Raw genomic sequence first — 57671 nt, forward strand, 5'->3', positions numbered from 1 at the left:
TTGTGGGAGTACTATTTATACTTGCAGCCATAGCGGCAATAATAGGTCTTACTTTATACGATCCCATCCTAAACGGTCCCGATTACCTGATTAAAGGTAGCGAACATGCCAACCAAGTGATACTGGGAGCGCTTATGGAGTTAATTCTTGTCGTTTCAGTGGTTGGTACAGCAACGACCATGTTTCCAATTTTACGAAAATATAATGAAACGATTGCTCTTTGGCATGTTTGCTTCAGATTTCTTGAAGCGGTTATCATTACGGTTGGTGTAATCAGTGTTCTGTCCCTGTTGACCTTAAGCCGGGAATTTGTAACAGCAGGAGCCCCGGATAGCACCTCTTTTCAAGCTTCAGGTATATTATTAAAAGCAGTACATGACTGGACCTTTCTACTTGGGCCACTTTTCATGCTGGGTATCAATACGATGATGTACAGTTATCTATTTTATAAATCCAAGCTCGTACCCAGGTTTATCTCCATCTTGGGTATGATAGGGGCAACTTGTGTTTTTATTTGTGCCTTGTTAGTCATGTTCGGTGTCATTCAGCAAATTTCTGTATGGGGTGGTATTTTGGCCCTGCCAGTAGCAGCAAATGAAATGATTTTAGCAGTATGGCTCATCGTTAAAGGATTCAACGGTTCTGCAATAGATTCCCTGTCTGAAAAATAGAAAGTGTCAAGATATTTTCATTTCTAGAATTTTGAATATTAATTATTTATGGGATTTATTCGAAGATTCTCTGCTTGAATCAATAAAAAATAACAATGCTAATTTTCGCAGTTACTTATGATACGGTTCACCGTAACGTGGTCTAAGTGAGGTTTTTATTATTGCAAGGACAAATGGCTTTTTAAATAAAAGAATTCCTATTACCAACCATTTAAAATACTATACTTTTCTCCGTCGAATGGGAATCTCTCTACCTTTTCTTGTTTATCTTATCTTTCTTGTCTTTAATATCCTCCTTGCATTTCTTGTTCTTTCTTGTCTTTCTTGTCTTTTTGGTCTTGCTCTGACTTTACAAAGTGAAAATTCGGGTACTTCTTTAAAATCGTTAACCTGTCCGATTTTAAGGTTGTATCATAATAATCATTAATATTATCAAGGCCTAGCACTTGGATGCCCTCTTCTAATAATCGCTTAGAAAGGTGAAATCCAATGAATCCAGCGCAGCCAGTTACTAAGATACCCCTGGTAATTTTATTAATCTTTTCCCCCCTCCTTACTTTACAATCGTTGGAATAAGATATGTAATAAATTCCTTTAAAGTTTGGATATCTCAATATAAAGGGCGCTCCCGCTTTTCTTAATAAGAGGTTACTAGAATATCCCCCTTGACAATGTTAAGGGGGATATTCTTTTTCAAAAAAAAAATGAAAAAAAGCACAATTTTCAAGAACAGCTCCCTCAGCCAGAACTAAGTCTCAGGACCTACATAAAAATTCGTCTTGCGCCGTATGTGGTGTAATCCCCTTATGTTTTAGAATAATATGGAAGTTATTTTGATTTTTTAAAACCTAATAAAGTTAAAAAGAAGGGCGGAAGAGATTTTGAGTAAATGGATTAAATTTTCTTTGCGGAATGCAGGTGTCATTTTTATTGCCATGCTTATGGTATTAGCAGGAGGATATTATTCTGTTAAAACAATGAAAATGGAATCAATGCCAAATGTGGATATTCCTTATATCATCGTTCAGGTTCCATATGTAGGAGCCACTCCGGATCAGGCTTTAAATGATGTAGGTAAACCTTTAGAAGCCTCATTATCTGGTATCCAAAAATTAAAGAATCTTTACATTGAATCACATAGCAACTATGTATTTTCCATATTAGAGTTTGATATGGATAAGAAAATGGATGAGGCAGAGAAGGATGTTACGACTGCCGTTTCTACGGTCGAATTGCCAAATGGAGCAGGAAAACCTGTCATCATAAAAGATGGTCCTTCAGCTGCTCCAGTATTCAGCTTTGCTTTATCTTCAGAGACAGCACATCGCTCCGAATTAACCCAATTTATGAATAACCGTATCAAACCAAGCTTAGCAACAGTTGATGGGATTGGAAAAATAAATATTTATGGTGAAGCAGAAAATCAGCTATCAGTGGAGTTAGATTCAGAGAAAATGAAGGAAAAAGGGATTACGTATGATTTAGTAAAGCAATCTATTACGTCACACAACTTTTCCTTCCCTGCTGGTCAAGTGGATTTAAATGGGAAAACCTTGAATGTTCAAGCCGATTATAAAATTGCTTCGATTCAAGATTTAAAAGATATTCAACTTGTCGTTCCCGGTCCAACAGGCATTCAAACCTATAAATTGTCTGATGTAGCAAACATTGATTTTAATACAAAAAAAGAAACCGTTTATACACGTATCAATGAAAAGCAAGGTGTTTTAGTAGAAGTAACGGCTCAGCCAGGTTCTAATGCGGTTGAGGTCGTGCAACAAATGAAAGAGAAACTAGACAGCATTAAACTACCTGCTGAGTATAAGATCACTAAGTTGTATGATACCTCAAAAGATGTTGAAAAGTCTGTCAATACGATGCTTCGTGAGGTTCTCCTTGGAACACTATTTGCGGTCATCGTTACGTTCGTATTTTTACGAAACGTAAAAGCCACAATTGTCGCGATATTATCGATTCCACTTTCGATATTAGCCGCGATGATTACGATGAAATTTTTCAACTACAGTTTAAATATGATGACCCTTGCTGGAATTGCAGTGGCAGTTGGGCGTGTGATTGACGACTCCATCGTTGTGATTGAAAACATCTATCGTCGCACCCTAACAAGTACAAACCGCAATGAACGGATGGTGTTATCGGCAGCAAAAGAAGTGGGTGGAGCGGTTATGTCATCTACACTGACAACCATGGCTGTTTTCGGACCCCTATCATTTGTACCGGGTATTATTGGGAAATTCTTTGCACCATTTGGTATTACCGTAATTGTGGCACTAGCTTTCTCCTTAATCGTATCCTTAACAGTGGTACCATTATTAGCGAAATTATTCTTATTGAAATTGAAACACCAAGAACCAAAGGAAAACTTGATCCAAAAAGCCTATAAAGGGGCATTATCATGGGCGCTTCGCCGTCGAGCTGTTACCATCATTTTAGCGGTTATCGTATTTGCAGGCTCCTTAGCCTTAGTTCCTATGATTCCGAAAAATTTTTTACCTGAGGAAAAAGCAGCTTCCTACCGATTATCGGCAGAATTGCCAATAGGAACCTCCCTTGAAAAAGCAGATATTTTGGCAAACGACCTAGAGAATGTTATCAGCAACCAAGTAAAAGTTGAAAATATCCAAACGATTGTAAATGGAGAAAATGTTCAATTATTCATTAATCTAAGTGAAGATACTACAACTGAAGAAGGTAAGGCCTTTGAGAAGAATACAAGGGAAGCTCTAAAAGCCTTTGACGACCAAGCAGAAACCGCTTTATCTCCTATTGGTATAACAGGTGGTGGAGGACAATTTGTCGTAATTGTCGAAGGCGGAAATGCAAAAGACTTAGAGAAAACAGGAAACATGATTGTCGATGTCATTGAAGATATTCAAGGGTTAACGAATGTTAAAACAAATCTGTCAGGTGTTAAGCCGCAATTAAATATTGAAGTAGACGATCAAAAAGCTGCTGAAAAAGGTTTAAATCCGATTATGGTGTCTGCTTTTATCAAAAACCTTATAGCAGGTGAGAATATCACAAATATTCAAGTGGATGAGCAAACCACACCTTTAACTTTGTCAGTGAAAACAGAGGAACTTTTATCTACAAAAACGATTCTAGATCAATCTATTACCAATATATTAGGCAATCCTGTCAAATTATCAGAAGTGGCATCTTTAACCGAAAAGCCTGGGCCAACTGGTTTATATCGCTTAAATCAGCAGGAATATCTAGAAGTGTCGGGCAGATTTGTAACCGATAATGTTTCAGGTGTACAGAATGAAGTCACAAAGCGAATTGATTCTTTGAAACTGCCAGACGGAGTCAAAACACGTTCGGAAGGTCAGGCCGCTGCCATGAGTGAAGGTTTTACAAACATGACCATTGCGATGGGAATTGCTGTTGTACTCGTGTTCATTGTAATGCTCGTAACGTTCGGAAACATGATAGCACCTATTGCGATTCTATCCTCCTTACCTTTCTTATTTACAGGAGGATTACTAGGACTGTATTTAACAAAACAAGCGTTGGGAATGCCGGCACTAGTTGGATTCCTTATGTTAATTGGTATCGTTGTCACAAATGCCATCGTCTTAATGGACCGAGTGATGCAAAATGAAAAGAGTGGAATGGATTTAACCGCTTCCCTCATTGAAGCAAGTTCGACACGTATTCGCCCTATCCTGATGACCGCATTAGCAACCATCGGAGCACTGTTGCCGTTAGCCCTATCCTCAGAAGGTGGCTTAATCTCACGCTCTTTAGCGATTGTCGTCATTACAGGATTGTTAACATCCACCTTATTAACACTCGTTATCGTACCAACCGTTTACCATATTTTAAAATCCATGAAAAAGCGGTTTAGTAAAAAAGAAGTAGTTGTGTTAGAAAAACTAGAATCAGCATCCTAAATGAGAAATATTAAACTGGTCAGTCTCTGATCTTCATGATAATTGATTGGCCAGTTTTTATATTTAAAAAGAAAAGGATACGGAGAAAGACGAACAAATTTATGGACAGCCCATACATTTGTAACCTTACCTTTCAAATGGAAGATCATCCTTTGGCCAGTAAGTGGTTTAATAATTATATCTTTTTGAGATGTCATTTTTATCCCCCTCATATATCTGCATCATTTAACAATACATTTTGTTAAAGTAAGAATATATTCTGGTTAGATTCACGACTACTTACTGAGAACAAATTGTTATTCTAATTACGACGATAGCGGTCATTTTATTTGCACTGGCAATGCTACATGGTTAACAACTCGAATTATGACTCTGCTCCATCATACGTCCAAGTTTTCGTTTGTATAGGAATTGTAATCTGCACACGAAACCCCTGGCCCTCTGCACTTTCAAATTGGATCGATCCACTACGGAAATGCCCTGTGTGCAAATAGTCGAGAGTCCAGAGATAAGTCCAGGCGATTGCAAACAATAAGCTGGCGATTAGAATTATTCTTCGGTTATTTGTAAAGATTAGCAGCGTAACTCCAATAATCCCAAAATTAAATTGATAGAGTGCCAGAGTTGGAAAGATGATCCCGAAAACGATTGTTAATATAAAATCAATACTTGTCCACAGACTTTATTTGAGGGATACCTCATTTTATTACTAGTGGTGTTATAATCCTCTTTCCAACTTGGATATTATTAAGGAAATTCATAAATCCAGGCGGGTTTGAATACAATTTAATAGAGCTTCGGACCCAGTATCAAAGGCTTAAAGAATATTTAAATTAATTATAATAATGGGGGGAAAAACAATGTCAACTGCAAGTCTGTATCGTTTTTCCGGCATTATATTATTGTTAAGTGTTGGACTAAACCTTGTTGCATCAATTTGGCCATTTCTCGTTGACACTAGCCTCAATGCCCCAATGAGTGAACTTCAAAGCCCACAGTGGGCGACCTTTTACAGTTTGAGCTTCATTATATTCATTCTGCTTCTAATCGGGCTCCCTGCGATGTATTTGCGTCTATCAGGAGAACGTGGGGGCAAAATGGGGCTAATTGGTTTGTTTCTTTATCTAGTTGGTATCTTTTTAAAAATGGCAACGATTGCGTTCTTCGTTTCAGTTATTCCTATACTGGCGAAACAGGCACCGGAGGTTATCGACCCAATCTATGATTCAAACTTTGCAATTTTTCCCCTCGGCGGAATGCTGCTTTGCCTCATAGGGTTCATTCTTCTAGGAAGCGCGGTTATTCGGGCAAAAGTATACCCAACATTTGTAGGCGTGATGATCATCGTTTCGGCTCTTCTCGATATCGCGCAAATCGCCTTCCAAGACGGAACGTCCTTTGCCATTGTCAACTTGTTGTTCGCCATTTCAATTGCACTAGCACTCGCTTCGGTCGGCAAAAGTTTGGCGTCCGGGCAAAAATCAGCCAGTTAAGGAACCATAACTCCCTGATAAGCTTTCACGCACTTAAAATTTCGTTCCACTGATAAAACAGTTCCTCTATTTAAGGTAAAGTTCACCATATCACCAGCATAAACACTTATTTTCCAAGTGTCATCGTACGATATGTTATTTTGTGTTCCGCTTTTTAAGGTAAAAAGTCGCCGCCTTCTTAAGGAGAGTTGATCCAATCAACTCTCTTTTTTTTTTTACAAAAGGTTAATAAAACCTTTACCACAAAACAACTTAACATTAAATTTCCCTTGATATACTGAGGTGCCTCACAAAAAGCATGCAAGGAGAATTAAAATGACCATTACATTGAAAAATGTTTCGATGAAATTTTCAAATACAACTGCAGTGAATCAATTATCTGTCACGATTCCTAAAGGAGAATTGGTTTCTATTTTAGGTCCTAGTGGGTGTGGGAAAAGTACCACATTATTTATGCTTGCTGGACTATACCAACCAACGGATGGATCCATTTTATTCAATGGAAAGGACGTCACAAAACTGACGCCGGAGAAGCGAGGGATTGGGATGGTATTTCAAAACTATGCTCTATATCCTCATATGACTGTTTTACAAAATATTATGTTTCCTTTAAAAATGCATAAAGTGAAAAAAGCAGATGCCAAAAACAAAGCGATTGAAATGGCGAAGCTTGTGGAAATTGATCACTTATTAGATCGAAAACCAAGTATGTTGTCAGGTGGTCAGCAGCAACGTGTTGCGATTGCGCGTGCCTTGGTGAGAGAGCCAGAGATTTTGTTACTGGATGAGCCATTATCAAATTTAGATGCACGCTTACGACTTACAATGCGTGAGGAGATTAGAAGAATCCAACAAGCCTTAAAAATTACGACCGTTTTTGTTACGCATGATCAAGAAGAAGCACTTAGTATTTCGGATCGTATTTTATTGATGAATCAAGGGGAGCTTATGCAATTTGATATTCCTGAAAATTTATATGATGAACCCAATCATCAATTTGTTGCTAGTTTTATTGGGGCACCACCAATTAACTATTTTGAAGGGGAAATTATAGATCATGTATTGAAAACTCCTTTTGGATATGAAGTTGCGGTTGAGGCACCTAATCAGCCAGTCCAAATTGCCGTTCGTCCTGAAAATGTCTATCTATCTAATACTGGGCTAAACAAGAGAGTTCAATATGTGGAGCGCATAGGAAAAGATACGTTAGTTGTTGTTGGTTCTGACAATGAAAAAACTCGCTTTTTCCTACAAAAAGGAGAGCAAATAGAAGTGGGACAAGCTATATATGCTCAAGCAGACAAAGCTGATATTCGGGTTTTTCAAAAAACGGGGGAAAGAATCTATTTAAAGGGGCAAATGGAAAATGAAATTCAAAGAAACCGTTAAGGCTTTTCTGTACTTATTCCCTGCATTACTAATTATCGAAGTTTTCACCATTTATCCCATCATTAAATCGTTCTTAATGAGCTTTTATGCAGATTATGACTTTTTCAATGATGTCGTCCACCGATATGGTTTTGATAACTTTGTTTTTTTGTGGAATGACCTCGTCTTTCATAAAGCTTTGAAAAATACGCTTATTTTCGTATTAGGAGTTGTACCTATTTCGATTATTTTGTCTTTATGGATCGCTATCATGCTTAATTCTATTACTTTGCTAAACAAGTTTTTCAGAGCTATCTATTTCATACCATTCGTAACAAGTGTTGTGGCAGTTTCTATCGTATGGCGGTGGATTTTTCACTCAAACTATGGAATTATGAACTATTTTTTAAGTTTCTTTGGAATCGAGCCTATACAATGGCTAACTAGTACAGAATGGGCTATGCCTGCCCTCATCATTTTGTCCATTTGGAAGGGATTAGGATATAACATTATTATTTTTCTAGCGGGTTTACAAACAATCGGCGATACGTATTACAACGCAGCTAGAATTGATGGTGCAAAGCGGTGGAATCGTTTCATACATGTCACCCTTCCACAGTTGGCACCTACTACCTTTTTTGTATCCATTATCTCGATTATCAATTCATTTAAAGTGTTCGATGAGATATATGCATTATTCGATGGAAAGGCTGGTCCATCTAATAGTGCGTTAACGGTTGTTTACTATATATTTGATAAATTTTATGGTGAATGGAACTTTGGTGTGGCTTCCGCAGCGGCTTATGTTCTATTCCTCATTATCTTCATCATCACATTAATTCAATTTTATATTAACAAGAAAAAAATTACGTATTAAGGGAGAAAGAACATGAAAATCGACCCGCTTTCAAAGACATTTATATACGTCATGCTGGGAATCGGCAGCATTTTAATGCTCCTCCCTTTCGTTTGGATGATTTCCACATCGCTTAAAAGTGGTCATGAAGTTATGATTATGCCACCTATTTGGATTCCAGAAACACTTCATTTTGATAACTATATAAAAGCATTTGATAAAGCCCCTTTTGCGACTTATTTTATGAACTCAGTCATTGTTATGGTCTTAAGTACGTTAGGTGAAGTCATGACAACCATTTTAGCTGCTTATGCATTTAGCCGTTTAAACTTTTGGGGAAAAGATGTGCTATTTGCATTTTTGATTGGAACAATGATGGTTCCAGGTGAAGTATTACTCGTGCCTAATTTTGTTTTACTTTCCAATTTAGGTTGGATTGATCATTATCAAGCATTAATTGTTCCTTGGACTGCAAGTATTTTTTCTATCTTTTTATTACGGCAGTTTTTTCTTAAGATTCCTAAAGAGTTAAATTATGCAGCTCGTGTAGATGGTTGTAACAATTTCAAATTTTTATGGTCCATCATGATTCCAATCGCCAAACCAGCGTTAATTACGATTATTTTATTGAAAGCAATTGGATCCTGGAATGCGTTCCTATGGCCTTTGATTGTAACAAACTCAAAAGAAATGAGAACATTGCCTGTTGGTCTAACAAGCTTTACTACAGAGGCGGGAACTGTGTACGAGCTACTTATGGCGGCATCGACGATGATTATTTTCCCAATGATTATTTTATTTATTTTCTTACAAAAACACATTATCAAGGGAATTGCGGGATCAGGCATTAAAGGTTGAGATGACCGACTTTTTAGGAGGTGTTGCTTAGCGCGACTTTGAAGTATAGATAACAATACATTCAACATGGTTATTACATTAAAAACAACAAGGGAGAGTAAAACATGAAAAAATTATCTTTATTGTTATTGGTCATGATGGTGAGTGTGTTCGTTGCCGCTTGTGGCAATAGTACAAAGGAAGGCGATACTTCAAATAGTAAAGCAGCAGAAACTGAAAAAGCTCCTGCAGAGCCGGTAGAAGTTGTATTTTGGCATGCCATGAGTGATACGCACGAAAAATGGTTAGAAGATGCTACTGCAAAATTTAATGCAGAGCATGATAACATTACTGTAAAATTAGTGAACCAAGGTAGCTACGGTGATTTGTCACAAAAATTATTGGCTGCAGCGAAAGCAAAAGCGTCACCAACAATCGCACAAGCTTATGCGGAATGGATGACGGATTATAATCAAAATAATCTTTTAGTTGACTTAGCTCCAATGATTAAAGGAGAAAACGGCTTCCCTGCGGACCAAAGCTATGAGGATATTAGCGAAGTTTTCCGTAACGACAATACGTTTGGCGATAAAATCTTAGGATTACCATTTAATAAATCATCACGCGTACTTTTCTACAATAAAAAGTACTTTGAGGATAACGGCTTAACACCTCCTACAACATGGGAAGAATTAGCTGCTGATGCGAAAGCATTAACAAAAGAAATCGATGGTAAAAAAGTAGTTGGAATGGGCTTTGAAAATGGAATGGGTTCTGAATTTAGTATGTGGGTTGAACAAGCAGGCGGAGAATTTGTAGATGAACAACAAGGAAAAGTTTTATTTAATACAGATGCAGGATTAGATGCTTTAACATTTATCAACAATATGATTAAAGATGGCTCTGCTCGTATGGCTGGAGAAGATGGTTACATGTCTGGTCCTTTCACGAGAGGTGACGTTGCTATGTACATTGGTTCAAGTGCAGGTATTGCATATGTAGCTAAAGATGCAGGAGATATGCAATGGTCAACAACTCCACTACCAAAAGGCGCTAAACAAGCAGCTCCTTTCCAAGGAACAAATATTACGATGTTTGCAAATAGCACAGAAGCACAACAAGCAGCAGCATTTGAATACATGAAATATCTTATTACACCTGAAAATACAGTAGATTGGGCAAAAACAACAGGTTACCTTCCAGTCCGTACATCCGCTCAACAAGGTTCAGATTGGACTTCATTCATTGCAGAAAATGAGCCATATCAAGCTGGTAATACTCAATACGCATATGGATTTATTGATGTTCGTTTACCTGGATCCTTTGCAATGAAAAATGCAATGCAAGCAGAATTAGATAAAATGTTATATGAGAACGCAACGCCAGCAGAAGCGTTAGAAGCAATGACTATAAAAGCTCAAGAAGCATTGGATCAAGCTAAATGATGATAGAAAATACAATCGAAAATAGTGCTACTACCATTCAGTTTTATGCTGGCTTAAAAACAATTGGAGGAACTATTTTTGAAATAAAGTATAAAAACGAAAGATTCATAGCTGATTTTGGGATGGTTTTTCAAAACAAAGAGGGCGTCCAAGTGCGCCCTCAAACGATAATTTCAGATTTACAAACAATTGGTGTGATCCCCATGATTAGCGGTGTGTTGAAAACGGATGTGGTTGATAAAAATGCTACAATCGCAATCTCTCATTTACATCTAGATCATATGGGGTTGTTACAGTATGTACACCCAGATGTACCGATCATCATGAGTGAGGAAAGCAAAACATTGTATGAACATTTGCATACAATTGAGGAGGAACCTAATGTAAATGTAGGACAACAAGTAAAAGGTGTACCCTTTCATCAGCCTTTTAAAGTATCCGAGCATATAAAAGTAGAGTTCTTCCCAGTTAATCACGATGTCCTTGGTGCCACTGCAATAAAGATTACAACTCCAGATGCAACAATTGTTTACACTGGTGACATACGTCTTCACGAAACCGATGTAGATACTGCAAATTTGCCGAACATCGCAGGATCGCCTGACTTATTAATCATTGAGACAACGAATGTACAAGAGGAATTTCTCGATTCCAACCCTGTCATTCAAAGCGAAGCGGATCAGTTAATGCCAGCTTTACTGGAGATTGAGTCTCCGATCATTTTCAATATTTATCATCGAAACGTGAAACGTTTGGAAACATTAATCGAAGCAGCAAGACAAAAAGAAAAACTGATTGTTTTCGAACCTGAAACTGCTTATTTAGTACAAGCGTTCAATTTGGAAGCACCACATGTACGCTATTTAATAGATGAACAAGATGCTTCAAAGAATGTTGTTCAAATACAGAGAATACAGCCAATCACATTAGATGAAGTACGAGACAATTTTTCATCCGTATGGCTTCAATCATCCTATCATCATATTAGAACCTTATTAGAATTACCCGTGAAAGGTGCGACGTATGTTCACTCTAACGGTGTACCGTTAGGAAGCTTTGACCCTATGTATGCTGAGTTGTTGGAATGGATCGAGAAACTAGGCATGAAGATCGTTGTACTAGGCGTTTCTGGTCACGCAGCAGCTGCACAAATTAAATGGATGGCGGATGCTATGCAAGCAAAAGTAACCATTCCATTACACGGGTTCACACCTGAATTGTTAACAGGGCCATATCAAACTTTCTTACCTGAAATAAATAAAATATACCCTATTTCATCTCTCTTAAAAGGATGAAATAATAGTAGACCTCGTTTCATTTTGAAACGAGGTTTTTCATTTGCAGTGATAAATAAATCTACCGATATGATCAATGAGATATATTGTTCATTTTAAAGAACAAGATAAATAAGAAATGTAATGCGTGGTGAGTGCAATCCAACTGTTGATTTTACCTATAACAAGTGATTGATTATATAGAGGAACATATCAAAGATGAGATTGTTCCTGAGAGACTAGCGAAATGGTTATTACATCTGCTCATTCAGAAGATAACAATTAATATAGATAGAAAAATTTAAAGCATACAATTAATCTAATATTTTCATTCACTTCGTTTTCTCAATCAGCTCTATATATTGTGAATCTCCATATCCTACTGTTGGGAAAACCTCGAATAACCGCTTAAGCAATTCGGATGTAGGTAAATGTTTATTTTTTGAAATGTATTTTATGACGGCATTATTTTCTGTCTGCATTTCTAAAAATAACTCTATTGCCTGGTACATAACTGGAAGTAGTTCATTTGTTGGCTTCAAATGATTAACCAATACTTCTTCATAGACGGAATAATAGCTACCTAAAGTAAGCTCCGTTTGGCTTACTTTAAATTCATCCTCTCTAAAGCTATTAAAAAACACTTTACCTTTATACTCAGACTGTTCAAGATAGGCAAGGATAGTTAGAAGATTCATCTGACAAAACATGTCTTCCCCAAACCATAAAACAATATAGTTATAGTTTTTCTTAAACAGATTATTTAAGGGCTTTATTACCTTGTTACTGTAATTTTCTACAGATTCATGATGTCCCGATGCTCTTGTTTGAATAAACGCATGATCAAAAATAGATGTCGTAGTCGCATTTATACACATTGCTTCATTGAATGGTATATAATCAGAATCTCCCATAAGCTTTTTATTTTTAAATTCCTCATACATTACTTGACCGTTTAATATATTCAGTACATCTTTGTCAAACAATTCTCGCTTCTTATTTTTTAATTGTTCAACCTCAGTTTCTCTAGATATATTCATTCTACAACCATCCTCACCCTGATTAATTGTGAGCTTAGCAAATGATTGAACAGGCATTTGATTGAGTTGAAATTCTCTTGGACTAACACCAAAAACTGTTTTAAAAGCCCTACTATAGGCTTCTTGCGATGAATAACTATAATCAAAGGCAATATCGATTATCCTCCGATTATTTGCTAAATCTTCCGTAGATAAATACAACCTTCTAAGAAGAATGTAGCGTCTAATGCTTATACCTGTTGCCTGATGAAATTTAAAAGAACAATAATAAGGGGAATATCCCATATAACTGGCTAAGCCCTCTAGCGAAAATTCATTTTTTAAATTTTCTTCAATCCAATCAATTATCCGCTGTATATATTCATTCATTTGCCTCACCCCTGAATAAAATTATAGATTACATCGATTTTATTTTTTTGATAGTTGTTGTACTATAACAAAATACTGTTCCACATATATATAAGCATAAACAAGTCTTTATTATAAAGAAAAGCCTATCCAAAACTTCTTTGTCTTGGATAGGCTTTGTTCGTTAGGTAAACTTCATTTACTTATGGTACGGTTCACAGCACGCATTTAAGCGGTGCTACTAAATATGTCGTCACCACTTTATTTCCAATCACTTCAATTCAATTTTGCTTGTCACTCTTTCTATTTTCCACCTTCGTTTTGAATTCTTCGTAACTCTTTTTATACTCTTCTTCTGTTACTGCGTGAAACGTTAGCTTTTGATTAGTTTTCCAAAACGACAAATCAAAACTGCTTGCATCCTTATGGAAATTTCCTTCTATCTTCGTTTTCTGCCCGTCTACGGTAGTATAGAACTTTAGAATATGTCCGTCTGTTATGCCGTTCAACTCATACGTAGCTTCCTCAAGTGGGTTGTTTTCGTCCCCAGTATCTTCCACCTTGAGCAGAGAACCTGATAATTCACCTTCGAGCAGAGCTTCATCGATTTTCACGAACAATTGGTAGTTTCCGTTCTCCGTGGAGTAAAGAAATCCGTAAATACTTCTCAGTTCAGAAAAAAACGTTCTTATGAAGTTATTAAACTTTTCTTCTGATTGATCTATAGCTATTTGTAACTCTTGTTGTAATTCTTTTTCATATTCATCAAGCTTTTCTTCTGTAGCGGACAGGAATAATGTAGCTTCGCTTTCGCTTTGCTCTTGTACAAAAAGATTTTCCTCAGAATACCAGGCATCAAACTTCATGTTTTCTGTATCATCCGATACTCTAAATTCAAAACCTTTCTCAGTCGTTTCTCCGGTAAAGGTGTATTCTTTATCGTCAATAAAAGGTTCCTTTCCGACTTCATCTATGAGTTTCTGCTGATGAAATGTACCTTTCACTTCCCCTTTGCGACTAGTAAGTTCGATCCAGTAGAGATTGCCGTTATCCTTGTAAACAAATTCTTCAGATTTAGTATCTTTTGTTACCAGCCATATTCCCATAGCAATCAGCAATCCAATAAGCGCCGCTACTCCCCAAAATCTTAATTTCACCATCTCGCTTCCTCTCCTTTAATCAGATTAGCCTGAAACAAGATCCCTTTTTTAAATTGATGACGAGTTGAGTTTTCTGAGTAGTTAGAGGGATTACTTTATGAAACATCTATTGTTCTGAAACACGTGAATTCCTTGCATGACCACTAATGTACTACGTGCCATACAATATTTACTCTTTTACTCCCATATAAATATGGCTATTCATAAGACTTCTTTACATTTTATTGTAATGTACAAAACCTTATCTAATGAAGAATAAATTTCTTTTTCAGAAAGATGGGTGCCATAAATTAACAAAAAACCTGAGTTAAATCAACGGTAATACTTACCACACCTTACACAAAAAACTTTATATCCTTAATGAGTAGCGGAGTTTATTTTCATCACTTTTCTGTTCTTACTATTGGATAGTAATTATACGAATGATAACAATAAATTTAATTCTCTGAAGATTATTGACAATTATTTGCATCCGAGATAACATGTTATTATCGATTTGTTAATAACAATTTGATAATAACATTATGAGAATATTAAATTATAGGTGATTTTTATGGGTAAAGATCCACTCAGAGATAAGCAGGGGCTTACTGAAGAAGAGTTTTTACAAAAGTATGATATCAGTATTTACGAAAGACCATCTGTTACAGTAGATATGTTAATTTTCACAGTAGTTGATGAAGAAAAAGAAAACTACAGAAAGTTGCCGGAAAAGTCACTAAAACTACTATTGGTTAAAAGGGGAGTTCATCCATATATTGGACAATGGGCTTTGCCTGGAGGATTTGTAACAAATGACGAGAGTCTTGATGAAGCTGCTTTGCGCGAATTAAAAACTGAAACCAATATTGATGATGTTTATATGGAACAGCTTTATACATGGGGAGATGTAAAAAGGGATCCTCGTACACGAGTAATTAGCTGTTCTTATATGGCACTAATTGATAGCAGAGCACTCGAAGTGAAAGCTGGGGACGATGCGGTTGATGCGAGGTGGTTCGATGCTAGGTACAGTGTTCTTGAAGAGAAGAAAACCATATTAGAGAAGGGGTTTTCATTTGAAAGAGTGATAAAAATTACTCTTTCAAACGATCAAGCAAAACTGGAGGCTACTATAAAAATAATTGAAAAGTACTCTGGAAAAGCAGTAACAGTAGAAAGAGATGTTATGGTTTCGAATGGAGTTTCTTTTGATCATGCGAAAATGATCCAATATGCAATTGAGAGACTTAGAAATAAGATTGAGTACACAGATATCGCTTTTAATCTAATGCCTGAGCTTTTTACATTATCAGAGCTCCAGCAGGTCTATGAGGTTACTTTGGGAAGAGAGCTACTTTCTTCAGCGTTTAGAAGGAAGATAAAGGACATGGTTATAGAAACTAATCAATTTACAAAAGATGCAGGGCATAGGCCTGCAAAGCTGTTCAGGTTTAATCCGAACTGGCGATATTTATAGATTAAAAGACATTTAATTAGTTTTGCCTTTCCACTAGCAATAATCGTTCTAGGTCTATGCGGTTATTCATCTATCAAAACTCTTTCCACGTTTGCTATCAGTCTTTTGTTTATTGGATTTGCATCGTTGTTTCACAAGTCTTGTTAAAGATTTTCTGATGTCGTTTAGGAATCATTTTATTTCTTCAAGAAACCTTAATTGAAATAATAACACCGATTTTGCTGCGACAAAGGATTTAACCTATAAATAAAATTAAAACAGTTAAGGAGTAATCCTCATGAGAGCGATTGTATATACAAAATACGGAAGTACTGACGTTCTTAAACTCGAAGAAGTGGAGAGACCTAGTCCAAAGGACAATGAAATATTGATAAAAGTACATGCAGTATCCATAAACTCTTGGGACTGGGACCTCCTGAGAGGGAAACCTTTTATGAACCGCATTGGGGGACTTTTAAAGCCAAAATACAATATACTCGGAGCTGATATAGCGGGGCAGGTTGTAGCAATAGGCAAAGACGTAAAGGAGTTTCTTCCGGGCGATGAGGTATTCGGGGACATTTCCGGGTGTGGTTGGGGTGGGTTTGCGGAGTATGTATGTGTTCGTGAAAGTGCATTAACGCTGAAACCAGCCAGTATGTCATTTGAGGAGGCAGCCGCCATACCCCAAGCCGCAGTTCTTGCATTACAGGGACTACGCGTTAAAGGAAAGATTCAGGTAGGAGAAAAGGTTTTAATTAATGGGGCTGGTGGCGGTGTGGGTACCTTCGCATTGCAGATTGCCAAATTATTCGGAGCTGAAGTGACTGGAGTGGACAGCACTAAAAAAATGGATATGCTGCGGTCAATTGGAGCAGACCAGGTCATTGATTATACTCAAGAAGACTTCACCCAAAAAGGACAGCGTTATGACCTAATTCTTGATGTTGTCGGATCTCGGTCTATTTCCGACTACAAACGAGCATTAAATCCCAAAGGTACCTATGCTATGATCGGAGGTCCTACGAATCGAATTTTGCAACTCCTCCTCCTAAGACCATTGATTTCGTTAACTGGTAAGAACATGTCCCTCCTAATACACAAGCCAAACCAAAATGATCAAAATATTATAAAGAAGTTCTTTGAGGCCGGCAATGTAGTACCTATTATAGATAGGTGTTACCCGTTAAGTGAGGCTGCTCAAGCTCTCCGATATTTTGGAGAGGGGCACGCTAAAGGAAAGGTCGTAATCAGTATAGAACATGAAAATACTGTACTTGAAAAAGGTGAAGGCAACTTATGATGTCAACCCTAAAAATTGAATCACGCAAAAACCATCTATATAAAATTTTAATAGATGGTTTTTTTGTTTTCATACCCGCTCCACGAAATTGGTGGTAGGAGCAAAAAAGCATGCTGTCCATTCTTCAGCTGAGGCATGTATTCGAACTTGCAAAGGCTCCCTTCAATCATTTTCAATCTCTTGTTTTTCTAATAGTTTTTGTGATACCACTTTATCTATTCCATCTTTAGGCTCCTATTAAATCACACTTTAGACCTTATTACCTTTGTTTCATTAGATGAAAATTAGGTATTATTATGGATTGAAACAAGTTTCCACTTTATGGTACCCTCCCTATGAGAGCCTATTTCATCCGTTTAGAGAGCCATTTCATATTTTCCCTTCAAGTTGACAAATGCGTATTTATTGAACCCCTAAACACCGCCTAATTTCTAGTCATAATGATTATTACTTCTAAACTTCTACTTCTAAGATAGTTCTATCAGTTTATTCCTTTTTGGTTTTAGCAACTTACAGTTATATATTTTTCCTAAAGAAGGTGGTCAATGGATATTATTCCTATCATTTTTATTCGTCTAGCTTTAAATTAAAACGGTTTGGCGAAAGGAGAAAAAAATGACTAAGAATAAGAAAGGAAAATTAACATTGGCATTATCGTTATGTTTTTTAATGTTTGGGTCAACTGTTAGTAGTGCAAAGGATAACAATCTAGCTATTCCACATGATAACACTGCCCAAGAGATTCATATAAATGTAGAGAAAAAGTATCAAGAAATTGATGGATTTGGAGCTTCTGGCGCTTGGGCAATGGACCCCATCGGTGCTGAATGGTCAGAAGAAAATAAAAACAAAGTGGCTGATTTGCTGTTTTCACAAGACAAAGGAATTGGCTTATCGATGTGGCGCTTTAATATTGGTGCTGGGAGTGAAGAAACAGATAAAAACATTATTAAAGATCGCTTTAGGAGAGCAGAAAGTTTTAAAACAGGAAAAAATGAACCTTATGATTGGTCAAAACAAGCTGGTCAGCAATGGTTTCTTCAAGCCGCTAAAGAACGTGGCGTTGAAGAATTTATTGCGTTTGTGAATAGTCCACCTGTATGGATGACAAAGAATGGACATGGGCAACCTGATTCTTCTGTCGGCAGCACGAATCTAAAAGAAGAATATATCAATGACTTTGCGGTGTTTTTATCTGATGTATTGGAATATTTCGAGCAGGAGCAGCTGCCTTTCGACTATATTAGCCCGATCAACGAGCCTACTTGGGATTGGAACAGAGCCGGGCAAGAAGGAAATCGCTACAATATTGACGATATGAAAAAAGTAATAAGAGCTTTATATCATGAGCTACAAAACCGCGATCTTGAAACTGAAATTGATATACCAGAAGCAGTTGAATATACATCTTTACTTGATGACGATATCTATTCAGCTTTTACCGGAAGAAATAATAGCCGGTATAATAGTGGAAATGCTAGTGGTGCGTATCCGGGTAAATATCGTGAATACATTAAGGAGTTTTTAGGAGACAACGAAATAAAGGATATGGTCGGAAACAAAATCAGTGCACATGCCTATTGGTCTGATTATTTTTCCGGAGAGGATCGCCTCATTCCTTTAAGAAAAAAAGTAAGGGAAAATATCGATCGTTATGATCCGAATGCAAAAATGTGGATGTCCGAATACTGCATTTTGGGTGGCAATGGTCCTGGCCGAGACCTATCAATGCGGACTGCACTTGATATTGCTCGACTCATTCATTATGACATGGTCGAAACTCAAGCCTCCGCATGGCAATGGTGGCTCTCTATGTCACCGTATGACTACAAGGACGGTTTAATTTATACGGACTACTTAAAGCCAGGTGATGAAGAAACAATCATCGAATCTAAATTACTATGGGCTTTAGGTAATTACAGTCGGTTTGTCAGACCAGGGGCATATAGAGTCGACTTAAATGGCGCAAACGATAAGGATGGCCTTATGGGTTCGGCTTATTATAAAGAGGAAGATAACCAGCTTTCCATTGTCCTTGTAAATTACAGTAATGAAACAAAACCTGTGCATCTCAATGTAGACGGGCTACCTTGGAATAAAAAAGCGATACAATTTAAACCTTATATCACTTCTGATAACTATGATTTGGAACAGAAAAACTTATTCCCCGCACATAAAGTGTTTAATGTGCCACCTAGATCTGTGGTTACGTTAGTAGGTAAATAATTATCAATAAGAAGAATGCCAACCTGAAATATGATCGATTGGTATTCTTCTTTAATTAAATGGTCACAAGAAACTATTTTTTTGACTTCATAGCTTATGACAGTTCTCTGTGATGCATTTAAATGCTGTCTTATCCAATATTTTTTTCTCCGTTTGTATGTTCTTCCGATAGACCAAATCCATTGAAGTGTTGTTAACTATTCAAGTCTTCAACTGATTTCATCAAAGCATCTATAAATTAACATTTTTCTTAATCTCCTCCATCTATTCCGAGAACTGCTTAATTTTCATTTTAAATAGCATTTATTAAAAATAGTTAATAATGGTTTCTAGCTTCTTTACATTCAAATCTACTTCTTTGTATCTATCGTCGCCGATATAACCACTTTTATTAAAAGGATTATAGTGAATTGGGATTTATTATCCAACACTAATAGTTTTCGAAAATAGTTATTTCATAAAAAGATAGATATGTGCCATTCTGTATAAACTATTTTCGCCTTCACTTTTCAATTTAATTCTACGAATGTCTTATTATTCGACAAAAATATTGGTAATTCGACAAAGTCAGTTGACCTTTAAGAAATAAACATATAGAATCTTTACATATTTGCAATAAACGAGGGTTCAGTATGAAAAATGTATTATTCAGGAGAAAAAATCTCGGGGAGTTACTGAAAAAAAAGGGAGATATCGAGCTACAGCAATCGTTAGGAGCCTTTGATTTAACGCTGCTAGGGGTAGGTGCCATTGTCGGAACAGGTATATTCATTCTTCCAGGGACAGTAGCTGCTGAGCACGCTGGACCAGCTATAGTTTTTTCCTTTATTATAGCTGCTATTGTCTGTGCATTGGCAGGGATGTGTTATTCAGAATTTTCATCTTCCGTACCAGTAACAGGTAGTGCTTATACGTATGCATATATTGTATTTGGAGAATTAGTCGCTTGGTTAGTTGGTTGGGCTTTGGTGTTAGAATATGGTTTGGCAGTTGCTGCAGTCTCAACTGGTTGGTCTTCATATTTTTCTGCATTGTTAGAAGGATTTCATATCAACATACCAAAGGCAATCTCAGGTCCATTTATTCCCGCAGACGGAACTTATGTAAATATACCAGCTATAGCTATAGTTTTTGCTACTGCTTTCTTGTTAACGCGCGGGATCAATCAATCTGCAAAGCTGAATAAGATCATGGTATTTATTAAGGTAGGTATTATTCTTTTATTTATTGGAGTAGGTATTTTTTATGTGGAGCCTTCTAATTGGCAGCCATTTATGCCTTTCGGAATAGAAGGGGTCTTGAGCGGGGCAGCACTTGTTTTCTTTGCCTATCTTGGGTTTGATGCTGTTTCATCCGCAGCTGAAGAGGTAAAAAATCCACAACGCAATTTGCCTATTGGAATTATTGGTTCATTATTAATTTGTACATTACTTTACGTAGTGATTTCGCTTGTTCTAAATGGAATGGTTTCATATACACAACTAAACGTAAGTGACCCAGTTAGCTTTGCTATGCAGCTCGTTCACCAAGACTGGATGGCTGGCGTAATTTCACTTGGTGCTGTTGTCGGGATGATGACAGTTATCCTTGTGATGATATATGGAGGAACAAGACTTCTTTACGCGCTTGGACGTGATGGATTACTACCGAAATATATGCATGAGCTTAATAAAAAATATAGGACGCCCGTTAAAAGTACGTGGATTTTTGCAGCATTCATCGCTTTTTGCGCAGGCTTCATTCCCTTATCTAAACTCGTAGAATTAGTGAACATGGGGACATTACTTGCATTTATAATCGTCTCAATCGGAGTTATTTTCTTAAGAAAAAATAAGAATATCCCATCTGGTGGTTTTAAAGTACCGTTCTTTCCGGTTATACCGATTTGCTCATTCCTATTATGTTTATTTTTAATCACTCAACTCTCTGTTTATACATGGATTGCATGCGGTATTTGGTTTGTACTTGGATTACTCTTCTATTTTACTTATGGTAAAAAACATAGTGTAATGAATAAAGAATAAGACATGCAAGAAGTGAGCTTACGATGTCATATAGAGACAATGTAAGCTCACTTTTCTTTTTTAGAAGAGAATGGAATCCTCCGAAGAGAGCAGTATATTCCACCAATTTACGAATGATCTACTTATCTAATTTTCCCTAGAAGAAGGAGATAGTTGCTTCCGTATTTACTTGTGGTACGATTCACCGCAACTACATTTTACATCGTAGCTGCTGATGAAGCAGCGGCATGGTCAGCTTTTACACAATCAATTGCGATAACAAGCGCAATGATGATGGTCTCCATCTCTTCATTCAATATCTCGACCTTGTAGCTATCGCCCCAAGTAAACCATTTTTTGTTCACTCGTCCGACGACCTCTCCATACTGTAACACTTCAAAATCCATATCCCACCAGCTGCCATGTACCTCGATGCCTGCCGCATCAATCGTGTAGCGTGCTTTTAGGAAGGAAAACTCCTTTTGTATCGTTAACACCTCTCGCCCATTCACTTCAACAAAAAACTTCGGTAAAAAACTGAACATCTTTTTCGAAATGAGCGCGGCTTCATCTCCATTTGTATTCATAATGGAGAACGTCTTTGGGATTTGCAAAAAGCTCCCTTCTACATAATAAACATCATTCTCCTGATAATCCTTTACAGTAAATTTACCACTTAGACTAAATACCTTTTGCTTAATATATAGCTCTTTCATCTTAACCCCCCTTCAGTATAGCGTATTATAAAAGTATACTATTGTTCTGTTTTATTTAAATCATATAATTCTTATAGTATAGTAGACTAGTTCGACTATAAATTAGGCAGTTTATAGGGCGATTCTATATAGACTTTAATGCCATCTACCCAAAAGAATCTGAATAGTTTGGATCGCTGTTTGTTATCTTTGTAACTATTTATACATACCAATCACTAGTGGTCGGCTATCTTAACTTTTTATATGTTAAGTTTAATTCAGTCCCAAAATTTTATGATTAACAGTATAAATTAAACTGGTAGCTGTTTTGATATATATTCGATTTCAAGATCACTGTACCATTCATTTAGACCCACCCATAACTTTTCACAAAGTTCATATATTAGTTTACTATCATCTAGTTTCCCTTCCATTACTTTAATAACCAAATTTTCATACCCTGTAGGTTTTGATTCCATTACCAAAGATTCTTCATAGGCTCTAGCTCTTGTACTATAGGACTGTTTATTTGCTAGACCTATCAGTTTCAAAGTTTGCCAAACTAAATCTTTTGCTCCCATTGGGATATAGCTCAAGTTATTGATTTTAAAATTATTTCTTATTTTTGCCATCGTTTCGTAGGGTTCCCAAATCATAAATTCCCTCATTGTATCTTTTACTGCTTTATCAGAAATCTGTAGTGGCAGGTTTCTAACCTCTTCAAATAAATGCTCAGGATCATAAACTGCTAAAATGTTAGTAAAAACACCTGCTTTAATTGCCCACGAATCATCGACTTCTTTTGCTTGTTTAATAATCTCACTCTTTTGTATCATACTAATTTCAATTTTAAATTTATCATAAATAAATTCATGACTTTCTATAGAAACTCCATCCTTCATAACCGCATGAAGTTCTATATCAGAATATGGACCATCCATTCCTTGTCCAATTGATCCGTACGCTCCAATTGCTAATATTTCATCTCTATATTTGAATAGTAACCTTTTCCTAATTTCTTCGATCATCTGATTTTTTTCATTTCTTGTTGTAGCTGTTGGATATGGTAGCATCATATTAATTCTCCTTAAAAGCCATTATCATATTATTTTCAAATAAGTCCTGATAACCACACCTATTTAACCGGTAACACTACCATAAGTAAATTCTTCATAAATATAAATGTAAGAATGCCGATTTTGAAATTAGATAATGAAAGCCAATATGTGAGGTTATCTGCATTAATACCTTAAAATACTCACAAGATAGATTCCCCTTATTTTTTAACTACTTTTACTTGAAGTTTATTGCTGGAATATTTCGATTTTTTCTTACTATCCACTACACGAACTACTACTACTTTATTGAGTTTTAATTTTTTATTTAACTTTGCTTTAAAATATCCCTTTTTATCTGCTTTTATATTATCTACGTAATAACTAAGGTCAGAAGTCTTGACAATTAAATCCGCATTTGGAAGCGTCTTTCCAGTAATATATTTGCTATTAACTGTTACCTTGTCTATCTTTAATGGAACCGGATTACAATTTTTAATAGTGAAGGTCTTTACAGTTTTATTTCCCGCATAATCCTCAGCCACGAAGGTGTACTTCCCATTTTTATACACCTCCACCTCTATAGAATTATCTATTCCTTGGGAGTATTCACTTCCTTTAATCTCACGTATATTGGAATTATAGCTCCCATCTGGTAACTTAACACGGTCAATACTATTATTATCAGTTACTCTGATTTTTAAAAACTGAGTGGTACTCCAATCATCCACATATGTTTTAACAAATTTCAAAACGGGTTTACTTGTATCAATATTACTAATTGTAGCACCACACCAAATAATATTTGGATCTCCAAGGTTAGGATCTTTCGGGTCATAGTAATCTTTCCTTAAGACAAGAAAATCATAATTCCCATTGGCTTTTGCTTTAATTGTGTATTTGCTTCCATATGTAACTTCAAAATTATTATCGCCAGGATTATATAGAATTACGTTATTACCATTATTATATTTTGTAGCATCAATAGTTATTGTTACTGGCTTATTTGTCATTTTATTTGAATTATTTATTGTAACTTTAACATTCTTATTATCTGAATATGTTGTAGCAGTATACCATTTTTTTGTAGAAGCAAAAGCAGGTTTATTATAAGCTAAATTAAAAATTGAAACTATTAACAGTAAAATAACTGTTATATTATTAAACTTTTTAAACATCATCTTCATCTCCGCGTTCGCATATTACTGTTCATTGGCTTAGTGATGCCCTTTTTGTTTTTTCAAAGTAAGAATGAAATGCTATTTTCCACTGTGTGTCCTCTACTCTCCTTTTATTGTTAAATAATTAATCAACAAAGCTATTATATATTCATCATTTCCTGCAATAAGTATATTAACATAAAAATACCCAATGGTATTATTTCCCTCAAACCTATCAATTATTATTTTTAAAAGCATTTTGGAAAAACTTGTTTCAATCCCTTTTGGCTTCAAGTAAAAAAGAACAGATCTAAAATCTGTTCTTTTAAGATAAGAATTAAAACTACTATTATTTCCGAAGTTCTTCGAGTACTACCTGAACATCGTAGCCAACTTGAAAATCATACAATTCACTCGTTTTACCATCAATAGCATCAACGAACTGATTGATTAATTCATTCCAGAAATGGTTGTTCTCAACCTTAATCTCTTGAAACTCCTCCCCGATTTTCCCAGCCTTTACTTTCTTTAAATCTATGAGAGATAACGTACCTTCTGTTCCATATGCCGTTAAAGAAAGATGTTGTTCTTCCATTCCTGCTATTCCACTAATCCCATTAAAGGTGATGGGAACACCATTTGCAAGTCTCATTTTCGCTGTGATTCCCATTTCGGGGAGCGTAGGATCATTAGGAAGTTCCAGCTCACTCTCTACATTGCTAATGTGTCCAAAGAATCGTTGAATCAGTTGAACGAAATGTCCTGCTACCTCAAAAACAAAACCACCCTGTTCTCTCGTGTTGATCCAGCTATTTTGTTGCCACGCTCTAGGCCATTTAGGAAACTGCATCGTTAGTTCTACTTTTCGCAACTTGCCAATATACCCCTCCAACCACAGCTCTTCAAACTTAAGAGTGTTATGTAAGTAATTTAAAGGAAAATTCATAGCATGGACAATGTTTTGTTCCTTTGCGATCCGCAATATGTTTTCAGCTTCTGCCAATGAGTTCGCTAATGGCTTTTCACATAAAATATGTTTGCCCGCTCGGATGACATCAACAGCAATATCATGATGCCATTTCGGTGGGACCGCCACATAAACCATATCTATATCTACTTTTTCTAGTAACTCAGTATGATTCGTAAAGCCTTTAATATTATAAAGAGCTGCACACTGTTCTACCTTTTCTTTGTTAGTGTCACAAACGGCAACCAATTCTACTAATGGGTGGTCAAAAAATACCTTTACCATCCCCTCACCTAAAGCACCTATACCAATAATCGCTACTTTCTTTTTACTCATGGATTCATAAACTCCTTGCTTCAAAAAAATTAGCCCTGTCGTTTAGGGCATGGTTATCGTAAGCCTGCGCAAGTGTACATTTTGTTATCACAAAATCAACATAATCCTTACCTTTTGCCGTCACGATATTCACATCTACCATCGTATCATGATTCTCAATCCTTCAACCATTAAATACATCATATACCTCTATCTGTCCTATGAGTTTACTTGAGGTAAATTCGATGGTTTATATATGAATTCATTGTTAAAGAAAGACTTTGATATATTCCAAAAAGAGAAATTAAGTATTTAAACAAATATACATATTGTTAGATTGTGATTGATGATTATTAATCCACTAGCGAGAAACGTTAATTTAACATGAAATCATAAATGATCAAACTTTATTTAAATCAATATTCACATTAAATACAAAAAAATGATATGAGAACCACTGATATTCCAATAGTTCTCACATCGAAATTAAGATAATCTGAAAATGTTTGCGGTACCACTAACAGAAAAAGTGATTAATTCTACCTTTTTATTCCTTTAAAAGAAAAATGGAATAAAGGCTAATGAGACAATTGCTCCTAATGCAATGCCCGCCGCAAAGCCGAAACCAAAGCCCCCGCCCCAACCATATCCGTAGCCACCATAACCGCGGTGGCCTCCGAACGGTCGAAGGAATACTCTATTTGGAGATACTCTGTGAATAATGCCTCGATGAATTTTTCCATCAAACGTACGAATGTGAACTGCTCTCCCAATGCCCCTAGAACACATATGATGATAGTGTGCTGACATTTTTTAATACACCTCCATGATTGTACTAGTATAGTTACAGATCCCTATCATTGTATGACCATGGTTGACTATTGGAGTAGTCTTCAGCACAAGGCGAAAGTGGAAAAGCAAACAGAGCTATTTATAATCTGTTTGCTTGTAAGATGTATCATCCATTCGGCTATAAACATAAGATGGAACATCCTATTAAGCTAGAGGAGTGGTTATGTGAAAATTACTTATCAAGATGCTTTAGCCTATTACGCTATAGATGGGGCCCATCCAGGTGGAATGTCTCTAACGAAAGAGATTTTAGAAAATGAAAAAATTAACCGCGAGATGATCATCCTTGATGCAGGTTGTGGTACTGGGGAAACATCATCGTATTTGGCAAAAACGTTTCGTTGTATGGTTTATTCAATTGATAACCATGAAGAAATGGTGAAGAAAGCCTCGGAAAAATTTTTGAATGAGAGAATTTCTGCTAAGGCAGTAAAAGGAAGTATTGAGAATATTCCATTTAAAGACAATACTTTCGACTACATCATAGCTGAATCATCAACTGTTTTTGGTAATATTTCTAAAGTCATGAGTGAGTATTTCCGTGTGCTAAAGCATGATGGGGTATTGTTAAATATTGATATGACAGCAGAACAAAAGTTGTCTAGAAAAGAAAAGGCGGAGTTGATGAAATTTTATCAAATAGATGAGATTTTATCTGAGGAAGAATGGCTTATGTCCATTCAAAAGTCCGGATTCAAAAGATGCCAAATCGTAAAATCGGCGTCTATTTTTGATGCTTTAGAAGAATATAGTTTTGATGACAATGAAATAAACAATCGTGAAATACCGCTCGAAAATGTAAACCCAGAGGTAGATAGAGTTATACAAACCCATCAAAGGTTACTGGTCTCTTATGGAGATAAATTAGGGTATCGAGTTTTTAGAGCGGTAAAGATTTAAAGGTGAATGTCACTACCCATTACCCGAGTATTGTAGAGATTTTTCAAGAATGAAAGGAGAGGCACCGTAAAAAGTATTTGACCAACAACGGTGCCTTTTCATAAATAGTCATGTCTTAATGGTGGAAAAACTAGATCCGCCAGACATTTTCTCTGTTACTAGGTATGGAAATAGGATATCCTCTTTTTCCACTATACATCGAATACAGGTATTTGTTGTTCTAGTGTCTGATACCAATATTGAACAGCCCTCTGCTTATTTGCATTGGGCTGTTGACTGTTTGTTAATATTCGTACTTTATTATCACTTGTGGTACGGTTCACTACACCCGCTTAAGTGGCAGTTTTTTGTTTGTAATTATTCCTTTAACAAATGATTCCACCGACTAATAGAATATGAAAAAATTAATCGATATACCTCTACTTTTACCTACTGAAAATTATCAAATAGATAAAAACGCTGAAATATCAATATCCCAGCGTTCTTAATATTTATTATTAAACAGGTATTGTACCACGTCTTTAGCTTAGTGATACGGCAGTGTCTCTTCTGTAAAGACTTACACCAAGATAAAAAAGTGCTAAGCCAAGTATTAGATAACTTAGGGGGATTCCTGCTACTGGTACAAACTCAAAAAATGGTGATACTGCAAGAACTAAACCACCAAGAAAAGGAAGTTTTTTTAACTTCATTATATTAATTCCAATTAAAATTACACCTATAGCATATACAAGAAAAGAAACGAGCAGCCCTACTATTGATTCGGGAGGAGCTGATAACACATCCGGGGCTACTTTATTGATGTAGGGGTTAATATATAAACCAAGATACTTTGCTCCAAGTGAAAGTGTTGTACCTGTTACCCCAATGATAAAACTAAAAGTAAGAAACTTTCCGCTCGAATTTAAATGATATAAATAAAGACCGATTAAGGCAAAAAGAAATAATATTGTCCCGAAATATTCAATGTAAATTGGGATATAATAATGAGCCGAGCTATAGTCTCTTTCGAAATAACCAGAGATAAAAAGTATCCAAGCCACAATTAGAAAAATACCAGAAAGTAATGTTAACACACTGTACAGTTTAAAACTTTTTAAACCGGCCACCTGTTTCCCCCCCTTTTGAAAGTACCTGAGTTAATATATGTTCAAAAAAATTTGGTTATTACTCAAGATGCGACAAATATTGAATTAAAAAATTCGCTCTGAAAACCAAATCCTCCTATGGTTACAAATAGGCCTTCATCCACAGCATTTACTTAGGAAAACCTACAACTTTTCAAAAAACCGACTCTAATGTAAGATTCACCGTGACGCAACTAAATGAGGTCTACCCTATAATGAATTTAATAGACATTCAATAAAGAACACTGATAAAAAACGCTATTCCCCTTTAAAGTATTTCTTATACTCTTAAACCTTTATCTTATTCTGTGTGTGCGAAAATTAAGGGTAACTTGCAACTGGACAAGCTCAAACTAGCACTGCCTATGGGCAAAATAAGCATAATCTCCCTTGTAAATATTGAAGTGAAAATAGTGCAATTTAGTAATACGGATTATCTACAAACCACTATTGTTTTAACGGTTACCACAAAAATGAACAGCCCTCTGCTTATTTGCATCGGGCTGTTGACTGTTTGTTAATATTCGTATTTTTCATTATCAATAATGGTATAGCCCTTTCCGTTTTCAATTACAACCATCATGGAATCATTTTTCACAAAGTTCTTATTGAACTCAATGTTTTGTTTGTAGATACTTTCCTCTTTGCCACTACCTGTAACCATTCCAATATAGAGTGTATTTTCGTTAAAAACCTGTTTAATCAGATAAGTTTCTTCGTTTTCCTTTGTAATTATCTGACTGACATATCCACTTCCGGAAGGAACATACTCAAATACTTTTATTTCCTTGCCATCTACTGAAAAACTAGCTTGTAGTGACTCTGTTTTCGTATCGTATTCACCTGAAATCGTCATATTCTGAATTGACTCATCTGGTACATTCATCTCCATGTTGAACGTGCAAATATCGCCTTTCATTTCAACGTGACCTGTACTAACCTGATTCATGATTGGCCCTTCCCAAACATTTTTACCCGTTTTAGGTACTTCCGACAATACAGCTAATGGTGCTAAGGTTATATCTGTGCTGAATAAGCCCATCAAAGTGATTGAAGCCATTGGATTTTTTTGCGAGATACTTTCCATCATAGGTTCCAGCATCTCATATGCTTTTCCTTTCACTTCTATATATTGAGTCATTCCAGTGGCAACGGGAGGGGTATCTAAATCTACAAGGTCATCTTTTGGTGAAGGAGGTGTTTCATCATCCACTTTTTCCGGCGATTTTCCTTCTTGATTACTCACGGGAGGTGTTCCACCTTTTTCCTCGCTTTTACCACATCCACTAATGGAAAAAAACATTAATAAGATCGCCAACATCAAAGAAAATTGTTTTAATAACATTCGTTTTCGTTTAAGCATGCACATTCCCCCATTAAAACATGTTATGTTTCCTTATGAGAGTGAGTGATTATTTTCCACTTTTTGATATCTTATTATGGAAAATCAAAAACAAAAAGCCAGCTTAATAATAAGCTGACCTTCTGATGTTAAAACTTGTTTATTTTATAAACATATTTAAGATTAATACACCTGCAAGACCTACAAGGGAAAGAATGGTAACCATTACAGACCATGTTTTGATCGTTTTGCCGATTGAAAGGTTAAAGTATTCCTTGTAAATCCAAAATCCGGCATCATTCACATGGGAGAAGGTGATACTTCCTGCACCAGCTGCTAAAACCATTAGTTCAGGACTTACACCTGTAGCCCCAATTAGAGGTGCTGCAATTCCAGCAGCTGTCATTCCAGCTACAGTAGCAGAACCTAACGCAACCCTTAAGATAGCAGCGATAATCCAAGTAAGAAGCAATGGTGATAATGATGATCCTGTCATGATTTCAATGATATATTTATCAATGTGACTGTCAATTAGCACTTGCTTAAACGCGCCACCACCAGCGATAATGAGTAAAATCATCGCAATTCCACTGACCGCGTCTGTAAGAGATTTCATGACTTCCTTCATTTTTCTACCTCGATTGAGACCAAAGGTAAAGAATGCAAGAATAACAGAGAGTAATAATGCAACATTCGGATTACCAATAAAATCAAAAAATGGCATAATCGCTGATTCAGGCATAAAAATTTCTACAATTACTTTCGCCGCAATCAGAATGACCGGCATCAAAGATGTAAGAATACTTGTAGCAAATCCCGGCATTTCTTCTTCTGTAAATTCTTTCGGATTAAACAATCCTTTTGGAATTTCAACTTCCAAATCTTCTTTCTTAAACAGCTTCGTAAATAACGGCCCGCCAATAATAATAGCTGGGATGGCAATGGTAATTCCATATATTAGTGTCTTACCGATATTTGCTTCAAATACACTCGCAACCGCCGTTGGTCCAGGGTGTGGTGGAACAAAACCGTGCATCGTAATAAGTGCTGCAATAACTGGCATACCAACATACAATACAGGCACTCCAGCTGCAGTTGCAATCGTAAATACGAGCGGAATCAAAACAACAACACCTGTTTCAAAAAAGAGTGCGATCCCTACAACAGATGCAGTTAAAACTGCCGCTAGTTGAACTCTTTTCTTCCCAAATGCTCGAATAAGTGTTGTCGCAATTCTTTGAGCGCCTCCAGAATCGGTCATCAACTTACCGAGTATCGCTCCAAAGATGATGATCATTGTAAGACTGCCAAGTGTCCCACCTAAGCCACTTTGGACAGATGCCATGGCATCGATCGGTGACATTCCTTCTAGTATACCTACAATTAAAGCAACAATAATTAAAGATATGAATGCGTTTAATTTAAAAACCATCATTAATATAAGTAATAGGGCAACCCCTATACAAATTGAAATTACCGGCATATTATTTACTCCTTTTAGACAGTCATGATGAAAATTGAATATTATAAGTTCATTAATTGTTTGTGCGTTAAGCACAGCGGGGGCTAGTCCCCCACTCATAAACGTTTTACTTACCAGAAAATAACTTAATAAATTTAGTCATTACAGGCTCCATAGACTGCTGCATATCTGCCATAACAGTGGAGAGATGGACCATTTCTCTAGTTTCGAAATACGTTTGTAAATGAGAAACGGCAGCCATGGATACTTCTGTATTCACATTGATTTTACATATTCCAGATTGTATGGCTTGTCTTACTATTTCATCAGGTGTTCCTGATCCGCCATGAAGAACAAGTGGAACATCAACAACCTGCCGAATTCTTTCTAGAAGATCAAGATCAATCTTAGGTTCTCCTTTATACATGCCATGTACAGTGCCAATAGCGGCAGCTAAAAAGTCCACACCAGTTTCTGCAACAAATTCTTTTGCGGACGTTGGATCAGTTAGTGTGCCATTGCCTTCTTCCTCATCAGAGAAAGCTCCTCTTGCTAAAGAACCAATTTCAGCTTCAACTGATACACCTGCCATGTGAGCAATATCTACAATCTCTTTTGTCAGGCGCATGTTTTGTTCAAGATCATATGCTGAACCATCAAACATGACAGATGAAAATCCACAACGAATGGCGCGAATGATTGATTCCTTCTCATAAGCGTGATCCAAATGAAGAGAAACAGGAATACTAGCTTTTTCTGCCATAGCTCTAACCATTGCAGAAAACCCTTCGACATCTACCGTAGGGAAGTATCGTTCCCCTAAAGCAATAATAACGGGCTGGTTTTCCATTTCGGCAACCTTTATAGCTGCCTGTACAGTTTCTAAGCTATATACATTAAACGCTGCAGCGCCGTATTTTCCTCTCTGTGCATTTACTAAAATATCCTTTGTATCTGCAAACATAATGTGCTCCTCAGTTTATGATTAATTAGATGATCATCGCTGCTTTGTGTTCGTTTTCAAACACTTTTTTTCTATTCGTATACGAACATACACCATCGTAAATGATGCAGCCGTATACGAATGAAATCTTTTAGCAAAGCGATGAAAATCTACTATTTACCTAATAGTTCAACGGTCTCCTTGAGGGTCGTTTTTGCTCCTACATTTCCAGGGAATATAATGTAAGAAATACCCGGAAACTTACTTTCCTCTCCAGTAAACCATACAGGGATACCTGGCTTAATTTGTCCAGCAACAGTCGCTCTCTTAACTTCAAGGCCTTTTGTTCCGATATCACTTGATGTAATACCGCCTTTAGCGACAATAAACTTGGGTCTAACGTTTAACCTTTGAACGATACTTGTTACTGCATCTGAGATTTGAACAGAAAGCTTGAGTTCTTCTTCTTTTTTACCTTCACCAAGATCCATTCTTTCCCGTTTTGTATAAATGGCTACTGATTTACCTGAACGAATGAGATTTTCACTTGTTTCAATCACTCGGTCTGTTTCAGCTTTAAACTCCTCAGGATGTAAAACGAGATGAACATTAAATTCAATAAACTCAATAAAATCACATTTCTTCAATTCCTCAAGCTGCTCAGTCGTCTTTTTAACATGAGAACCAACAATGATTAGACCGCCATGTTCGGAATCCTCTTTAATCAGTTCCTCTCTAGTAAGTAACCCTCTTTCACTTACTCCCCCTATCACCTTAGTGAGAGCAGCTGCACTTCTGAACATAAAATGCTTGCCGGCTTTCATTGCTTTGATGAGGGAAATGACAAAAATCTCTACATCTACGTAGTCCACAGCATTTACGACGACCTTGTTGAAATCACTGACTTCAAGTAATTGATTTGTAATCTTTTCTACTTCAAGTGCTCTTAAGCTTTCAAGTGATATATAGGTTGCATTTTCAGCTTTAAATTCACCATCTGATTTTTCCTCGGCCCATTCACCTAAATGAGACTTTGTATAGCCAAATGTTCTATCTTTCGCGAATTCCGTTTCTCCAGCCGGCACCAAATAGTCTTCATATTGAACATAGTGAATGTTGTCAACTGTGAAACGGCCGCCTTCTTTGAAAAATGGAATAATTACTTCCCCATCAAACTTGGTGTTTGAACCTGATTCGATTGTTTCCTTTAAAACCTCTGTTTCAAGTGGGTAGTGACCACGTAAAGTAGAGTCTCCGCGACTAATAATAATAAAATCCTTACCATGCTTTTTCGCTACTTCTAATACATTTTCAGCAATTTCTTTATGTGCTTTTTCCGTTTCAGCTGAAGTAAATCCTCTGGAGTTTGTTAATATAAAGAACATCGCATTTTGCTCTCCAAAACCCTTCTCAATACTGTCTACTGACCAATCAGTATAAACTGAGATATTATGAACGGTTTGTACACCAGTAGGATCGTCATCAAGCACAATAATTTTTTTATTCAGATTAGCTAATTCGTTTTTCAACATTTCCTGCACGGCATTTCTATCTACTGCTGGAATTTTATCGAAAACCTCGTTAACTAATCTTTTATCTGTGCTATTTATCGCGCCCATTTTTATACTCTCCTTACCTCAACATTCGCTAGTTTTTCAAAGTATTGAACAATACCTCCATGGTCATCTGAAGATTTTCCATCGACCTTCAATGCATGGAATATTTCTAGTAATTGACTTGATAATGGCATTGGCACACCAATTTCATGAGCAGTTTCTATTACGTTCGTAATATCTTTCATGTTGATATCAATTCTTCCGCCAGCTACAAAGTTACGATCAAGGATTAATGGAGCTTTTGCATCAAGTACAGCACTTCCTGCTAATCCACCTCTGATGGCCTGATACATTTTTTCAACGTCAATACCAGCTTTACTTGCCAAAACTAATGCTTCAGACATAGCAGCAATATTTAAATTAACAATAACTTGATTGGCTAATTTCGCTGTAGTGCCGCTTCCATTTCCGCCTACTAAAGTAACTTCGGTTCCCATTGCATATAGAACATCCTTCACCTGTTCAAAAACTTCTTCTTTCCCGCCTACCATAATGGCTAACGTTCCATCTATAGCTTTCGGTTCTCCTCCGCTAACAGGGGCATCCAGCATTTCTACACCTTTTTCAGCTGCTAATGCAGCAATTTCTTTGGAAACTACTGGTGTAATAGAACTCATATCGATAATGACGGTTCCTGGTTTTGCTCCGCTAAGAACACCATTCTCCTCTAAAATGACTTGTTTTACATGCTTGTTGGCAGGAAGCATCGTGATAATTACTTCACAGCTTTCACCAATCATTTTTGGAGATTCAGCACTAACAGCACCTAACCCAACTAAAGATTGAACTGCTGCTTCATTAATATCGTTAACTGTCACTTGATATCCTTTTGACAATAGATTTGATGCCATTGGTTTTCCCATAATACCTAAACCAATAAATCCAATGTTTTTCATATTTATTCCTCCTCAATCATTATTTTTTTACTATTTTACAAAAATAACTCAATATATATTTTCGATTGGAATCGATTGCAGGAATCATTTACGAAAATGATTGTATACTATTTATAAATAATTGTATACATTTTTATTATTTTTGTATACTTTTTTCGAATAACAATTAATTGATTAACTATCAATTATTTACTTTTTTTGATAAGTTAGTGGTAGTTAGGTTTTGTAGGAAATAGGAGTGAATGAAGTGAGTCAGAATACTAAAAGTCATCGTCCGGCTTCCCACCAGGCATATGAGATCATTCGTGACAGGATATTAAATGGGGGTATTCCTAGTGGTACAAAAGTTGTTGAGGAAAAACTTGCCCAAGAATTGGGATTTAGCCGTACACCTATTAGGGAAGCCCTAAGGCAGTTAATATATGAAGGTCTTATCGTAAATAAAAAGGTTGTACAACCTACTGAGAAAGATTTACGAAACTTATTTCAAGTAAGAATTCTTCTAGAAGGATTTTCAAGTCAAGCCGCAGCAATCTATTTGCCTGAAGAGGAATTAGATTTACTTTCTCATTGCATTAAAGTGGGGCGAGAAGGAACAACTGAAGAGATTATGGAAGCAAACGAACGTTTTCATGAAATTATTGTTCATGCAAGTGGTAACTCACAAATTATCGATATCATTAACCGAATGAAATCCATTATCTATCTTTTTCGAAAGACTGTAGTGCTACACCAACGCCCTCGTCTAATTGAAGAACATGAGGAGATTTATGAAGCGATTAAAGCAAGAGATGGTCAGGCAGCTAAGCAGATGATGGAAAATCATCTTCAAGCAGATTTGGATTTTTGCTTGCACATTTTAAGCAGCACAAATTACAAACGATAAGGATGGATTCTGTTCTCAAAATGAATAATCCAACTGTAAGAATCGTCAAATTTCCTAATTAGGTGTAAAAGCCGGCTATTGGGCTTTTACAAAACAACAAACTTTAAGAAAGCAGCCTTTATGAATGGTAGAGAATAGGGCATTCGCTTTTCGTGACATAAATCTCAAGTGTCTCATCCCTGTGTTCTATGACGTCAAGAAGTTCTTTACCACTTTTTGAAATCTCCATTTACTATAGTAAAACTCCCCATCGTCCGAAAGGGAGCCGTATACGATAAGAAGAGGCTTTTGTTAGTACTTAAGATTTTTTTATAAAAGGGATCAGTCCCCCGCTATAAAGTAACGGGGACTGATCCCAAAGTTTTTTCACCTGATTAACGGTAGACTACTTATTCATTGCAGCAAGAAAATCCCCTAACAGACTGTCTAAATCATTTTCTGCCGCATCATTTTCCTCTTCCGCTCTTACGGAGTGATTTTGTTTTGCGCTTTCCCACTTAAATGTATGTATATCATCAACATCATCTGTTGAAGCAGTTTCTTCAAAAGAATGTAAATGGCCTTCCTCGTTTGAAACCTCAATCGGTTGCTCTTCCATTTCTACTTCCTCTTGAAGATACAAGGCCTCATCCAGGTTTAAGGAGTTGCTATTTAACGAGGCTAGTAGGGAAGCCGTACGAACTGGGTCATTTAAGAGCTGGTAAATAATACTCCCGAGTAATGCCTCGGAATGCTCATGCTTAAGCCAATTACGTTGTGATTTACTCAATTTATGGGGGAGAGGAACAGAAATAATTTCCCGTTTCTTTGAAAAAGACTGGCCGACTCCCTGCATCACAAACTCAGCAATTTTACTGGAAAAATTCCTCCGTTCCGTTTCCTTTAGCCTTTGTAGATGTTTTAATAAATAATCAGGTGTATCAGAGGGTACGCGAAATGAAATCGCTTGGCCCCTCTTCACCTCATTTGAAGAAGACTTTTTCATAAGATCACCTTATCTTATTTTTTTACTGGTTCCTTTGGTACCAGTTGCTTCTCTGTCTTCCTTACAAAATCGGTAATAAGCTTATAATAAGCATTTGCCATCATCCAAATACTCTCTTTTTCATCTTCAAAGAATTCAATATTATAACCATCTAGATTATTATTTAACGTTTTTAGATATTCCTTTAATACATTTGACCCTCCGCCAACAAAATAGCAAATTTCTGTTTGCGAGTTTTTTAGCCAGACATTGCGGAGTAATCGATATTGCTTTTTGGCTAACTCAAGTAGAATGCGATCTGTTATATCATGAACACTTGTCCGGCTCCCTTTTACCATAATATGATTGCGGTTATTTTTTCTTGTAATAACTTCAACCACATCACGGCGGCTGTCCAATTCTATTCCATGTTTGGATCTGATTTCTTCTCTTATCGCCTCTAACGATTCAGATACCCCAAGATTAAATCCTTGGGCCTTATCATCATCGACATTCCGGTTTCTAATAACCGCAATATCTGTTGACAGACCCCCAATATCTTGAATTAAGATTCTTTTATCGACTAAATCTTTGTTGATGATTTTAAGATTATTATCCATTACAAGATTAATATAGGCGGCAAAGCCTTCTGGATAAACCTTTACTTCATTAAACTTAATGTTCACCTTTAATCCCTGGTATTTTGGTGTTACGAGAAATTCCACTTGATGAACGGAGCCTGTTAGTTTCGAGCGGTATCCAGAATCCTTGCCTTCCTTTACTTCACGAAGGGGGAGACCGGTTCCAAGCATATAGTTTGCATCAATGACATTTTTTCCTCGTGGGAAGATAGATGCATTTTCCTCCCTCACCGCATCTAATGCTAATGCGGCAAACAGCATAACCAATGTTTGATCTTCTTCTGATTTACTGCTTCCGGGGTCTAACTCGGCTGCATTACTGCTCTTGGTCGCTAAGTGACCTACACGGTAAATGACGTTATTCTCTTTCAAAGCTGGAGAGTGGACCTTTATATGAATCCCCTCCACCGGATCCTTACTATTTAATTCTTCTATTCCAATTACAGGGCGGTCTTCTGTATCTATTGCCACAATGTTAGGTATATTTAATTCGTGCTCTAGTTCTCCGAAAATAGCCTTTAACGAGTCATTTCCAACATCAACTGCTGCAATTCTGGGCATAGACATTCCAATCATTCCTTTTTAATAAATTTGCTATGTACATCCAATGACTTCTATTAAAGGTTATAAGAGTTTACTAGATTCAACAATGACTCTTACCGAAAAGAAATGAAACTGTAAACCTGTAAACACCTTGTAAACATAACGTCTTTTGTAAACATTTCTGTAAACTTCAATTACAAAACCGTACACATATTGCCATATAAAGAAGTAAACATGTTTGTATACATGTACACAGGTTTGTGTACGCCATGTTTACTTTTTGTAAACATGCAAACAAGAGTTGTAAACAATATGATTTCACGTTTACTAGGAACAAAAACAAACTTCGATCTATCTAAACGAGAAGTTTATTAAAGCTAACACCTACCTACACTCATACTTATTCCATACAATAAAAAACTTCATTTACTTGGGTACGGTTCACCGTGATGGAATAAAGAATGTGTATACTGAGACATACTACTTGTTTTTTGTCTTTTTGAATAAAGGCTAAAAAAACCCTAAAATTTTCTGATTACTAATTAATACTAGAAATATTTTCGCAATATAAATGCCACGGATGTAATCAAATTAACACTCCCCTGTTCTTTTTCTAGGAAAAATCTATGTTACTATAATAAAAAATTAACAACTACAACATGGGGGTAAAAGAATGCTAAAAAAAATGATATCTATTTTGGCTGTTACTCTACTCACAGTAACAGTAGGTGCAAATGTACAAGCTTCAACGATTACCGTACAAAAAGGAGATACACTTTGGGATCTATCCCAAGCAAATAATACATATGTAAAAAATATCAAAATATTAAATAATCTCACTACAGACCTAATTCACCCTGGAGATGCACTTATCGTTGCACCACATAAACAATATACGGTTAAGCAAGGTGACACATTATGGGACATAGCCAAGAATCATCAAGTAACCGTATCACAAATTAAAGAATGGAACCGACTAGATACCGATCTCATCCATCCTGGATTAAATTTATTAATCTTTGAAAGTGTAAAAACTACCACCACTAATATTGCAGAAAAACCGATACAGTCAGCTACAGGAGCACCAAAGGAAAGTACAAGTGTGGCGCCATCTACTGAAGGACAAAATAAAAGTACATCTGCTGTACCAACTACATCCACAAATAATACAAGTTCAAAGGTAATTACAGTGAAAGCAACTGCTTATACAGCTTCATGTAAAGGTTGTTCCGGTATTACGGCAACTGGAATTAACCTTATAGAAAACCCAAATGCAAAGGTTATCTCAGTTGACCCATCTGTTATTCCTCTTGGCAGTAAAGTTTATGTAGAAGGATATGGTGAAGCAATTGCCGGAGATACTGGTGGAGCTATTAAAGGAAATAAAATTGATGTGTTTATTCCTTCTAAACAAGATGCAATTAATTTTGGTGTAAAACAATTAAAGGTAACAATTTTAAACTGATCCAAAGTCATCCTTTCCTAAGAATCTAATCTTCCACAAGACACTGCAAAATCTTGAAGTTCAAGTTTTTGCAGTGTTTTTCTTATATTGACATTTTTAGAAACTCGCTGTTACCTCATTTCAATTATTCGAGACATAACTATATCATAAAAACCGTGCCTATTTATGATACGGTCCTCCGTGATGGATCTAAATGAGGTTATGAAACCGAGTTGAAATGGTTTGACGCTCACATTTAAAAAGACTAGCAACTGATCTGTTGCTAGTCTCTTTAAATTTATTTAAGTCTCACCCAAGTTTATGTTCTTGGATAAAATCTTTTAAAATTCCGCTTAAATTCGGACTGCTAATTTCATCTAAATCATAGTGTACACGTGTGCACGGTTTATTAATCGAAATGACGCGGGATAAATCGATTGGTGTCCCAATAATCACTGCATCACAATCAGCATTATTTATGGTTTCTTCAAGGTCTTTCAATTGCTGTTCGCCGTATCCCATCGCTGGAAGGACGTTTGCAATATGTTTGTATTTGTTAAAGGTTTCTTTTAATGTACCTACTGCAAATGGACGTGGGTCAATAATCTCCTTTGCACCTAAACGTTCAGCCGCAACGATACCTGCACCAAGTTTCATCTCTCCATGTGTCAAAGTCGGACCATCTTCTACGACTAACACGCGTTTTCCAACAATGCTTTCCGGTTGATCGACGGTAATTTTTGATTCAGCCTTAATAATGGTGCTATTTGGACTTGCAAATTTGATATTATTTTCTACGATTTGAACAGCTTCCTCTGCTGCACTATCTACTTTATTAATGATAGCGACATCAGTTGTTCTTAAACATACTTCGCCAGGATAGTATTTTAGCTCATGACCTGGGCGATGCGGGTCCAAGACAGTAACAGCTAAATCAGGCTCGAAGAAAGAGAAATCATTATTTCCCCCGTCCCATAAAATAACGTCACAGCCATCTGGATCATTTTCAGCTGCTGCCAAAATATCTGCATAATCAACGCCAGCGTATATAATATTTCCTCGTGCCACATGTGGTTCATATTCTTCCATTTCTTCAATCGTACAATTATGTTTCTTTAAATCGTCCACTGTCGCAAAACGCTGAACACGCTGCGCGTTTAAATCGCCATAAGGCATCGGATGTCTCACTGCAACAACTTTTAAATCATGTTCAAGCAGCGTTTCAATAATTTTTCTTGATGTTTGGCTTTTTCCTGTACCAGTTCGCACTGCGCAAACAGAAATAACAGGCTTATTACTTTTTAACATCGTGCTTTTTGGCCCTAACAATGTGAAGTTCGCACCCGCTGCATTCACGATCGCACCCACGCCCATCACATCTTCATAACTAACATCACTATAGGCAAAAACACATTCATCCACTTGCAACTCTTTAATCAACTCTGGTAATTGATCTTGTGAATAAATCGGAATCCCTTCAGGATACAGTTCGCCCGCTAATTCACTTGGATATTTACGTCCATCAATATCTGGAATTTGCGCTGCTGTAAAAGCAACAACTTTATACGCTTTATTATCGCGATAATACGTATTAAAATTGTGAAAATCTCTACCTGCTGCACCTATAATAATAATATTTTTTATTTCCATAGAACTCTCTCCTATAATTACAATAAATTATTATAATTATAACTATAATTGCATATTAATACAATAAAAAATGCAAAAGTGCTAGAAATAAAAAATAACCACATTCGTTTATGACATGGTTTATTATGGTGATTTAAGAGACAAACAAGGGACAGAAAATCCATATCTGTCTCCTTTTTCATTTCTATTATTCAGCTAATTCTCAGGAGTAAGTATATATGTATGTTAGCAATTTTTTGAGTGTACTACCCAATCGTTCTCATCCTTTAATCTTTCAAATTATAAAAGGCAATAGGTATGGTCTTAATTGACTGTACCTATTGCCGTCTTGATAAAGCTTCTATCTAAAAAACACCTTGTCTATATTGTACATAGACTTGAGTTCATTAATAATAAACGTTTCGTAAATTTCTCTATGTACAGGGTCTTCAATAACACAAACTTCAATTTTAGTGACTTCATCTCTATGGGCTTTAATTGGGGATACAGTATCCTCAAAGTGCTTTTTTATTCTTGGTCTCAGCTTCCTTGCTTTACCAACGAACAATAGCTCTTGATTTTTGTTATAGAACATAAAAATACCACCCTTATCCCTAGGGATAAGATGAAAATCAGTAAACCCATTAATATTACTTAGCTCAGGATTATTCTGTTTGGTAATGGTAACAATTGGCTTTGGAATAGTTATATTTATCACTTACGTTCACTTCCTCCTTCAATATCTCTTTAAATGCTATCATAACAGGAAAAAACCTCATTTACTTATGATACGCTTCACAAGCGGTAGTTTTTTATTACACCCTTCTTTTTAAAGACCCATCCACCTACACAAAAACATTCAAATATATTATGTTTCGTATGTCCATCTTTGTTATATAAAACAACTCCATTCACATAAATTATTCTTAGGATCAATAAAAGGAGGGATTTTTATTGGAAGAAGTTAGCCATATCAATTCGCCCCCTAAAAAACGTTTAAAAACCATATTATTCACTATTTTCGTTTCTATATTCGCACTTGGCGGTTTAATTTTACTGGAGTCTTTACAGGAGGGATTATTGCCTTGGGTGACCATTGGGTGTCCAGGTTGTGATGCGGAGAATCCAGTATATAATGTGGGAAAGTTTCGTTGGTTTGGTGCCGAACATGGAGCATTAGTAGGCATTATGTTTAGTGGCAGCTTGATTGCCCTGCTATGGAAACCGTGGAATAAGCCGCTTTTGCTACAGTTCTATATCTTAGGCCATATCATCTTCCTAGGATTATCCTTTTTAATTGGGACTGAAAATCCCGATGCGGCACCATTTATTGAACTCATATTTTTAATACCGCTCATAATACTGGCATTAACGTACCCTGGAAAGGGCCTATGGAATAATATGTTTAAAAGCGCTAATTATTCTCGTCCCTTACTCCTCCTAACCTTAATTGCTTTTATTTTTATGGCTCCCAGTATGTGGGATCAGCTTCAATCCCAACTTAATGTTGTTAGTGAATTTGCTAAATATAATAGATGGGCCGAAAGTATACAACTTTTCTCCATTCTAATTTTTTCAAATTTATTAGCTGCAACTCGAAAACCTGGGTGGAAAGAACTCACTATTCTTATCGGTATTTCATATCTATTCTTAGGAATCGCAGCGATCACAGTTCCAGGTCAAGAAGGCAGCTGGGGAATTTATGGAGGTATTATATCGATCTTAGGTGGAATCAGTTATATTGGAATTGCCTCAAACAGATTTAAAACGAAGAAATAAATTCAAGACGTAGGGTTTTACCTTTCTATAAAAATATCAATCGGCTGCCAAAAAAGAGTAGGAATATATTAAGAAAAGTACCTGTCACTCCCCGAATAATTTGGTGACAGGCACTTTTGGTAAAAAAATTCCCTCTCTTTGTGCTAATGTTCAATAAGATTATCAAGTACCGATTTTTATTAATTTCTCTATAGACTAGTGGAAGCAAAGTTTTTTTGCTTCTTTTTGTGTGTGCTTTGAAAAATTCCACCCACGCTCGTTTCATAATGGAATCACAGATAATATAATACAAGCTTTAAAAAATAGGTAAACAAACGGTTTCTTCTGATATTTCATTAACATATGATGCTAGAAGAGTTGTAATAACTACTCAAAAAGTATATTTGGAGAGTGATTCAATGGGATTAAGTCGAGAACTTATTATAGATGTAGTTCCATTTGGTCTAGATCAAGAAGCAATAAATAAAATAAAAAGTATCTGTGATGATCATCCTTCTATCCAATCTTATTTACGGGGAACGAGAAATTTGTTGCTCTCTTTGGAATTACTTGATCCAGAGGATATTCCTGGAAGCCAATTAAACAACCCGAAAAATTCTCAACCTAGACCGCCCAGTGATTTTCTAGCCACATATTATGACTACACCAATAATCGAACAGTAATAGCCACTGGACCGATTCATAATCCAGGACACCTCAAAGCCTATCAATTAGATACCCAGCCATTACCAAGTATAGAGGAATTCGAGTTAGCGATAAATATTGTTCGAGATCATCCTGAGCTTGGCAGCTTCATTCAAGAAAATCTTCTGTATCCCTACAGAGCAATGCCAGCCATCATCGATACTGAGGTTCGAAACAACCGTTTTGAAAGGACCCTTGCAGTTGGACTTCTCCCCCTAGAGGAAGCTCAAGAAGTTAACGGAGAGCTTTTACATCAGATTGTCGGAGTTAATATGATTAAACGTGAAGTAATTATATATGAAACGGGTGCCCCGCCATCTTCAACTGCAAGTGTTCAAATTTGTCAACCCCCACCTGATGCGCATCAGCCTACAGTAAGAAGAGGAACTGCAGGACAAGTACAAATAAAAGTGTCGCAAGGTAATACGGAGCTTTGGAGCTTCCTTGCAGTGAGACCAGCTGCTTCTTCAGGTATAGTTGGTTCAGGGATCGAACTTCGAGATGTGATGTATCGAGGAAAAAAAGTATTATCCCGTGCTCACGTACCAATCCTGAATGTTCGTTACGTGAATGATGTTTGTGGTCCTTACCGTGATTGGCAGTGGCAGGAAGGAAGTATTGAAGCAATTGGAACAGATATTGCACCCGGATTTCGTATGTGCTCAATCCCTGCACGAACCATCCTTGATAATGGTACTGATACAGGTAACTATCTCGGTGTAGGGATTTATACAGAAGGGGAAGAAATGGTATTAGTAAGTGAATTGGAAGCTGGCTGGTATCGATATATCAGTGAATGGCGTTTCCACAACGATGGTACTATTCGCCCACGTTTTGGTTTTAGTGCAGTAGCCAATTCTTGTACATGCAATCCTCATATTCACCACGTATATTGGAGATTGGATTTTGATATTCGGGAAGCTAATAATAACCTTATTCAAGAGATTAACGACCAGATCAGTACTGGAACTTCTATTTTTCGAACGATTAATTATGAAATCAAAAGAACGCGTGACACCTTTCATAATAGAAAATGGCTAGTTTCTAACAAATTAACGGGTGAAGGATATTATTTGGTCCCTGGTAAGGATGATGGTAAAGCAGATAGTTTTGGCGTAGGGGATGTGTGGCTTCTTAGCTACCATAGTAATGAGTTAGATGATGGACAGGGTTTTACTTCAAATTTAGATAAAGCTAGAGCTAATTTAGACAAATTCGTAAATAGTGAGAATATTAACGGACGAGATATAGTGGTTTGGTATTCGGCACATTTCGTACATGATGAATCAAGTGGAGAAGAAGTTCCGCACATACTTGGACCAGAATTAAAACCTCGAAACTGGTAGTGTTCATTAATAATCTGATAGAGTATAGCTAAATATAAATTGGATAAAACTGGGCAGTTCAGCTACAACTGCCCCTTTCTATTTATTAGATTGGACTTGCTTCGTTAATCCTATAATGAGTAACTCCACTATAGTTATTAATACATATTTTTATATTAAATATAATAGAAAAAGAAGAAGATAAATCATCGTTTTCTGATGATTTATCTTCTTTATTTTTGAAAAGTGCCTTACTACTTAAACCTCATTTACTTATGGGGCGGTTCACAGTACCTATTTAACAATTCTTTCTCAATTAACATCTTAAGGTCACAAGTTCTTAGCAAAGCTTCTTGCTGTGATTCATCAAGTCTCCCCATATTAATCAAACTAATTTTTTTCTTAAATCTCCCCAATTTAGGGTAAGTATACGTATAATGTTAAACATTTTTTTGTTGTATTAAAAGATTAAATAGCACTGAACAATTTCATCTAGGCTTAGAATTGAATTTTCAATACCTTGGTGATTTACGGATAAATTCACAATAGATATTTTTATTTGAATACACTATGCCCGGTTCTTTTTTATTAAATGTGGACAAAATATCCATTGCAATCACAAATAAAAGAGGTTCTATACTAGTGGTAACTATACTAGAAGCGTGCACAAATTGTTTAAATTCATCAGGAGGTTACATATGCGATATGGTATTTCTATTTTAGGTATTCTTGTTGTATTGATTTTGGCTTGGTTGGCAAGTTCCAATCGAAAAGAGGTAAAATTCAAACCAATTATCACGATGCTTGTCATTCAAATTATTTTATCAGTATTTCTGTTAAATACAGAATTTGGCCTCATCATCATCAAAGGAATATCTACTATTTTTACCATGCTACTTAAATATGCAAACGAAGGGGTTTCCTTTGTGTTTGGCGGCATGGCGAACAAGGGAGAGACTCCATTCTTTTTAAATGTATTGCTGCCAATAGTATTTATTTCTGTATTAATTGGAATTCTCCAGCATCTAAGAATTTTGCCATTCCTCATGAGGGGGATTGGATGGCTATTAAGTAAAGTGAATGGAATGGGTAAGCTTGAATCATATAATGCAGTTGCTTCGCTGATGGTCGGACAATCGGAGGTTTTCATCACGTTAAAAAAACAACTAGGCCAGCTTTCGAAACAGCGCTTGTATACTCTATGCGCTTCGGCGATGTCGACTGTATCGATGTCCATTGTCGGTGCCTATATGACAATGCTGGAGCCAAAATATGTTGTCACAGCTTTAGTTTTAAATTTATTTGGTGGTTTTATCATCGCTTCTATTATTAATCCGTACGAGGTAAAAACAAGTGAAGATATATTAGAAATACAGGGGCTAGAAAAGCAATCCTTTTTTGAAATGCTCGGGGAGTATATCCTTGATGGTTTTAAAGTTGCCATTATCGTCGGTGCCATGCTGATTGGGTTCATTGCTTTAATGGCGGCATTCAATCATGTGTTTGAGCTATTATTCAACATTTCCTTTCAGCGGCTATTAGGCTATCTTTTTGCTCCAATTGCCTTCATTATGGGGATTCCTTCATCGGAAGCGATTAGTGCAGGGGGGATTATGGCGACTAAACTGGTAACCAATGAATTTGTCGCGATGATGGATTTATCCGGAGGCAATCATCACTTTAGTGCCCGTACACTGGGGATTCTCTCTGTATTCCTGGTTTCCTTTGCCAACTTCTCATCCATTGGCATTATTACCGGGGCGGTCAAAAGTCTGAATGAACAGCAGGGGAATGTCGTCGCGCGTTTTGGGTTGAAGCTGTTATATGGCGCCACACTTGTAAGCATACTTTCAGGTATCATCGTTAGTTTCATTTTATAAAACGCGCTGGGTAACCACGGCGTATTGGCAGTTGAAATGGAAACCAACGTCATTATATAAAATATAAAGCCCACTTCTTAAAGAGTGGGCCCATTGCTTAGTAATAGAAAAACTGCCTTCTAAAATTTTTATCAATCAATAAATTAATACCCATTTACAAAGTCGGCGATTGTTTCCCTTTCGTCTTCTGTCAGTTCCCTTTTTACGTACTTTTCGTATTCCTCCATTATTTTCTGTTTATCTCCACCGCAAATATCTGTATATTTCGCAATGGTTCTAAGCTTAGCTGCTTCCTGATTAAATTCCTCTTTTGAAATGGGCTTTTGATGCGAAGGTATATATGTATCTGCATCAAATGATTCTAGTTCATCTAATAGCGGTAGTATTTCCTTGATTGTATAGTTTTCTTTTTCGGAAAAAATATCAGGATAAATGCAGTCACCAAGAAAGAGAATCTTTTCTTCTTTAATATACACGATTACTGAATCTGCAGCGTGATCCCCTCCAACGTGTTGTACGATACAGGTTACCCCACCAAGGTCAATTTCCACCCGTTTTTCAAAAGTTACATCCGGCAAGACAATCCTGATATCTCGGTGATCCGTGAATTCCTCCTTAATTGCCTTCGCACAAAATTCAATTTCCGCTCCTTCTTTCACTCGTGCATCTAATGCCTCGTCTGACCATGAAAGCGGGATTAGCTTCTCCATTTCTTTTTTTGTTTCTTTGGAAGCAATAGAAACTGTATTAAGTAATGCTGAAAGACCAAAGATATGATCCCAATGCCAATGAGTAAGTACAACCATATTAGGATTGGGGACCTCCCTTTTTAAAAGTTCTTTCAAAAAATAATTTGCATGGTCTATTGAGTTGCCTGCATCAATCATTAATGTCTTGTTATCACCCACCACCATCCCTAGAATGGGCCGGTCGGTCACCGATATTGGAGTGATATACCAAAAACGCTTACCTATTTTGCTAATTGCGTGCATAAAGGATGACCTCCTTACTTTTCATATATTTTATTCAAATCGCGGTAGTTTACTCCACAGGGGAATTTTTTCAGAAATCCTCCCTTACTTATGGTACGATTCACCGTACCGATGAAAATCCTAAAAAGGCGATATTAGATTTTACCGAGCCAATCGAGTTCATTATATATATTTATTATGGGACAGTAACAGGGATTAGGCGTAAACTATGTATTTAATACTTTAAGTGTCATTATTGATGTAGCACACATTCGAGACATGTGGAGTGCTGTGTGTCGCCCGTAAGGAAGTAGTAGTTAAGAGCCGCATTTACCTGTATATTGAAGCCCGAATATATTTAGTACTCGGGCTTCTGTGTTTGTGTGGCCAAACGGGCCGAGCTAAAGAAGTGGAGGCTATGTGGCCCCCGCAAAATCATGGGAAATATTTTCGAAGCAAGGCGCCACATTGTGGGGTAAGAAAACGGCGTCTGAATCTACCGTTGTGATCTGCATCGGTGCGTCTGCTTCGTTACCCGTTCCCTTCTTCTTGTTTAAAACTTGGGGGTGGACGGTTCATTAACGTGCAAAAAAGAACCTCATCGTGATGTTTGTGTTCAACACCTTGCAAATATTTGTTGGGTACATTTTCCTTTAATGATGATATTATTTAGATAATCATCTTACTTATTGCGACTTGTAGATTGGGGTTGGGTTCATAATGAGGGGTATTCTCCGATTCGGTTCTCGTACTATCTTGCTTCATATAGCTGCTGCCGTTGTTATTGGTTTGGTTGCAAGCTATGCGGTCATCTCTGCACCGGACTCCCCTAAGTTCCAAAGTAAAGAAGGCATTCTGGATTTAACGCAGGTTCATGTCAGTAAGAATCCGATAAAGTTAAATGGGGAGTGGGCGTTCTACTGGCAAGAGCGGCTGTCGCCTGAGGACATACAGATTCGTTCGGCAAGGGACGGAAATAATGAACGCTGGATCAGCATCCCGAGCTCCTGGCTAGGCTATCGGTTAGATGGTCAGCAGCTGAACGGTACTGGCTTTGCAACCTTTCGGCTGGTCATCCAACTTAGCGAGCAGGATAGGAATGAGCGGCTTGCTCTGCGGCTCCCTACCATCTTTCATGCGTATAAATTATGGGTTAATGGCGAGTTACTGGCGGAAGTAGGTGTGGTTGGTCAGGACAAGAGCAGCGTGACACCGCATCTGTCAACGAAGCTGGTGTTCTTTCAGCCAGAGAATGACAGGGTGGAGCTGGTTATGCAAGTAGCCAACTTCCATCATAAGCGAGGCGGCATCACCAAGTATATAGAGTTTGGCGGCAGTGATGTGTTAACGGTTAGGACAAATCTGAGAATCGCCGCAGAAATGTTCACCACCGCAGGCCTGCTTGTGATTGGCGTATATCATCTGCTGTTGTTCGGACTTCGACGCAAAGATAGGGCTACATTGTATTTTGGTCTGTTCACTATGTTGTTGGGAATCCGATCATTGCTGGTCGGCGAGCTCTTGATCACACAATTGTGGCCAGCTATTCCGTGGGAATTACAGTTCAAGATCGAGTACCTGATTCTTTGCAGCAGTGGTTATATCATCGCGATGTACTCTGATTGCATCTTTCCAAATTCTGTGTCGCGTTGGTTTCATCTTGGCACGCGGATCGTAACCGGGGCATTCTGTATAATTATTGTGGTGACCCCTGCACTTATATATACAAAATTATTACTGATGATCGGTGTGATGGTTGTTCTCCATATGGTTTATCTGATGGTTGGGCTGGTCCAAGCGGCTGTGCGGCGTGTGGAGGGAGCGCTGATCTTCCTGCTGGTGTCAGTGGTTGCTCTTGTTACTGTCATCAACGATTTTTTATATTACAACGAATGGTCGCCGATCGGAAATACATCTCCGCTTGGTATGTTGGTGTTTACGATCGCACAGATGATTCTACTTTCTTCGAGATTTACGAGGGCGGCATCGAACGAGGAGAAGATTGCACGTGAGCTGCAGGACGCTAACAACAAGCTGACCGAAATGAATATGAATTTGGAACGGACCGTACAGGAACGCACACATGCCTTATCCGCAGCTCATGATGATCTCCGTATTTCGTATGACCGGTTGCTTCACTCCGAGCAAGGGAGGAAGAAGCTCCTTGCCTATATAACGCATGATCTGCGTTTGCCGCTGTCCAGCATGCTTGGTTATGTAGAAGCTGTGCAAGACAAGGTCAAGCCGGAACGTAATGAACAGTACCTGAAGTATATCCGGGATAACACGATTAGGATTAACCGCATGATCGAGGAGTTGTCCTTCTTGTCGCATTTGGAGACGGGACAAGTCTCGTACCGAATGGAGCCGGTTCATGTGAATCACTTCTTGCGTGGGTTTTTTGAACAATATGAGCTGGTTGTGCGTGACGCAGGGTTGGATTTCATGCTGGATATCGGAAATACGGAAGATCAACGACCTAACTTGCCTGTTGTCGAGATGGATGCGCAAAGATTAGAGCAGGCGTTGTTTAATCTAGTGTCGAACGCGATGAAATTCACCTCTAGGGGTGGGTTGGTGCGTATTGCGCTAGCTGTGGACGAGGTGAATCATACCCGCTATGCGATAATTAGCGTACAAGATTCTGGCACGGGTATTCCTCCAGATCAGCTCGAGCAAATCTTCGATCGCAATTACAAGTATGAACGACCGGGCGTGGAGAAGGGAGTAGAGGGCAGCGGGCTAGGGCTGGCGATTTGCAGGGAAATCGTACAAGCGCATGGAGGGACGGTTCGAGCGGAGAGCGACGGCAAGACGGGGTCGATATTCTATGTATCGCTTCCTTGTATTATAAATGAAGGAAGGTGAAGGTGTGATGGACACGCACAAAATTATGATCGTCGATGATGATCCCAATATATGCGAGATTGTTCAGGTGTATTGCGAGAGGGAGGGTTTCATATCCTCCTACAGTCATAGCGGGACAGAAGCCATGAAACTGCTTGCATTGTTCGAGCCGGATTTGATTGTACTGGATGTATTGCTGGCTAATGAAAACGGCATTGATTGGTGCAAGAACGCACGTAACTACACGAATGCGCCGATCGTGTTTCTGAGCAGTCATGAGGAAGACGAGGTGAAAATCAGCGCATTATCCTATGGCGGCGACGATTATGTGACCAAGCCGTTCAGTCCTGGAGTACTCATGGCCAAGATCAAGGCTCATCTTCGCAGAGTGTCGACGGGCAGAAAGGAACAACTGTTGGAGTTACCGGGTTTGACGCTGGATTTCTACGCACAGTCCGTCAACATGGGTAGTGAAACCATCTTTTTATCGAAAAAAGAGTTCAGTCTACTGTCCTATATGGCACAAAACGTTAATCGTGTCGTCACTGTCGATACGTTGTTTCAGCTCATCTGGGGAATGGAGAGTCTGGAGGATACGAGAACGGTCGCTGTACACATCAGTAATTTACGTAAAAAAATCGAGGCTGACCCTGCCGATCCTGAGAGAATCATTACGATTCGGGGGGCCGGGTATATGCTGGTTGCCAGAAGTGCGTTGCAAGCGCGAACATAGCGTTAAGGTTGGTAGTGTGACAACGACTGCCGCTAACACACTACAGCTAGAAGGGCTGATTATCCAGCGAAAGCGAATCACAAGTCGGCCACATTACCCCGAAAAGTGTTCACATGAAGGGTGGATCCTAGACCTCATGCAAACAACCTCCAATTCCACTTATGATAAAGTAGAGATGGAGGTTGTTTTTGCAAAAGAAATTAGTGATAAATGGAGACTGAAAACGATAAATGTGCCTTTGTGAAAACCCCCTCGGAATTTTGGGAGTTAACGGAGCAACTGCAGCACGCCTTGTGGCTGTTGGTTCGCTTGCGCCAGCATCGCTTGCGCAACTTGGGAAAGAATTGAGTTCTTCGTTTGTTCCATCATTTCTTTCGCCATGTCTACGTCACGGATACGAGACTCAGCAGCTGTTAAGTTTTCAGAAGATGTTCCTAAGTTGTTGATTGTGTGTTCCAGACGGTTTTGGAATGCACCAAGGCTAGAACGCTGTGCAGATACTGATTTGATAGCATTGTCAAATACAGTAATTGCATTTGCAGCGGCTTCAAATGTAGTAACATCTAAGGCAGATTCTACATTTGTACTATTTGTTCCGTCTGTAACATTTTTATCAGCAGAGAAACCTGTACCCGTCCCCACGATACCTAGGGCTGATGCTCTCATATCATTAATAGCTACTGACATGGATTGATTATCATTAGCACCAATTTGGAAACTTAATGATTTATCAACAGTAGTTGTCGTATCTGCTGTTTTACTTGTTTCAACAGCTACTTTCTCAGTTTCAAATTTAAAAGTACCTGAGAAGTCAGTAGCATCCTGTGCATCTAAATCGAATGAAACACCATTTGACTCATAACTAATTGATGAGGTCCCATCCCAAGAAAGTGTAGATTTTGAAACAGAAACACCTTTATCATCCTGAAGGTCTACAATAAGGTCAGTGCCGTCCCATGCGATTTTAATTTGTGCAACATTAGCAAGTAATTCAGGAGAATCACCATCGACTTTAAAGTTAGTTAATTGAGCCCCTTGTCCGGCTAAAGTAGTAGAAGCATCCACTCCATCAGCGATTGCTGAGGAAGACTCCCCTTGTGTTTCAACACCAGGTGTACCAGTAACGGTTACTGTAATACCTATGAAGCTGCCACCTTGAGCTTGAAAAGCCGCTTCAATTGCATCCTTAATATCTGAATTGCTAGAAAAATCTCCATTAGTATCTGTATCGTCAAAGTCCCCATTGATAATGATTTTTTTATTAGTTGTATCAATAGTTGCACTTGTAGTAGTGTCATCCGCTACTGTTCCAAACTCAATTGTATAGCCATTTAAAGTTGCCCCTGCACCTGTAAAATCAAAAGATAGTGCACCAGCAGTTACTTGTCCTGGTGCCGTTTCAGGAACAGGTGTTGCTCCTGGAGCAGTATTAGTTGTAAAATCTTGTATAGTCGTTGCTGTTTGAACACCCCCGGTTACGTCAGCCCCAACTATATTTAAATTTATGTCAACTTTCTCATTTTCTGCCCAGTTTTTAACCTCTTCGCCTGTAAATGAAAATTTGATTCCATGATTATCAAAAGTATATGTGTCAGTTTCTAGGTCGTGTGCAAGAGCTTCTGCCTTAATTTCAAGCGTGTTTGCTCCGCCATCTATACCTTTAAAATCTAATTTAAATCCGTCTGCATCTCTTGTAATAGATAATTTATTCGTTTGTGTTATGTCTAAGTCTGACCAATCAAACCCGTTTGCAGCTGTACCAGAAAATCCAACATCAAAATTCACTTTGGAGTCATCGCTTGACCAAGTAGCTGGTTGCAGTCCAACCGTAATTGTTTGGGATTTTGCCTTTACTACATCCACAGATATTGTTTTACCTGGAGTAGTAATAGAAGTAATCGCTCTTTCTCCGTTGAGAAGCTTCATTGTATTGAACTCAGTAGTGTTACCAATTCGGTTGATTTCAGAAGTTAATTGATTGATTTCTGTTTGGATTTCTTTACGGTCATCTGTTGTATTTGTATCGTTTGACGCTTGAACAGCTAGTTCACGCATACGTTGAAGAATTGAATGTGTTTCGTTTAATGCACCTTCAGCTGTTTGAAGCAAACTAACACCATCTTGTGCATTTTTAGCCGCCATATCCAATCCTCGAATTTGTCCACGCATTTTTTCTGAGATTGCTAGCCCTGCTGCATCATCCCCAGCACGGTTGATACGAAGACCTGAAGCTAGTTTCTCCATTGATTTAGCTTGTCCAGTTGATGCACTATTCAACTGGCGGTGCGTGTTCAGTGCTGCAATGTTGTGGTTAATTCTCATTTCTCATTACCTCCATGTGGTGTGTTTTAGGATGCCTATCCGTTTGCATCCTTCGAAGCTCATACCCTGTGCTCACAAGTCATTGATGGATTGCGCGCTAATCCAAAACAAGGATTTGTAAGTCAAACTATTATCTTCCTTGATTTCACCACTCGTCCTTAAGTGGCAGAGGCCTCGACCTTTTTTGCTAAGGCTATATTGTTTTCTTCCCATAACTCTCCACGAACAATAGAAATATGCCTCGGTGCTTCAATCGCCAAGCGTAAATGACCTTCATCGCTCTTAATGACCTTTACCTTAATGTTGTTGTCAATCAGCACATATTCTCCAGGTTTTCTACCTAACACGAGCATTGGCTCATCCCCTTATCCCGTTTATTAAATTGACATAAAAAAATGAGCAAACAGGTCGCTGCCCTTCTTCTTCCTGAAGAATGACGGCGACTTATTTGCTCATCCTAAGTCTCGTAATTATTAAATAAATTATTCAATTGTGAAAAAACTACATTTAAACAGCAAAAAGACGAATAAATAGGCATCTGTTTCAAATGTTCCTCCTTGAAACTACATGCGTATTTACTCGTCCATGAGTAATCGAATATGAGATTAATTTATATATCGACAATTTAATTGAAATGTTTAGTCTTTTTGTGAAAAAATTTTTTGAAAGTTGAGAAGCCTTACTGGGCTTGAGTTTTTAACGCGTGAAAAAAGGAGTACCTCCCCAAATCTCGAATTGTTAAGTACCCGTACTACACACCCGAGAAAAGAAAGGAATGACTCCAGATGTATAGTATCCAACAAGAAAGTCTGTTTTCCTTGGAAGAAAGTTATGGGTGTATAAAACACATTTAACTGTTTTTAAGCCTGTGCTCCCCTTTTTTGATCTTTTGTTCAACAATGGCCTCTCTGAGATAACCATTAAATTGAAGCTCTTTATTTTTATAAAATACTTGCCAGGTATTTTCTGCGAACTTGAATGTCATTGTTATTGTCTTATATTTTTCTAAAGTATTTATTGCAGATGCAATTTTTCTAATGGAGTAGATACTCCCATTTGCATTATCATTTTCAATATAGCCGGTTGCCTTTTTTAGCTCCTCTCTTAATTCATCTAAAAACATTTTGATAATTAGATCTATTTTGCTCATACATACTCTCCTAAGAGAACCCCATTTATTTTTCCTGAAACTAAATCTATCTTTGGTTTATAAAACAACTAAAATTCTTGATTTGCCATTGCTATCATTAGTTCTGATCTAGTATTTTTTCACCAATAGATTCATTCAAAGTTCACCACTTTTTCTATCTTATACAGGAAGCCACTTATTTTTTATTGCTAATAAGGCAGCATTAGTTCTATCATTATTAGAAATGTCGCCCAAGGACACCTACGGTTACCTGTTCGAAACATTAGAGATTACTCTATTCTTACGGGTTGTAACGAAGAAGGCATTTCTCGGGGCACCGACACAACTCAATTACGCAGCTATGCTGCAATCGCTATTCATTCGAATCGTGGAGCGCATTCCAACGATTAAGGATCTCCGGAATCGATTGAAAAGAAGTGTAGAATTCAGCATGGATTGTGGCTTTACCGGTTCTGATCGAATTCCAAGTGAACCTCTTATACACGGCTCATTCAAAAACTACAGGAATCCAAGGTGTTCTAGGAATTGCAAGATGAATTAGTTCAGCAAGCAATTCAAGAAGGTTAATCCCAGAAGATACACCATTCCTGCTCGTGGTATCTAAAAGAGTTCTTTCAGTTGAACAACATTCGCCATCGCGGAGCACTGGCTAAGGTTGAGAAGGGTACAGGCAATCTCCAAAGCAAGGGAACTGCAGCTATTGGACTAGTTCAAAGCTGCCGAAACGAAAGCTTGCATTAAAAACCGAGATACTTGTGCTTATTCTTGATTCAGCAATTCTCCGCGAACGATAGAGATATCTTTTGGCGCTTCAATAGCCAAGCGTAAGTGCCCCTCTTCACTTTTAACTACCTTTATTTTAATTTTTTCGTTGATCACTATGTATTGTCCGGGTTTTCTTCCAACCACCAGCATCAGACTCACTCCTTTACCGTGAAGGATCTTTATGTGATTTGAACATCTTTTACGAGAATTATCATAATTCGTTCAATTGAAGTTGCCGTATTGCTTCCTGCAACAGTAGTTTTTCCTCCTTGTATATTATCATGGTAGATTAGCCCATTAATGAAACTTAAAGAAAACTTTAAGTTCGCGCTCGAGATAAAGCATGAGCTCGGCGGTCAGCGTCCTAGCCGCAACAGAGCAGTACCAACCCGTCAACGTAATCCTTGACGGTAAAGTCCAGGTATTCAAAAGCCTTTAGATATGGAAATTTTACATACTGGTAAGCATGTAATTAAAGGGATTGCTTGGACAGGTCAAGGCTTTATTACAAAGTTAGAAATAAGTGTAGACGGCGGGACTACTTGGCTAAACGCAAAATTAGAGCCTACAAACAATACTGGTTATGGCTGGCAACCTTGGTCTTATGAATGGGCTATATCAAAGAAAGGTGAATATATGATTATTTCAGTAGCAACAGATTCATATGGGCGAACCCATCCAAACAACCCTTTTTGGAATAATAAAGGCTATGGATATCATGCTATTGATATAATCAAAGTTAAGGTAGAATAGCAGGAAGTTGCTTTAATAAAAGTGCCTGTCACTACTCGAATCATGTCGATATCTCTCGACAAAATGACGGGCGGTGACAGGCACTTTAGTTGATTTAATTAATTGTGCTTCATTATTTATATCCCTCTGCACCGAAAATCCAAATTTTTGATCCATCGGTATATTTGCCTTTACTATCTGTCATTAACTTAATATATCCTTTCTTTCTATCATGGGCGGTTACTGCGATATCATCGTTGTTGACTGCTTTCAAGAGAATAATTGAAACTGGATGATTGAATACTTCACCCTTTTTCGCGACACGCCACTTTCCTTTTTTGCCATTTAACGTATACGTTCCATCTTTCATAATGGTTAGAGACCCTTTGGCAGCACCTTTTGTATAGTCACTTCCTGCGTAATTACCAGTGCCTTTATAAAAATAGTCAATCATTGTACCTGGAATCCATAGTTTCCATTTTCCATAATAGGGATCTACCCTTGCCACAGTAGTTTTTAAAGTAAGCTTTTTTCCTTGATAAGTTGCTGTAATGGTGACGTTTCCGTTTTTTCCAGTGAAGGTGACAACTCCATTGGAATTAACTTTTGCAACTTTTGTATTATTAGACTTCCAAACCACTCCTGATTTAAGTTTCACCTTTTTACCATTCATATAGGTCGCAATAACGGTGATCTTAATTGGTTTTTTAGTATAGGCCAACTTCGTTGTTGTCGAAAGCGATTTCACAACATTTCCTACAGTTGTAGTCGCACTGGCCACTTTTCCTTTATAAGTTGCCGTGATCGTCACCTTTCCAGGCTTACCTGAAAAAGTAATACTCCCTTTTGAATTAACCTTTGCAACATTCGTATTATTAGATTTCCATTTAACAGAGTCACCTTTAACTACTGCTGTTGTTTTGTCACTATACTTTGCAATAATCGATAACGAAACCGGAGTTGGACTGTATCTAAGTGTTTCCTTAAACTTAATCGAAGTCACTTGAGGGGGTTGATCATCGGATGATTTTTCTAAAGCATATTTAAAGGAAACAACAGAATTCACTTGACTGATAATCTTTAATTTAGCCACAGTTCCATCCATACGTTTAATCATATACACATGTCCCGGCACAGCCTGAATGAGCTGTTGAAAGCCGCTGTTTTGAAATTGATTTACACTGTCAAACTCCACCGTACCTAGGTCTACAATCTCATTCGCTCCTATGTCCGTGCCATCAGAAGAAAAAGCCACATCAGCATCTCTCCCTCGAGTCATTGCTCCTGTCTTTAGATTCATTCCTCCATTACTAAGTGGATCTGACCAAAGCAATTTAGTCCCAGGAATAGAAGTATCATAGTCTGCTTGCTTTGTTCCCCCCCAAGAAACAGACGTCATCGCAGCAAAGCTTAACGTACTAAAGCTTTGTAAAACCAACAAAAAAACCAACAAACTACAAAACCGTTTCATTTATTTCCCTCCAATAACTCAAAATTACCCTTATGTAATTGTATGGAAAAGCGCACAAAAAATGTACCGGTATCTGTCACACCACGATTAATTAAAAAACCTCATTTGCTTATGGTAAGGTTCACCGTAACACTCAAAAGTCGGGGCTTTTTTAAGTAGTAGTCTGATTAATATTACAGACCTAATGTCACTAGTA

General features: G+C 37.4%; 47 protein-coding genes (1 of these 47 only partly in view). 21 read left to right on the forward strand and 26 right to left on the reverse strand.

Annotated features, from left to right (window positions below; all coding sequences use genetic code 11):
* Positions 1-671 carry the 3' portion of a DUF4386 domain-containing protein gene (locus tag KHA93_RS16275; RefSeq protein ID WP_233711195.1) on the forward strand. The gene continues 55 nt to the left of window position 1, outside the view, so 671 of the gene's 726 nt are visible here — the last part of the coding sequence; its start codon lies off the left edge, out of view; it ends in the stop codon at positions 669-671.
* 284 nt (positions 672-955) lie between these two features.
* Here the strand turns inward: KHA93_RS16275 and KHA93_RS23880 are convergent, their stop codons facing one another.
* Positions 956-1285 (reverse strand): GDP-mannose 4,6-dehydratase, encoded by a 330-nt coding sequence (locus tag KHA93_RS23880; RefSeq protein ID WP_432806323.1) that lies wholly within the window; start codon positions 1283-1285, stop codon positions 956-958.
* A gap of 267 nt (positions 1286-1552) precedes the next feature.
* Here KHA93_RS23880 and KHA93_RS16285 point away from each other — a divergent pair, with 267 nt between their 5' ends.
* On the forward strand, positions 1553-4588 hold the full coding sequence (locus KHA93_RS16285; RefSeq protein WP_213111698.1) for an efflux RND transporter permease subunit: 3036 nt from the start codon (positions 1553-1555) through the stop codon (positions 4586-4588).
* On the opposite strand, the gene KHA93_RS16290 is transcribed toward KHA93_RS16285, so the two are convergent.
* Entirely contained in the window at positions 4585-4785 is a 201-nt protein-coding gene (locus KHA93_RS16290; RefSeq protein ID WP_213111699.1) for a hypothetical protein, read from the reverse strand. The two genes, KHA93_RS16285 and KHA93_RS16290, sit on opposite strands and share 4 nt — an antisense overlap.
* 663 nt (positions 4786-5448) lie before the next feature.
* Between KHA93_RS16290 and KHA93_RS16295 the strand changes: the two genes are divergently transcribed.
* From KHA93_RS16295 to KHA93_RS16320, 6 genes are all read left to right on the forward strand, one after another.
* Positions 5449-6081, forward strand: a complete 633-nt coding sequence (locus tag KHA93_RS16295; RefSeq protein WP_213111700.1) for a hypothetical protein — start codon at positions 5449-5451, stop codon at positions 6079-6081.
* Between the two features lie 315 nt (positions 6082-6396).
* The gene (locus KHA93_RS16300) at positions 6397-7470 is read left to right on the forward strand and encodes an ABC transporter ATP-binding protein (protein ID WP_213111701.1); all 1074 of its coding nucleotides are present in this window, start codon (positions 6397-6399) and stop codon (positions 7468-7470) included.
* Complete coding sequence (locus KHA93_RS16305; protein WP_213111702.1) at positions 7448-8326, forward strand: carbohydrate ABC transporter permease; 879 nt, start codon at positions 7448-7450, stop codon at positions 8324-8326. Before KHA93_RS16300 ends, KHA93_RS16305 begins: the two co-directional genes overlap by 23 nt.
* Before the next feature lie 12 nt (positions 8327-8338).
* On the forward strand, positions 8339-9163 hold the full coding sequence (locus tag KHA93_RS16310) for a carbohydrate ABC transporter permease (RefSeq protein ID WP_213111703.1): 825 nt from the start codon (positions 8339-8341) through the stop codon (positions 9161-9163).
* Between the two features lie 104 nt (positions 9164-9267).
* Positions 9268-10587, forward strand: coding sequence for an ABC transporter substrate-binding protein (locus tag KHA93_RS16315; protein WP_213111704.1), 1320 nt, complete (start codon positions 9268-9270; stop codon positions 10585-10587).
* Positions 10584-11882, forward strand: a complete 1299-nt coding sequence (locus KHA93_RS16320; protein WP_213111705.1) for an MBL fold metallo-hydrolase — start codon at positions 10584-10586, stop codon at positions 11880-11882. The genes KHA93_RS16315 and KHA93_RS16320 overlap by 4 nt, the downstream gene beginning before the upstream one ends.
* 311 nt (positions 11883-12193) lie before the next feature.
* Here KHA93_RS16320 and KHA93_RS16325 read toward each other — a convergent pair whose 3' ends face one another.
* Together KHA93_RS16325 and KHA93_RS16330 are read right to left on the reverse strand one after the other, a co-directional pair.
* The gene (locus tag KHA93_RS16325; protein ID WP_213111706.1) at positions 12194-13270 is read right to left on the reverse strand and encodes a helix-turn-helix transcriptional regulator; all 1077 of its coding nucleotides are present in this window, start codon (positions 13268-13270) and stop codon (positions 12194-12196) included.
* A gap of 260 nt (positions 13271-13530) precedes the next feature.
* Positions 13531-14409, reverse strand: a complete 879-nt coding sequence (locus tag KHA93_RS16330) for a hypothetical protein (RefSeq protein WP_213111707.1) — start codon at positions 14407-14409, stop codon at positions 13531-13533.
* 553 nt (positions 14410-14962) lie between these two features.
* On the opposite strand from KHA93_RS16330, the gene KHA93_RS16335 reads away from it, so the two are divergent.
* The 4 genes from KHA93_RS16335 to bcaP all read left to right on the forward strand — a co-directional run bounded on the left by KHA93_RS16335 (position 14963) and on the right by bcaP (position 21400).
* Positions 14963-15868 (forward strand): NUDIX hydrolase, encoded by a 906-nt coding sequence (locus tag KHA93_RS16335; protein WP_213111708.1) that lies wholly within the window; start codon positions 14963-14965, stop codon positions 15866-15868.
* Positions 15869-16145: 277 nt separating this feature from the next.
* A complete protein-coding gene (locus KHA93_RS16340; protein ID WP_213111709.1) occupies positions 16146-17150 on the forward strand; it encodes an NAD(P)-dependent alcohol dehydrogenase in 1005 nt (334 codons plus the stop codon).
* Positions 17151-17765: 615 nt separating this feature from the next.
* The gene (locus KHA93_RS16345) at positions 17766-19376 is read left to right on the forward strand and encodes a glycoside hydrolase (RefSeq protein ID WP_233711196.1); all 1611 of its coding nucleotides are present in this window, start codon (positions 17766-17768) and stop codon (positions 19374-19376) included.
* 632 nt (positions 19377-20008) lie between these two features.
* Positions 20009-21400, forward strand: a complete 1392-nt coding sequence (gene bcaP / locus KHA93_RS16350) for a branched-chain amino acid transporter BcaP (protein WP_213111710.1) — start codon at positions 20009-20011, stop codon at positions 21398-21400.
* Between the two features lie 197 nt (positions 21401-21597).
* On the opposite strand, the gene KHA93_RS16355 is transcribed toward bcaP, so the two are convergent.
* The 6 genes from KHA93_RS16355 to KHA93_RS16380 all read right to left on the reverse strand — a co-directional run bounded on the left by KHA93_RS16355 (position 21598) and on the right by KHA93_RS16380 (position 26381).
* Positions 21598-22095: an LURP-one-related/scramblase family protein gene (locus tag KHA93_RS16355; protein ID WP_213111711.1), complete on the reverse strand. Its 498-nt coding sequence runs from the start codon at positions 22093-22095 to the stop codon at positions 21598-21600.
* Between the two features lie 290 nt (positions 22096-22385).
* Positions 22386-23150 carry a kanamycin nucleotidyltransferase C-terminal domain-containing protein gene (locus KHA93_RS16360; protein WP_233711197.1) on the reverse strand — a complete coding sequence of 255 codons (765 nt, stop codon included), beginning with the start codon at positions 23148-23150 and terminating at the stop codon, positions 22386-22388.
* 200 nt (positions 23151-23350) lie between these two features.
* Positions 23351-24310, reverse strand: coding sequence for a hypothetical protein (locus tag KHA93_RS16365; RefSeq protein ID WP_213111712.1), 960 nt, complete (start codon positions 24308-24310; stop codon positions 23351-23353).
* Positions 24311-24409: 99 nt separating this feature from the next.
* Positions 24410-24583: a hypothetical protein gene (locus tag KHA93_RS16370; protein ID WP_213111713.1), complete on the reverse strand. Its 174-nt coding sequence runs from the start codon at positions 24581-24583 to the stop codon at positions 24410-24412.
* A gap of 55 nt (positions 24584-24638) precedes the next feature.
* A complete protein-coding gene (locus KHA93_RS16375) occupies positions 24639-25592 on the reverse strand; it encodes a Gfo/Idh/MocA family protein (protein ID WP_213111714.1) in 954 nt (317 codons plus the stop codon).
* Positions 25593-26126: 534 nt separating this feature from the next.
* On the reverse strand, positions 26127-26381 hold the full coding sequence (locus KHA93_RS16380; RefSeq protein ID WP_213111715.1) for a hypothetical protein: 255 nt from the start codon (positions 26379-26381) through the stop codon (positions 26127-26129).
* A gap of 207 nt (positions 26382-26588) precedes the next feature.
* Here KHA93_RS16380 and KHA93_RS16385 point away from each other — a divergent pair, with 207 nt between their 5' ends.
* Positions 26589-27323 (forward strand): class I SAM-dependent methyltransferase, encoded by a 735-nt coding sequence (locus KHA93_RS16385; RefSeq protein WP_213111716.1) that lies wholly within the window; start codon positions 26589-26591, stop codon positions 27321-27323.
* A 521-nt stretch (positions 27324-27844) separates the two neighbouring features.
* Here the strand turns inward: KHA93_RS16385 and KHA93_RS16390 are convergent.
* The 6 genes from KHA93_RS16390 to garR all read right to left on the reverse strand — a co-directional run bounded on the left by KHA93_RS16390 (position 27845) and on the right by garR (position 34709).
* A complete protein-coding gene (locus KHA93_RS16390) occupies positions 27845-28432 on the reverse strand; it encodes a hypothetical protein (protein ID WP_213111717.1) in 588 nt (195 codons plus the stop codon).
* Between the two features lie 535 nt (positions 28433-28967).
* On the reverse strand, positions 28968-29813 hold the full coding sequence (locus KHA93_RS16395) for a hypothetical protein (RefSeq protein ID WP_213111718.1): 846 nt from the start codon (positions 29811-29813) through the stop codon (positions 28968-28970).
* 139 nt (positions 29814-29952) lie between these two features.
* Positions 29953-31275 carry a gluconate:H+ symporter gene (locus KHA93_RS16400; RefSeq protein ID WP_213111719.1) on the reverse strand — a complete coding sequence of 441 codons (1323 nt, stop codon included), beginning with the start codon at positions 31273-31275 and terminating at the stop codon, positions 29953-29955.
* Between the two features lie 106 nt (positions 31276-31381).
* Positions 31382-32218 carry a class II fructose-bisphosphate aldolase gene (locus KHA93_RS16405; protein WP_213111720.1) on the reverse strand — a complete coding sequence of 279 codons (837 nt, stop codon included), beginning with the start codon at positions 32216-32218 and terminating at the stop codon, positions 31382-31384.
* A gap of 152 nt (positions 32219-32370) precedes the next feature.
* A complete protein-coding gene (locus tag KHA93_RS16410) occupies positions 32371-33816 on the reverse strand; it encodes a four-carbon acid sugar kinase family protein (RefSeq protein WP_213111721.1) in 1446 nt (481 codons plus the stop codon).
* Positions 33817-33818: 2 nt separating this feature from the next.
* Positions 33819-34709 carry a 2-hydroxy-3-oxopropionate reductase gene (gene garR, locus KHA93_RS16415; RefSeq protein WP_213111722.1) on the reverse strand — a complete coding sequence of 297 codons (891 nt, stop codon included), beginning with the start codon at positions 34707-34709 and terminating at the stop codon, positions 33819-33821.
* Between the two features lie 247 nt (positions 34710-34956).
* Here garR and KHA93_RS16420 point away from each other — a divergent pair, with 247 nt between their 5' ends.
* Positions 34957-35595 carry a GntR family transcriptional regulator gene (locus KHA93_RS16420; protein ID WP_213111723.1) on the forward strand — a complete coding sequence of 213 codons (639 nt, stop codon included), beginning with the start codon at positions 34957-34959 and terminating at the stop codon, positions 35593-35595.
* A gap of 385 nt (positions 35596-35980) precedes the next feature.
* Here KHA93_RS16420 and KHA93_RS16425 read toward each other — a convergent pair whose 3' ends face one another.
* Both KHA93_RS16425 and KHA93_RS16430 read right to left on the reverse strand, forming a co-directional pair.
* Complete coding sequence (locus KHA93_RS16425) at positions 35981-36580, reverse strand: hypothetical protein (protein ID WP_213111724.1); 600 nt, start codon at positions 36578-36580, stop codon at positions 35981-35983.
* 14 nt (positions 36581-36594) lie between these two features.
* Positions 36595-37767, reverse strand: a complete 1173-nt coding sequence (locus KHA93_RS16430; protein ID WP_213111725.1) for a ParM/StbA family protein — start codon at positions 37765-37767, stop codon at positions 36595-36597.
* 649 nt (positions 37768-38416) lie between these two features.
* Between KHA93_RS16430 and KHA93_RS16435 the strand changes: the two genes are divergently transcribed.
* Positions 38417-39208 (forward strand): LysM peptidoglycan-binding and 3D domain-containing protein, encoded by a 792-nt coding sequence (locus KHA93_RS16435; protein ID WP_213111726.1) that lies wholly within the window; start codon positions 38417-38419, stop codon positions 39206-39208.
* A 288-nt stretch (positions 39209-39496) separates the two neighbouring features.
* Here the strand turns inward: KHA93_RS16435 and KHA93_RS16440 are convergent, their stop codons facing one another.
* Both KHA93_RS16440 and KHA93_RS16445 read right to left on the reverse strand, forming a co-directional pair.
* The gene (locus tag KHA93_RS16440; protein WP_213111728.1) at positions 39497-40837 is read right to left on the reverse strand and encodes a cyclic 2,3-diphosphoglycerate synthase; all 1341 of its coding nucleotides are present in this window, start codon (positions 40835-40837) and stop codon (positions 39497-39499) included.
* A gap of 340 nt (positions 40838-41177) precedes the next feature.
* Positions 41178-41534, reverse strand: a complete 357-nt coding sequence (locus KHA93_RS16445; protein ID WP_213111729.1) for a nucleotide excision repair endonuclease — start codon at positions 41532-41534, stop codon at positions 41178-41180.
* A 236-nt stretch (positions 41535-41770) separates the two neighbouring features.
* Here KHA93_RS16445 and KHA93_RS16450 point away from each other — a divergent pair, with 236 nt between their 5' ends.
* The 3 genes from KHA93_RS16450 (at position 41771) to KHA93_RS16460 (ending at position 46484) form a co-directional block, all read left to right on the forward strand.
* The gene (locus tag KHA93_RS16450; RefSeq protein WP_213111730.1) at positions 41771-42595 is read left to right on the forward strand and encodes a hypothetical protein; all 825 of its coding nucleotides are present in this window, start codon (positions 41771-41773) and stop codon (positions 42593-42595) included.
* Positions 42596-42993: 398 nt separating this feature from the next.
* The gene (locus KHA93_RS16455) at positions 42994-44625 is read left to right on the forward strand and encodes a copper amine oxidase (RefSeq protein ID WP_213111731.1); all 1632 of its coding nucleotides are present in this window, start codon (positions 42994-42996) and stop codon (positions 44623-44625) included.
* A 677-nt stretch (positions 44626-45302) separates the two neighbouring features.
* Positions 45303-46484, forward strand: a complete 1182-nt coding sequence (locus KHA93_RS16460; protein WP_213111732.1) for a NupC/NupG family nucleoside CNT transporter — start codon at positions 45303-45305, stop codon at positions 46482-46484.
* A 143-nt stretch (positions 46485-46627) separates the two neighbouring features.
* Here the strand turns inward: KHA93_RS16460 and KHA93_RS16465 are convergent, their stop codons facing one another.
* Entirely contained in the window at positions 46628-47476 is an 849-nt protein-coding gene (locus KHA93_RS16465; RefSeq protein ID WP_213111733.1) for an MBL fold metallo-hydrolase, read from the reverse strand.
* A gap of 735 nt (positions 47477-48211) precedes the next feature.
* Here KHA93_RS16465 and KHA93_RS16470 point away from each other — a divergent pair.
* Entirely contained in the window at positions 48212-50323 is a 2112-nt protein-coding gene (locus KHA93_RS16470; protein WP_233711198.1) for an ATP-binding protein, read from the forward strand.
* Positions 50310-51035 (forward strand): response regulator transcription factor, encoded by a 726-nt coding sequence (locus KHA93_RS16475; RefSeq protein WP_233711199.1) that lies wholly within the window; start codon positions 50310-50312, stop codon positions 51033-51035. The genes KHA93_RS16470 and KHA93_RS16475 overlap by 14 nt, the downstream gene beginning before the upstream one ends.
* A gap of 267 nt (positions 51036-51302) precedes the next feature.
* Here the strand turns inward: KHA93_RS16475 and KHA93_RS23655 are convergent, their stop codons facing one another.
* From KHA93_RS23655 to KHA93_RS16500, 4 genes are all read right to left on the reverse strand, one after another.
* Positions 51303-53357, reverse strand: coding sequence for a flagellin N-terminal helical domain-containing protein (locus KHA93_RS23655; RefSeq protein WP_285891555.1), 2055 nt, complete (start codon positions 53355-53357; stop codon positions 51303-51305).
* Positions 53358-53515: 158 nt separating this feature from the next.
* The gene (locus tag KHA93_RS16490; RefSeq protein ID WP_213111735.1) at positions 53516-53710 is read right to left on the reverse strand and encodes a carbon storage regulator; all 195 of its coding nucleotides are present in this window, start codon (positions 53708-53710) and stop codon (positions 53516-53518) included.
* A 497-nt stretch (positions 53711-54207) separates the two neighbouring features.
* Entirely contained in the window at positions 54208-54507 is a 300-nt protein-coding gene (locus KHA93_RS16495; RefSeq protein ID WP_213111736.1) for a hypothetical protein, read from the reverse strand.
* A 759-nt stretch (positions 54508-55266) separates the two neighbouring features.
* A complete protein-coding gene (locus KHA93_RS16500) occupies positions 55267-55422 on the reverse strand; it encodes a carbon storage regulator (RefSeq protein ID WP_213111737.1) in 156 nt (51 codons plus the stop codon).
* 291 nt (positions 55423-55713) lie between these two features.
* Between KHA93_RS16500 and KHA93_RS16505 the strand changes: the two genes are divergently transcribed.
* Positions 55714-56025: a molybdopterin-binding protein gene (locus KHA93_RS16505; protein ID WP_213111738.1), complete on the forward strand. Its 312-nt coding sequence runs from the start codon at positions 55714-55716 to the stop codon at positions 56023-56025.
* A gap of 112 nt (positions 56026-56137) precedes the next feature.
* Here KHA93_RS16505 and KHA93_RS16510 read toward each other — a convergent pair whose 3' ends face one another.
* A complete protein-coding gene (locus KHA93_RS16510) occupies positions 56138-57475 on the reverse strand; it encodes a hypothetical protein (RefSeq protein WP_213111739.1) in 1338 nt (445 codons plus the stop codon).
* Between the last annotated feature and the right edge of the window lie 196 nt (positions 57476-57671).

Source organism: Lederbergia citrisecunda (assembly GCF_018343695.1).
GTDB lineage: Bacteria > Bacillota > Bacilli > Bacillales > Bacillaceae_C > Lederbergia > Lederbergia citrisecunda.

Excerpts from the sequence above, each read along its gene's own strand:
- KHA93_RS16290 (WP_213111699.1), bottom strand. The coding sequence starts at position 4,785 with ATGACATCTCAAAAAGATATAATTATTAAACCACTTACTGGCCAAAGG.
- KHA93_RS16295 (WP_213111700.1), top strand. The coding sequence starts at position 5,449 with ATGTCAACTGCAAGTCTGTATCGTTTTTCCGGCATTATATTATTGTTA.
- KHA93_RS16300 (WP_213111701.1), top strand. The coding sequence starts at position 6,397 with ATGACCATTACATTGAAAAATGTTTCGATGAAATTTTCAAATACAACT.
- KHA93_RS16305 (WP_213111702.1), top strand. The coding sequence starts at position 7,448 with ATGAAATTCAAAGAAACCGTTAAGGCTTTTCTGTACTTATTCCCTGCA.
- KHA93_RS16310 (WP_213111703.1), top strand. The coding sequence starts at position 8,339 with ATGAAAATCGACCCGCTTTCAAAGACATTTATATACGTCATGCTGGGA.
- KHA93_RS16315 (WP_213111704.1), top strand. The coding sequence starts at position 9,268 with ATGAAAAAATTATCTTTATTGTTATTGGTCATGATGGTGAGTGTGTTC.
- KHA93_RS16320 (WP_213111705.1), top strand. The coding sequence starts at position 10,584 with ATGATGATAGAAAATACAATCGAAAATAGTGCTACTACCATTCAGTTT.
- KHA93_RS16325 (WP_213111706.1), bottom strand. The coding sequence starts at position 13,270 with ATGAATGAATATATACAGCGGATAATTGATTGGATTGAAGAAAATTTA.
- KHA93_RS16330 (WP_213111707.1), bottom strand. The coding sequence starts at position 14,409 with ATGGTGAAATTAAGATTTTGGGGAGTAGCGGCGCTTATTGGATTGCTG.
- KHA93_RS16335 (WP_213111708.1), top strand. The coding sequence starts at position 14,963 with ATGGGTAAAGATCCACTCAGAGATAAGCAGGGGCTTACTGAAGAAGAG.
- KHA93_RS16340 (WP_213111709.1), top strand. The coding sequence starts at position 16,146 with ATGAGAGCGATTGTATATACAAAATACGGAAGTACTGACGTTCTTAAA.
- KHA93_RS16345 (WP_233711196.1), top strand. The coding sequence starts at position 17,766 with ATGACTAAGAATAAGAAAGGAAAATTAACATTGGCATTATCGTTATGT.
- bcaP (WP_213111710.1), top strand. The coding sequence starts at position 20,009 with ATGAAAAATGTATTATTCAGGAGAAAAAATCTCGGGGAGTTACTGAAA.
- KHA93_RS16355 (WP_213111711.1), bottom strand. The coding sequence starts at position 22,095 with ATGAAAGAGCTATATATTAAGCAAAAGGTATTTAGTCTAAGTGGTAAA.
- KHA93_RS16360 (WP_233711197.1), bottom strand. The coding sequence starts at position 23,150 with ATGATGCTACCATATCCAACAGCTACAACAAGAAATGAAAAAAATCAG.
- KHA93_RS16365 (WP_213111712.1), bottom strand. The coding sequence starts at position 24,310 with ATGATGTTTAAAAAGTTTAATAATATAACAGTTATTTTACTGTTAATA.
- KHA93_RS16375 (WP_213111714.1), bottom strand. The coding sequence starts at position 25,592 with ATGAGTAAAAAGAAAGTAGCGATTATTGGTATAGGTGCTTTAGGTGAG.
- KHA93_RS16380 (WP_213111715.1), bottom strand. The coding sequence starts at position 26,381 with ATGTCAGCACACTATCATCATATGTGTTCTAGGGGCATTGGGAGAGCA.
- KHA93_RS16395 (WP_213111718.1), bottom strand. The coding sequence starts at position 29,813 with ATGCTTAAACGAAAACGAATGTTATTAAAACAATTTTCTTTGATGTTG.
- KHA93_RS16400 (WP_213111719.1), bottom strand. The coding sequence starts at position 31,275 with ATGCCGGTAATTTCAATTTGTATAGGGGTTGCCCTATTACTTATATTA.
- KHA93_RS16405 (WP_213111720.1), bottom strand. The coding sequence starts at position 32,218 with ATGTTTGCAGATACAAAGGATATTTTAGTAAATGCACAGAGAGGAAAA.
- KHA93_RS16410 (WP_213111721.1), bottom strand. The coding sequence starts at position 33,816 with ATGGGCGCGATAAATAGCACAGATAAAAGATTAGTTAACGAGGTTTTC.
- garR (WP_213111722.1), bottom strand. The coding sequence starts at position 34,709 with ATGAAAAACATTGGATTTATTGGTTTAGGTATTATGGGAAAACCAATG.
- KHA93_RS16425 (WP_213111724.1), bottom strand. The coding sequence starts at position 36,580 with ATGAAAAAGTCTTCTTCAAATGAGGTGAAGAGGGGCCAAGCGATTTCA.
- KHA93_RS16430 (WP_213111725.1), bottom strand. The coding sequence starts at position 37,767 with ATGTCTATGCCCAGAATTGCAGCAGTTGATGTTGGAAATGACTCGTTA.
- KHA93_RS16435 (WP_213111726.1), top strand. The coding sequence starts at position 38,417 with ATGCTAAAAAAAATGATATCTATTTTGGCTGTTACTCTACTCACAGTA.
- KHA93_RS16440 (WP_213111728.1), bottom strand. The coding sequence starts at position 40,837 with ATGGAAATAAAAAATATTATTATTATAGGTGCAGCAGGTAGAGATTTT.
- KHA93_RS16455 (WP_213111731.1), top strand. The coding sequence starts at position 42,994 with ATGGGATTAAGTCGAGAACTTATTATAGATGTAGTTCCATTTGGTCTA.
- KHA93_RS16460 (WP_213111732.1), top strand. The coding sequence starts at position 45,303 with ATGCGATATGGTATTTCTATTTTAGGTATTCTTGTTGTATTGATTTTG.
- KHA93_RS16465 (WP_213111733.1), bottom strand. The coding sequence starts at position 47,476 with ATGCACGCAATTAGCAAAATAGGTAAGCGTTTTTGGTATATCACTCCA.
- KHA93_RS16475 (WP_233711199.1), top strand. The coding sequence starts at position 50,310 with ATGAAGGAAGGTGAAGGTGTGATGGACACGCACAAAATTATGATCGTC.
- KHA93_RS23655 (WP_285891555.1), bottom strand. The coding sequence starts at position 53,357 with ATGAGAATTAACCACAACATTGCAGCACTGAACACGCACCGCCAGTTG.
- KHA93_RS16490 (WP_213111735.1), bottom strand. The coding sequence starts at position 53,710 with ATGCTCGTGTTAGGTAGAAAACCTGGAGAATATGTGCTGATTGACAAC.
- KHA93_RS16495 (WP_213111736.1), bottom strand. The coding sequence starts at position 54,507 with ATGAGCAAAATAGATCTAATTATCAAAATGTTTTTAGATGAATTAAGA.
- KHA93_RS16500 (WP_213111737.1), bottom strand. The coding sequence starts at position 55,422 with ATGCTGGTGGTTGGAAGAAAACCCGGACAATACATAGTGATCAACGAA.
- KHA93_RS16505 (WP_213111738.1), top strand. The coding sequence starts at position 55,714 with ATGGAAATTTTACATACTGGTAAGCATGTAATTAAAGGGATTGCTTGG.
- KHA93_RS16510 (WP_213111739.1), bottom strand. The coding sequence starts at position 57,475 with ATGAAACGGTTTTGTAGTTTGTTGGTTTTTTTGTTGGTTTTACAAAGC.